General features: G+C 62.5%; 39 protein-coding genes (1 of these 39 only partly in view). 16 read left to right on the top strand and 23 right to left on the bottom strand.

Annotated features, from left to right (window positions below):
- Position 1 precedes the first annotated feature (1 nt).
- Positions 2–190: a hypothetical protein gene (locus tag ABIB44_RS05245; RefSeq protein WP_354583563.1), complete on the top strand. Its 189-nt coding sequence runs from the start codon at positions 2–4 to the stop codon at positions 188–190.
- 185 nt (positions 191–375) lie between these two features.
- Positions 376–2,358, top strand: coding sequence for a M1 family metallopeptidase (locus ABIB44_RS05240; protein WP_354583562.1), 1,983 nt, complete (start codon positions 376–378; stop codon positions 2,356–2,358).
- An 85-nt stretch (positions 2,359–2,443) separates the two neighbouring features.
- Here ABIB44_RS05240 and ABIB44_RS05235 read toward each other — a convergent pair whose 3' ends face one another.
- Positions 2,444–2,854 (bottom strand): DUF983 domain-containing protein, encoded by a 411-nt coding sequence (locus ABIB44_RS05235; protein ID WP_354583561.1) that lies wholly within the window; start codon positions 2,852–2,854, stop codon positions 2,444–2,446.
- Positions 2,855–3,282: 428 nt separating this feature from the next.
- Here ABIB44_RS05235 and ABIB44_RS05230 point away from each other — a divergent pair, with 428 nt between their 5' ends.
- Positions 3,283–5,361, top strand: coding sequence for an acylase (locus ABIB44_RS05230; RefSeq protein ID WP_354583560.1), 2,079 nt, complete (start codon positions 3,283–3,285; stop codon positions 5,359–5,361).
- Positions 5,362–5,379: 18 nt separating this feature from the next.
- Here the strand turns inward: ABIB44_RS05230 and ABIB44_RS05225 are convergent, their stop codons facing one another.
- On the bottom strand, positions 5,380–6,096 hold the full coding sequence (locus ABIB44_RS05225) for a DUF421 domain-containing protein (protein ID WP_354583559.1): 717 nt from the start codon (positions 6,094–6,096) through the stop codon (positions 5,380–5,382).
- A 230-nt stretch (positions 6,097–6,326) separates the two neighbouring features.
- Between ABIB44_RS05225 and ABIB44_RS05220 the strand changes: the two genes are divergently transcribed.
- Positions 6,327–7,349: a transglutaminase-like domain-containing protein gene (locus ABIB44_RS05220; RefSeq protein ID WP_354583558.1), complete on the top strand. Its 1,023-nt coding sequence runs from the start codon at positions 6,327–6,329 to the stop codon at positions 7,347–7,349.
- A 143-nt stretch (positions 7,350–7,492) separates the two neighbouring features.
- On the opposite strand, the gene ABIB44_RS05215 is transcribed toward ABIB44_RS05220, so the two are convergent.
- The 4 genes from ABIB44_RS05215 to ABIB44_RS05200 all read right to left on the bottom strand — a co-directional run bounded on the left by ABIB44_RS05215 (position 7,493) and on the right by ABIB44_RS05200 (position 12,354).
- Positions 7,493–8,521 (bottom strand): NADP-dependent oxidoreductase, encoded by a 1,029-nt coding sequence (locus tag ABIB44_RS05215; RefSeq protein WP_354583557.1) that lies wholly within the window; start codon positions 8,519–8,521, stop codon positions 7,493–7,495.
- Positions 8,522–8,743: 222 nt separating this feature from the next.
- The gene (locus tag ABIB44_RS05210) at positions 8,744–9,709 is read right to left on the bottom strand and encodes an aldo/keto reductase (protein WP_354583556.1); all 966 of its coding nucleotides are present in this window, start codon (positions 9,707–9,709) and stop codon (positions 8,744–8,746) included.
- 54 nt (positions 9,710–9,763) lie between these two features.
- A complete protein-coding gene (locus ABIB44_RS05205) occupies positions 9,764–11,104 on the bottom strand; it encodes an alpha-amylase family glycosyl hydrolase (protein ID WP_354583555.1) in 1,341 nt (446 codons plus the stop codon).
- Positions 11,105–11,211: 107 nt separating this feature from the next.
- Entirely contained in the window at positions 11,212–12,354 is a 1,143-nt protein-coding gene (locus ABIB44_RS05200; protein WP_354583554.1) for a redoxin domain-containing protein, read from the bottom strand.
- 231 nt (positions 12,355–12,585) lie between these two features.
- Between ABIB44_RS05200 and ABIB44_RS05195 the strand changes: the two genes are divergently transcribed.
- Positions 12,586–13,620 carry a YncE family protein gene (locus tag ABIB44_RS05195; RefSeq protein ID WP_354583553.1) on the top strand — a complete coding sequence of 345 codons (1,035 nt, stop codon included), beginning with the start codon at positions 12,586–12,588 and terminating at the stop codon, positions 13,618–13,620.
- A 336-nt stretch (positions 13,621–13,956) separates the two neighbouring features.
- Entirely contained in the window at positions 13,957–16,098 is a 2,142-nt protein-coding gene (locus ABIB44_RS05190; protein ID WP_354583552.1) for a carboxy terminal-processing peptidase, read from the top strand.
- Between the two features lie 400 nt (positions 16,099–16,498).
- On the opposite strand, the gene ABIB44_RS05185 is transcribed toward ABIB44_RS05190, so the two are convergent.
- Positions 16,499–17,494: a porin gene (locus ABIB44_RS05185; protein WP_354583694.1), complete on the bottom strand. Its 996-nt coding sequence runs from the start codon at positions 17,492–17,494 to the stop codon at positions 16,499–16,501.
- Positions 17,495–17,581: 87 nt separating this feature from the next.
- On the bottom strand, positions 17,582–19,501 hold the full coding sequence (locus tag ABIB44_RS05180; RefSeq protein ID WP_354583551.1) for a mechanosensitive ion channel family protein: 1,920 nt from the start codon (positions 19,499–19,501) through the stop codon (positions 17,582–17,584).
- A 561-nt stretch (positions 19,502–20,062) separates the two neighbouring features.
- On the opposite strand from ABIB44_RS05180, the gene ABIB44_RS05175 reads away from it, so the two are divergent.
- Positions 20,063–22,291, top strand: a complete 2,229-nt coding sequence (locus ABIB44_RS05175) for a PAS domain-containing protein (protein ID WP_354583550.1) — start codon at positions 20,063–20,065, stop codon at positions 22,289–22,291.
- Between the two features lie 174 nt (positions 22,292–22,465).
- On the opposite strand, the gene ABIB44_RS05170 is transcribed toward ABIB44_RS05175, so the two are convergent.
- The 4 genes from ABIB44_RS05170 to ABIB44_RS05155 form a co-directional block, all read right to left on the bottom strand.
- Positions 22,466–24,316: a CocE/NonD family hydrolase gene (locus tag ABIB44_RS05170; protein ID WP_354583549.1), complete on the bottom strand. Its 1,851-nt coding sequence runs from the start codon at positions 24,314–24,316 to the stop codon at positions 22,466–22,468.
- 195 nt (positions 24,317–24,511) lie between these two features.
- Positions 24,512–27,898, bottom strand: a complete 3,387-nt coding sequence (locus tag ABIB44_RS05165; protein WP_354583548.1) for an AsmA-like C-terminal region-containing protein — start codon at positions 27,896–27,898, stop codon at positions 24,512–24,514.
- 115 nt (positions 27,899–28,013) lie between these two features.
- Positions 28,014–28,742 carry a hypothetical protein gene (locus ABIB44_RS05160; RefSeq protein ID WP_354583547.1) on the bottom strand — a complete coding sequence of 243 codons (729 nt, stop codon included), beginning with the start codon at positions 28,740–28,742 and terminating at the stop codon, positions 28,014–28,016.
- 125 nt (positions 28,743–28,867) lie between these two features.
- The gene (locus ABIB44_RS05155) at positions 28,868–30,316 is read right to left on the bottom strand and encodes a sensor histidine kinase (RefSeq protein ID WP_354583546.1); all 1,449 of its coding nucleotides are present in this window, start codon (positions 30,314–30,316) and stop codon (positions 28,868–28,870) included.
- 385 nt (positions 30,317–30,701) lie between these two features.
- On the opposite strand from ABIB44_RS05155, the gene ABIB44_RS05150 reads away from it, so the two are divergent.
- Complete coding sequence (locus ABIB44_RS05150; RefSeq protein ID WP_354583545.1) at positions 30,702–34,232, top strand: PAS domain S-box protein; 3,531 nt, start codon at positions 30,702–30,704, stop codon at positions 34,230–34,232.
- Between the two features lie 24 nt (positions 34,233–34,256).
- On the opposite strand, the gene ABIB44_RS05145 is transcribed toward ABIB44_RS05150, so the two are convergent.
- On the bottom strand, positions 34,257–35,618 hold the full coding sequence (locus ABIB44_RS05145; protein ID WP_354583544.1) for a sigma-54-dependent transcriptional regulator: 1,362 nt from the start codon (positions 35,616–35,618) through the stop codon (positions 34,257–34,259).
- Positions 35,619–35,755: 137 nt separating this feature from the next.
- Between ABIB44_RS05145 and ABIB44_RS05140 the strand changes: the two genes are divergently transcribed.
- Positions 35,756–36,412, top strand: coding sequence for a hypothetical protein (locus ABIB44_RS05140; protein WP_354583543.1), 657 nt, complete (start codon positions 35,756–35,758; stop codon positions 36,410–36,412).
- A 214-nt stretch (positions 36,413–36,626) separates the two neighbouring features.
- Here ABIB44_RS05140 and ABIB44_RS05135 read toward each other — a convergent pair whose 3' ends face one another.
- The 3 genes from ABIB44_RS05135 to pulA form a co-directional block, all read right to left on the bottom strand.
- Positions 36,627–38,366, bottom strand: a complete 1,740-nt coding sequence (locus ABIB44_RS05135) for an OmpA family protein (RefSeq protein WP_354583542.1) — start codon at positions 38,364–38,366, stop codon at positions 36,627–36,629.
- A 337-nt stretch (positions 38,367–38,703) separates the two neighbouring features.
- Positions 38,704–39,696, bottom strand: a complete 993-nt coding sequence (locus tag ABIB44_RS05130) for a hypothetical protein (RefSeq protein ID WP_354583541.1) — start codon at positions 39,694–39,696, stop codon at positions 38,704–38,706.
- A 262-nt stretch (positions 39,697–39,958) separates the two neighbouring features.
- Positions 39,959–41,953: a type I pullulanase gene (pulA, locus tag ABIB44_RS05125; RefSeq protein ID WP_354583540.1), complete on the bottom strand. Its 1,995-nt coding sequence runs from the start codon at positions 41,951–41,953 to the stop codon at positions 39,959–39,961.
- A gap of 218 nt (positions 41,954–42,171) precedes the next feature.
- Here pulA and ABIB44_RS05120 point away from each other — a divergent pair, with 218 nt between their 5' ends.
- Both ABIB44_RS05120 and ABIB44_RS05115 read left to right on the top strand, forming a co-directional pair.
- Positions 42,172–43,248 (top strand): sensor histidine kinase, encoded by a 1,077-nt coding sequence (locus ABIB44_RS05120; RefSeq protein WP_354583539.1) that lies wholly within the window; start codon positions 42,172–42,174, stop codon positions 43,246–43,248.
- 306 nt (positions 43,249–43,554) lie between these two features.
- Complete coding sequence (locus ABIB44_RS05115) at positions 43,555–44,307, top strand: LytR/AlgR family response regulator transcription factor (protein WP_354583538.1); 753 nt, start codon at positions 43,555–43,557, stop codon at positions 44,305–44,307.
- Positions 44,308–44,430: 123 nt separating this feature from the next.
- Here ABIB44_RS05115 and ABIB44_RS05110 read toward each other — a convergent pair whose 3' ends face one another.
- From ABIB44_RS05110 to ABIB44_RS05095, 4 genes are all read right to left on the bottom strand, one after another.
- Positions 44,431–44,757, bottom strand: a complete 327-nt coding sequence (locus ABIB44_RS05110) for a HesB/IscA family protein (RefSeq protein WP_070728920.1) — start codon at positions 44,755–44,757, stop codon at positions 44,431–44,433.
- Positions 44,758–44,880: 123 nt separating this feature from the next.
- Positions 44,881–45,273 (bottom strand): hypothetical protein, encoded by a 393-nt coding sequence (locus ABIB44_RS05105; RefSeq protein ID WP_354583537.1) that lies wholly within the window; start codon positions 45,271–45,273, stop codon positions 44,881–44,883.
- Positions 45,274–45,367: 94 nt separating this feature from the next.
- On the bottom strand, positions 45,368–45,778 hold the full coding sequence (iscU, locus tag ABIB44_RS05100) for a Fe-S cluster assembly scaffold IscU (protein WP_046244756.1): 411 nt from the start codon (positions 45,776–45,778) through the stop codon (positions 45,368–45,370).
- A 109-nt stretch (positions 45,779–45,887) separates the two neighbouring features.
- The gene (locus ABIB44_RS05095; RefSeq protein WP_502916482.1) at positions 45,888–47,102 is read right to left on the bottom strand and encodes an IscS subfamily cysteine desulfurase; all 1,215 of its coding nucleotides are present in this window, start codon (positions 47,100–47,102) and stop codon (positions 45,888–45,890) included.
- A 209-nt stretch (positions 47,103–47,311) separates the two neighbouring features.
- Between ABIB44_RS05095 and mce the strand changes: the two genes are divergently transcribed.
- The 3 genes from mce (at position 47,312) to ABIB44_RS05080 (ending at position 49,900) form a co-directional block, all read left to right on the top strand.
- A complete protein-coding gene (mce, locus tag ABIB44_RS05090) occupies positions 47,312–47,716 on the top strand; it encodes a methylmalonyl-CoA epimerase (RefSeq protein ID WP_354583536.1) in 405 nt (134 codons plus the stop codon).
- Positions 47,717–47,803: 87 nt separating this feature from the next.
- Positions 47,804–48,376, top strand: a complete 573-nt coding sequence (locus ABIB44_RS05085) for an L-threonylcarbamoyladenylate synthase (protein ID WP_354583535.1) — start codon at positions 47,804–47,806, stop codon at positions 48,374–48,376.
- A gap of 81 nt (positions 48,377–48,457) precedes the next feature.
- Positions 48,458–49,900: a CCA tRNA nucleotidyltransferase gene (locus tag ABIB44_RS05080; protein WP_354583534.1), complete on the top strand. Its 1,443-nt coding sequence runs from the start codon at positions 48,458–48,460 to the stop codon at positions 49,898–49,900.
- A gap of 4 nt (positions 49,901–49,904) precedes the next feature.
- Here ABIB44_RS05080 and ABIB44_RS05075 read toward each other — a convergent pair whose 3' ends face one another.
- The 3 genes from ABIB44_RS05075 to ABIB44_RS05065 form a co-directional block, all read right to left on the bottom strand.
- Positions 49,905–51,089, bottom strand: coding sequence for an alpha/beta hydrolase-fold protein (locus tag ABIB44_RS05075; protein WP_354583533.1), 1,185 nt, complete (start codon positions 51,087–51,089; stop codon positions 49,905–49,907).
- A gap of 298 nt (positions 51,090–51,387) precedes the next feature.
- Positions 51,388–54,066 carry a PspC domain-containing protein gene (locus ABIB44_RS05070; protein ID WP_354583532.1) on the bottom strand — a complete coding sequence of 893 codons (2,679 nt, stop codon included), beginning with the start codon at positions 54,064–54,066 and terminating at the stop codon, positions 51,388–51,390.
- A gap of 61 nt (positions 54,067–54,127) precedes the next feature.
- Positions 54,128–54,475 (bottom strand): PadR family transcriptional regulator, encoded by a 348-nt coding sequence (locus ABIB44_RS05065; protein ID WP_354583531.1) that lies wholly within the window; start codon positions 54,473–54,475, stop codon positions 54,128–54,130.
- Between the two features lie 521 nt (positions 54,476–54,996).
- On the opposite strand from ABIB44_RS05065, the gene ABIB44_RS05060 reads away from it, so the two are divergent.
- Positions 54,997–56,112, top strand: coding sequence for a putative type IX sorting system protein PorV2 (locus ABIB44_RS05060; RefSeq protein ID WP_354583530.1), 1,116 nt, complete (start codon positions 54,997–54,999; stop codon positions 56,110–56,112).
- A 43-nt stretch (positions 56,113–56,155) separates the two neighbouring features.
- Positions 56,156–57,671, top strand: partial view of a putative type IX secretion system sortase PorU2 gene (gene porU2, locus ABIB44_RS05055; RefSeq protein WP_354583529.1) — the 5' portion only. Its footprint extends 3,659 nt past the window's final position; 1,516 of the gene's 5,175 nt are visible here — the first part of the coding sequence; it begins with the start codon at positions 56,156–56,158; its stop codon lies off the right edge, out of view.

The following is a 57,671-nucleotide window of genomic DNA, read 5'->3' as shown; positions in this document are numbered from 1 at the left end:
CATGAAACTTCTGCTGCTCTGGCTGCTGCCGCTATTGGGCTACTTACCAGCCGCAGTAGGCCGCCTTCCGCTGCCAGCCGCTTTTGCCGTGGATGAGGCGGGCACTCTCACGCCCTTTATCGAAGCGCCGGCAATGGACGCGGCCGCCATGAACGGGCTGATGGAGCAGGTGCGCGAGCGGCTGCGGTAGCAGTGAGAGCGTCGGGTATCTTTGGCGAGTTGAACAGAATAAATAGAACGTCATGCTGAGCGCAGCCGAAGCATCTTTACCGAGCAAGTAATTTATTTACTGCTGCACGCGAGAGGCCTCGGCTCCGCTCGGCATGACGTTCTTTTGTGTGATTCATTCTTCGCTTTTCTCTCCTCAACAGTCAAATGAAATTACCCATCCTGCTGGGCGCGGCCCTGCTGGCGGCCGGCCCGGCCCTGGCCCAAACCATCAACACCGGGCCAGCCTACGACTCGCGGACGCTGTTCAACCCGAGCTTTATTGAGCAGCGGAGCACGCCTACGCGTACGGCCGGCGGCCAGCCCGGCGCGGAATATTGGCAGAACGCGGCCGACTACAAAATCGACGCCCGCCTCGACGAGAAAACAGCCCGCGTGAGTGCTACCGTAGCCATTACCTACACCAACAACTCGCCCGATGCGCTGGCCTTCGTGTGGCTGCAGGTCGACCAGAACCTGTACCGCGAAGACTCGCGCGGGGCGGCCATCACGCCGGTGGGCGGCGGGCGCTTCGGCAACAACTCGCGCGGCTTCCGGGGCGGCGACTCGCTGCAAACCGTGAACATTGAGCTGCACGGCAAGAAGCTGAAGGCCAACTACCGCGTGACCGATACGCGCATGCAAATCATGCTGCCCGAGGCCCTGAAGCCCAACGGCGACAAGCTGAAAATAGACATCGCCTACGGCTTCAGCATTCCCGAGTACGGCTCCGACCGCCTCGGCCGCCTCCAGACCAAGAATGGCGAAATATTCGAGGTGGCGCAGTGGTACCCGCGCATGGCCGTGTACGACGACGTGGAGGGCTGGAACACGCTGCCCTACCTCACGGCCGAGTTTTACCTCGAATATGGCAATTTCGACTACACCCTGAACGTGCCCGCCAACTACCTCGTGGGCGGTTCGGGCGAGCTCGTGAACCCTGCCGAAGTGCTGACCAGCGCCCAGCAAAGCCGCCTGGCCAAAGCCGCCGGCTCGGACCAAACGGTTATTGTGCGTTCGGCGGATGAGGTGACGCAGGCCGGCTCGCGGCCCGGCGGCAAAAACGGCCGCCTGACCTGGCACTTCAAGTGCCAGCGGGCGCGCGACGTGGCTTGGGCGGCTTCTTCCTCCTTCGTGTGGGACGCGGCCAAAATGAACCTGCCCAGCGGACGTAAGTCGCTGGCGCAGTCGCTGTATCCGGTAGAGGCGGCCCAGGATACGGCCTGGAACCGCTCGACGGAATACGTGAAGAAGAGCATTGAATACAACTCGAAGCAGTGGTACGAATACACGTACCCGGTGGCGACGAACGTGGCCGGCGTAGTGGGTGGCATGGAGTATCCGGGCATCGTATTCTGCGGCGTGAAGGCCCGCAAAGCCGACCTCTATAGCGTAACGGACCACGAGTTTGGCCACAACTGGTTCCCGATGATTGTGGGCTCGAACGAGCGGAAATATCCGTGGATGGACGAGGGATTCAATACCTTCATCAACATCCTGTCGTCGGGCGACTTCAACAACGGTGAGTATGCCAAGCAGCTGAACGACACCACGCGGCTGGTGCTCGGCAATATCCGCTACATCGCCGACCCCAGCACCGTGGCACCCTACACCGTGCCCGATGTGACGCCCGCCAACATGCTCGGCTACGCGGCCTACGCCAAAATGGGCTACGGCTTGTTTCTGCTGCGCTCCGAGGTTTTGGGCCCCGACCGGTTCGATTACGCTTTCCGCACCTACATCAAGCGCTGGGCCTTCAAACACCCGCAGCCGAAGGACTTTTTCCGGACGATGAACGAGGCCAGCGGCGAGGATTTGACCTGGTTCTGGCGCGAGTGGGTGTACAACAACTGGACCCTCGACCAGGCCGTAACCACCGTAACTTACGTGAATCAGGACCCCGCCCAAGGGGCCCTCATCACCGTTGAGAACAAGGGCCAGGCCGCCATGCCCGTCATCGCCGACGTAACCGAAACCAGCGGCAAAACTACCCGCGTGCGCCTGCCGGTTGAAGTATGGCAGCGCAGCGGCACCTGGACCTTCCGCTACAACTCCACCACGCCGCTCATGCTCGTGCGCCTCAACCCCACCAAGCTGCTGCCCGATGCCAACCCCGGCAACAACGTGTGGCGCGCCCAGGTGCTGAAGTAGAGCGTCAAGACTTAAAAGTCAGAAAGGCCCATCCGTTAATCTGGATGGGCCTTTCTGACTTTTAAGTCTTGACGCTCTACTGATTTCAGCGCCGCTTCCAGTTCTTGTTGTACTGCGCGCCGCCAAACAGATACAGCATCAGTGCCCGCGAGTAGCGCAGGATAACCGGCGTGAGCACCACCGTGACGACGGTGACGGCGACCACGTACACCCAGGTATCGGGGTTGCCCAGCAGGTAGTAAATGGCTACCCCGAGTACCAGCGTGGTGGCTACGTTGAAGCCGAACGTGATGTACATCGAGCCGAAATAAAAGCCGGGTTCGGGCTCGAACGTCTGGCCGCACACGGAGCACTCGGCGGGCATTTGGGCAAATTTGGTCAGGTTCAGGGCCGAGTGCGTGAACAGCTGGCCCTGGTGGCAGCGCGGGCAGCGCAGCTGGGCCAGGGCCACCGCGGTGGAGTCGATGAATTCGGAGGTTTCGGTGGGTTCGGCCATAACCGGGGCGGGGGAGGGGTGCAGAAGCTATACGGGGAAATGCGGCCCGCGCTCAAGCGCGAGCAGCCAGCGCGACAACTGCCGCGTTAATGTCCCAAAATTACGCGGATGGGAGCGGGCACTTGCGGCCGGCTTGTTGGCAGCGAAAGCGACAGAGGCTTGACTGCGCCTGATTTGCTGTATGTTGCTTAAAATATGGTCCAAAGCTTACTCAATAGGTACTTATGCAGAAGTAAACGTATTGAATCTAGCACGTCATGCTGAGCTTGTCGAAGCATCTCTACCGCTTCGCAAGGGCCGTTCAACGAAGCGGGAGAGATGCTTCGACAAACTCAGCATGACTGCCTTTTTTGCCAGGGTTAATTTTGCACAACTACTTAACAGCGCGTTCGTGCCAGCGCGGCCCGTACCAATCAACTCCTGACCTGATGACGTTTTCACTACCCCAAAAACTGGCAACCTTGGCCGCTGGCGTGCTGCTGGGCTGTGTGCCCGCCCACGCCCAGAAAGCCACCGACATCCTGTGGGACAGCTACGGCGTGCCGCACGTGTACGCCGCCAATGAGAACGACATGTACTACGCGTTTGGCTGGGCCCAGATGCACAACCACGCCAACCTGCTGCTCCGGCTCTATGGCCAGGCGCGCGGCCGGGCCGCTGAGTATTGGGGCGAAAAATACCTCGCCTCCGACAAGCAAATTCAACTGTTCGACCTGCCGGAAACCGCCCGCCGCAACTACGCCAAAAACCAGGGGGCCGACAAGGCCCGGCTCGACGCATTTGTGCGGGGCGTGAACGCCTACGCGCAGGCCCACCCCGAAGCCATTGACCCGGCCATGAAGCAGGTGCTGCCCATCACTGTGCCCGACGTGCTGGCCCACACCACGCGCGTGCTGTGCCTGGAGTTTCTGGCCGCCGACGACATCCAGGATGTGGCCCGCACCCTGGTGCCGGGCTCCAATTCCTACGCCATCGCGCCGGCCAAGTCGGCTTCGAAAAACGCCCTGCTGGTGGCCAATCCGCATTTGCCCTGGGGCGATTTCTACCTGTTTTTTGAAGCCCAGCTCACCGCCCCGGGCTTCAATGCCTACGGCGTGGGCCTGGTGGGCACGCCGGCGCTGTCCATCGCCTTCAACGAGCACCTGGGCTGGACGCATACCGTGAACACCATCGACGCGTCGGACCGGTACGAGCTGACGCTGCAAGGCTCGGGCTACCTGCTGGACGGCCAGCCGCAGGCCTTCGACAAAAAGAGCGTGGCCCTGAAAGTGCGGCAGCCCGATGGCAGCCTGCGCACCCAAAACCTCACCCTCACCTATTCCAAACACGGCCCGGTGCTGGGCGAGAAAAACGGCAAGGCCTACGCCGTGCGGGTGGCCGGCCTGGAGAACGCCTTTTTCGCCAGCCAGTACCACCAGATGGCCAAGGCCCAGAGCTGGAAAGCCTTCGAGGCGGCTCTGAAAATGCAGCAGAACCCGATGTTCAACGTGGTGTATGCCGACCAGGCCGGCAACATTCTGTACCTGTTCAACGGCAACGTGCCCAAGCGGAGCAGCGGCGACTGGAACTTCTGGAATGGCACCGTGGATGGGACTTCCTCCAAATACATCTGGAATACCTACCACTCCTACGCCGACCTGCCCCAGGTGTTCAACCCCCGCAGCGGCTTCGTGCAGAACGCCAACGATGCCCCCTGGACCTGTACCTACCCGCCGGTGCTCAAACCCGAAAACTTCCCGGCCTACATGGCCCCCCGCGAGGTGATGGCCCTGCGCCCGCAGCGCGCCGTGAACCTGGTGAAAGACGATGCTTCCATCACCTTCGACGAGCTGGTGGGCTACAAGCTGAACACCGGCATGGAAGCCGCCGACCGGTTTCTGGATGATTTGCTGGCCGCCGTGCAAAAGTACCCCAATGCCCCAGCCGAGAAGGCGGCGGCCGTGCTCCGGGCCTGGGACAAAACCACCAACGCCGACAGCCGGGGCGCGGTGCTGTTTGCCAAGTGGTTCGACCTGCAAAACCCCGGCATGGCGGCCGTCGCTTTCGACCCCGCGCAGCCCGTAACCACCCCCGACGGCCTGAAGGACCCGCAGGCGGCTGTAGCCCAGCTGGCCACCGCCGCCGCCGAAACCGAGCAGCAGTACGGCCGCCTCGACGTGGCTTGGGGCGACGTGCACCGCTTCAAAGTAGGGGCGTATAATGAGCCGGCCAACGGGGGCTCGGCCAAGTACGGCATCTTCCGCACCATGTATTACCAGCACAGCCCGGCTGATAATAAGGACTACGCCTACTATGGCGACAGCTACGTAGCCGTGACGGAGTTTGGCCCGCAGGTGCGCGCCCAGGTGTCGCTCAGCTACGGCAACGCCACGCAGCCGGGCAGCAAGCACATCGGCGACCAGGTAAAGTTGCTCGCCCAGAAAAAGCTGCGCCCCGCACTGCTTACCCGCGCGGCCGTGCTGCAAAGCCTGGAGGAAAAGGAGCAGCTGTCCGCCGCCAAAAAATAAGGAGGCCGCGTGCGCTGCCTACGCTTCCCTTTTTGCACGGCATACCGGCACCCAGCTTTTGCCCTGGCACACGGGGCAACTGGCCGCCTCGCCCCGCGCCAGCTCCCGCACTTCGCCGCACTTCGCACAGGCGTGCGCGCCGGCCGCTTCCACGCGGTGCTGCGATTTTTCCAGTAATTCGGGCCAGATGGGCAGGCCGGGCGCGGCGTCATCGGGGGCGTAGAAGTAGGTGCTGAGTTGGCCGGTGGCTTCCATGTAGGCGCGGCGCACCTGCCCCAGGTGTTCTACCTGCTGCTGGCGCAGCTCGCCGAATAGCTCTTTCTGCGTCAGGTTGAGGCCGTCGAGGTTGGGCAGGTTGAGGCGACCTTTCTCGACGAGTAGAATGGGCTTGCCTTCGAGCCAGTCGCCGAAGGCTGGGAACCACTCGGTGAGGCGGTTGAACAGCCAATAGAGCGCCCCCACTACCACAAATACTACCACCACGGGCAGTAGCGGCGTGTCGTCGTAGAACATGGTATCGCCGGCCGCCGAGCCCAGGCCCAGAATCAGGCTGAGCTCAAAAATGGAGAGCTGCCGCACCCCGCGCCGGCCCGTGAGGCGCAGAATGCCCAGCAGCAGCACATAAGTGGCCGCGCAGCGAAAAGCCACTTCAAACAGAAAGCTCGGCGGCGCGTCGGCCGTCCAGAGCATGCGGTGCCAGTCGAAGGGCGTGATGGGTTCGGCGAGGAAGAGCATGAAAATGTAGCAGATGTGAAGCTGCTGCTGGTACGCACGGCCCGGCCCACGGTTGGCGGCTGTACCTTTGCCGCACTGCTGGGGTCTGGTTGGCCCTGACTGGCGGGCGCTTGGGTAAGCGTCGCGCCGGCGGGCATCGCACGCAGCGGTGGCCGCCGGGTTGGAGCTGATTTTCAGCCTCAATTCAGCCTGGCCGACGCCCGCCAGCAGCAACCCGTTGCTTCGTTGCCGTGAACGTTTCGTTGATTATTGCCCCCGCCATTTGGGTGGGGCTGCTGGGTGCGGCCGCGCACCTGCCAAGCCCGGATGCCCCGGGCCAGCCGGCCACCGCGCCGCGTAGCCGCACCTTCGTGCTCGTCAGCACGGCCATCGTGCCCGTGCCCCCGGCCGGCACCAAAATCCTCGACCTCTGGCTGCCCGTGCCCCACACCGATGCCTCGCAGGACGTGCGCGACCTCAGAATAGAGTCGCCGGTACCCTACAAAATCGAGCAGGGCGAATACGGCACCCAGATGCTGCATTTGCGCACCGCCACCGTGCCCACCGCGCAATTGGTAGTGAAGCTTACGGCCCAAATCACGCGCCGCGAGCACCTAAACCTACGTGCCAATACTCCGGTGGCCAAAGTAGTTAAGGAAAAAGCCGACCCCAGCCTGGCCCGCTGGCTGGCCCCCGACCACCTCGTGCCACTCGACCCCACCATTCGTCAGCAAGCCGAAGCGGTGGTGGCCAAAGCCGGAGCCAAAACGCCGCTCGAAAAGGCCCGCGCCATCTATGAGCACGTGGTGAGTACCGTGACCTACGACAAAACCGGCCAGGGCTGGGGCCGGGGCGACATTTACTACGCCTGCGACGCCCGGCGCGGCAACTGCACCGATTTCCACGCCATCGTTATTGGCTACTGCCGTAGCCTGGGCATTCCGGCCCGTTTCAGCATCGGGCTGCCGCTGCCGGCCGAGCGGGGCCACGGCGAAATCAAAGGCTACCACTGCTGGGCCGAATTCTTCACCCCGGAAACCGGCTGGGTGCCCGTCGATGCCTCCGAAGCCGCCAAAAACCCCGATAAGCGCGCTTATTTCTTCGGGGCCCACGACGAAAACCGCGTCGAGTTTACCCGTGGCCGCGACGTGCAACTGACGCCCAGGCAAGCCGGCCCGCCGCTCAATTACTTTGTGTACCCCTACGCCGAGGCCGACGGCCAGCCCCTAGAAGTAGCCCGCAAGTACGAGTTTTCGGACGTGACTGCGCAGTAGGACTGCAGTTGTATCCCAAAAAAGAACGTCATGCTGAGCGAAGTCGAAGCATCTCTACCGCGATACTAAAATTGATTAGTTGCGCGGTAGAGATGCTTCGGCAAGCTCAGCATGACGGTTTGCTTTCTAAGCCCAACTAAACCCTACGGCACCAGCACCAGCTTGCCGAAGTTCTCACCCGAAAACAGCTTCAGCAGCGCCGGGAGGAAATTTTCGACCCCATGCTCGACTTGGATTTTGGGCGAGTGCAGCTGGCCGGCCTGAATCCAGCCGGCCATTTCGCGGGCGGCGGTGCCATAGTTGGCGGCGTTGTCGAACACCACGATGCCTTCCATGCGGGCGCGGTTCATCAGCAGCGAGAGGTAGTTGCTGGGGCCCTTTACGGGCGTGGTATTGTTGTACTGCGAGATGGCCCCGCAGATGACGATGCGCGCTTTCATCCGGATTTGCTCCAGCACAAGGTCCAGGATTTCGCCGCCCACGTTGTCGAAATACACGTCGATGCCTTGCGGGGCGGCGGCGCGCAGGGCCTGACGCACGTTGTCGGTTTTGTAGTTGATGCAGGCATCAAAGCTGAGGGTCTGCACGCAATAGTCGCATTTTTCCTGGTCGCCGGCGATGCCCACCACGCGGCAGCCCTTCAGCTTGGCAATCTGGCCCACCACGCTGCCCACGGCCCCGGCCGCGCCCGACACCACCACGGTTTCGCCGGGTTTGGGCTGGCCGGTATCGAGCAGGCCGAAGTAGGCCGTCATGCCGGGCATGCCGAGGGTGGCCAGGTAGGCTTCGAGCGGCACGATGCCGGGGTCGACTTTCACGAGGTACTCGGGGCTGCGCGGGTCGGTGGCCCCGGCACCCACCACGGCGTATTGCTGCACGCCGAGGTTGCCGGTCACGTAGTCGCCCACGGCGAAGGCGGGGTTCTTGGATTCGGCCACCTGCCCGGCCACGCCGGCCCGAAACACCTCGCCGATGGCAATGGGCTTGATGTAGCTGCGGCCCTCGTTCATCCAGCCGCGCATGGCGGGGTCGAGGGAAATAAAGCTGATTTTGACCAGCACCTGGCCTTCTTCTAAGGTGGGTACGGTGATGGTGTCGATATCAAAATTGGCCGGCTGCGGCAGCCCCACGGGGCGTGAGGCGAGTTTAACGCGGGTGTTGGAAAGGGACATCTTGGAAGGGTGTGAGGGGATGGGGGAACAAGGGCGCAAGTTGGGCCTATCGAGGCTTAACCTAGGTTAGGAAATGGTGCTGCTTGCCAGAAACAGAACGTCATGCTGAGCTTGTCGAAGCATCTCTACCGCGCAAGTAAACCTAATTACTGCTGCAGTAGAGATGCTTCGGCAAGCTCAGCATGACGTTCTGCTACTATTACTACGGGCGGGCATTTTCTTCTACTCCGCCGCCGGCACCGCCTGTGCCGTTTCCAGCGTCTCCAAATCTTCCGCCGTCAGGCGCAGCTCGGTGGCCTCGAGCAGCTCCGTGACCTGGCCCACGCTAGTGGCGCTGGCGATGGGGGCGGTTACGGCGGGAGCCTGCATCAGCCAGGCCAGGGCCACCTGGGCGGGGGTGGCCTGCTGGCGGTCGGCCACGGCATCGATGGCGGTGAGTAGGGCGAGGCCCTTTGCGTTGAGGTATTTCTGGCCCACGCCGGTGCCGCGCGCGCTTTTTTGCAGGTCGGCCTGGTCGCGGTACTTGCCGGTGAGGAAGCCGGCGGCAAGGCCGTAATACGGAATCGCGCCGATGTTCTCCTTCAGCAGCAGCGGGGCGAGGTCCTGCTCAAAATCAGCGCGGTCGTACAGATTATAGAGGTTTTGCAGCGTCTCGTAGCGCGGGAAGCCGTGCTGGGCGCTGGCATCGAACGACTCCTGGAGGCGGGCAGCGGTGAAATTAGACGCGCCAATGACCCGCACCTTGCCCGCCTGCACCAGCTGGGCGTAGGCTTCGAGAGTTTCGGCCACGGGCGTGGTCGGGTCGTCCTTGTGCGATTGGTACAGGTCGATATAATCGGTGCCGAGGCGCTGGAGCGAGCCTTCCACGGCACGCAGGATGTAGTCCTTTTTCAGGCCCTTGTTATCGGCGTTTACTTCCCAGCCCACTTTGGTGGCGATGATGACGTCGTCGCGCCGGCCACGCCGCCGCAGCCACTTGCCGATGATGGTTTCGGATTCGCCGCCGACGTGGCCGGGCACCCACACCGAGTAGCCGTCGGCGGTGTCGATGGCATTGCCGCCGTTGGCCACGAAGGCATCGAGCACGGCGAAGGACGCGGCTTCGTCGATGGTCCAGCCAAAAACGTTGCCGCCCAGCATGAGGGGCGAAATTTGGAGGCCGGAGCGGCCGAGTTCACGGGTTTGCATAAGTTGAGCGGAATCAGAGAAAGCGTTTTTCTAACTGAAAAACGGGGCCGAAGGTTAGCCGGCGGCGGGCCCGGCAACCAAAACCCGCCAGCCGTGGGCCGGCACTACGAGCTGCTGGCCGGGGCTCAGGGTCATCGTTTCGTTGCTGAACAGGTCGTGCCATTGGCCGGCCACGGCGGGCAGCGCCCGGGCTTCGGCCGCCACATTGATGGCGCAGAGTACCGCCGCGCCGCCTTTGGTGCGCGTGAAGGCGTATACTTTGGCCGGGCCCGGCCGGCGCTGGAGCTGGCTGGCCGGGTCGCCGTTGCGCAGGGCGGGGTGGCTTTTTTTCAACTGAAACAGGCGGGTATAGAAATACTGGAGCGGGAAATCTCCCCACTCGATGGTATCGCGGTCGAAGAATTCCAGCCGGCGGTTCAGGCCCGCTTCCTGGCCCGAATACAGCATGGGCATGCCCGGCAGCAGGGCCGTGAGCACGGCGAAGGGCCTCGCCAGCGGGCCCAGGCGCTCGTACTCGGTGCCATCCCAGCTGTTCACGTCGTGGTTGCTGGTGAAGTGCATGAGGTACACGCTGGGCGGGTATTTCTCGCGCTCGGCGGCTAGGTAGGTATCGATTTCGGCCAGGCTGGCGTGGCCCTCGGCAATGCGGTCGAGCAGGTAGTGCAGGCGCAGGCCGAAGCTCATGTCGAAAGCCTTTTCGAGTAGTCGCGTGTCGGAGTCGAACTCCTCCCAGCTCAGCCCGCCCGAGGGGTACAGCTCGTCCCACTCAGCCAGCATGAACACCGGCTTGAGGGCGTCGAGCACGGGCCGGGCCTCGTTCCAGAAATCGGTGGGCACCAGCCCGGCCACGTCGCAGCGGTAGCCGTCGATGTCGGTTTCCTGAATCCACCAGGCCAGGGCTTGGGTCATGTACTGGCGCATTTCGCGGTTGCCGTAATCCAGCGCCACCACGTCGGTCCAGTCGGGCACGGGCGGTACCAGCTGGCCCGCGCCGTCGTGCTGGTACCAATCGGGGTGCTCAGTAATCAGGGCATTATCGCGGCTGGTATGGTTGGCCACCCAATCGAGCAACACCTTCAAGCCCAGCGCGTGGGCCGCCCGCACCAGCTGGCGCAGGTCGTCGAGGGTGCCGAACTCCGGACTCACGGCGAAGTAGTCGCGCACGGCGTAGGGCGAGCCCAGCGCGCCCTTGCGCCCAACCTCGCCAATAGGGTGCACCGGCATCAGCCACACAATGCCGATACCCATTTTTTGCAGGCGCGGCAGGTGTGCCTCAAAAGCCCGAAAAGTGCCCTCCGGTGTAAAATTTCGAAGATTAACTTCGTAGATAGTAGCGTGGGCCGCCCATTCGGGGTGGGCCACGGTGAAGCGGGCGGCAAGCGGGTGGTCGGGCATAGCGGGGGAGAAGCGGTGGCACGTTTCGCTACGCGCCCCCAATGGCCACGGTTATGTTATAGTGCCTCTCGTCGTTGACATGGCTACCCACCAGGCTGGGTATTGCGCTACTTAGTACCCTTCAGTAGCTTGCCGAGGGTGCTTTGCAGCTCTTCGCCGCGCAGGTTGGTGGCCACTATTTTGCCCTGCGGGTCGAGCAGAAAGTTCTGCGGAATACTAGTCACATTGTAGGCCTGGGCCACGGCGTTGTTCCAGTATTTCAGGTCCGACACCTGCGTCCAGGGCAGGCCGTCTTTCTCGATGGCGCGGACCCACGCTGCGTGGCCTCCTTCGTTATCGAGCGATACGCCGAGGACGGTAAAGCCTTTGGCCTTGAATGCGTTATAAGCCTTCACGACGTTGGGATTTTCCTGGCGGCAGGGGCCGCACCAGCTGGCCCAGAAATCAATCAGCACGTACTTGCCGCGCAGGCTGCTCAGCTTCACGGGCACGTTGTCGGGCGTGTTCTGGGTGAAGTCGGGGGCCAGGTTACCCACCGCCACCTGCTGCAGATTCTTGATTTGCTCCCCGATGCGCTGGCCCCGTGCCGAGTTTCGCACCCCGGTGCTCAGGCGCTGGTACAGGGCGAAGCGCTCCGTTTCGGGAATATCCCCCTCCAAACCCAGCAGTACGAACAAGCTGTAGTGGGCGTCGGGGTGCGCTTTCACGTAATTGACCCGTATTTGCTTCTGCGCGGCTTCGATGGGAGCAAGCCGGGCTTTGAGCTGCTCGAGGTAGATGGGGTTTTTCCGAGTGGCCTCGGGCTGGGCGCGAAAAGCCTGATTAATGGCGTCGTACTTGTTGCTCAGGGGTTTCAGCAGGGCAGACAGTTTGGCGGCTTCGTCGTTGAGGGGCGTGCCCCGCACCGTCGCTTTTGCGGCCGAATCGGGCGTAGTCCAGGCAATCGTGCCCTTCTCCACGTAGAAAAACTCATGGCTCCCATCCTTCGACTTGGCCAGGGGCATGCCATTGCGGCTCAGCACCATGGAAGCCCGAATCGGTTCGGGCAGGGTGCCCTTGAAGGCGAAACGGCCGTTTTCCACGACTGCCGAGTCGAGTACCATGACTTTGTTGACGGCGTACCGCAGGTAGGCTTTGGTGACACCAGCCTGGGCACCGACGTTACCATTCAGGACAAAAGTTTCGGTTTGTGGTTGTGCCTGTGCCAGCGCGGGCAGCAGGAGCAGGGCAACGGAAAGGAGCTTTTTCATAAGAATCAGTAGAGAAGCCAGGGTTTGAATGACCGGGCTGTATTTGCCGCGACTTTCTCCCAAATCTGGTAGCCGTGCGGCACTAAGATAACCGTGGCGGCAACTCGGGTTGCATCGGGTGTGGAAAGAATAGCCCGGTACGCGGCGGCAAAAACCTGCGGCCGGCTTCAGCCCAACTACAGAATCGGCGGCGACCTTCGCCGCATCGGTTTCATTATAAGCCCTTCCCCCGTGAAAAACCTGTTGCTGGCCGCGCCCCTGGCCTTTGCCTTTTTCGGCCCCGCCGCCCGCGCCCAAACCGTGCCAGCCGCGCCCTACCACCTGCTCAATACCATTACGATTGGCGGCGAGGGCGGCTGGGACTACCTCAAAGTCGACCCCGCCGGCGAGCGCCTCTACGTGTCGCACGGCACGCGGGTAGAAGTCGTGGATTTGAAGACCCGCAAAGTCATCGGCACTATCCTGGACACGCCCGGCGTGCACGGCATCGAGGTGGTGCCGGGCACCAATCGCGGCTACATCACCTGCGGCCGCACCAATACCTGCGTGGTGTTCGACGTGAAAACACTGAAGCCCATTGGCGCGCCCATTCCTACCGGCCCCAAGCCCGACGCGCTGCTGTATGATGCCTACTCCGGCCGCATATTCATCTTCAGCAACGACGGCGGCAAGAGCACCGTGCTCGATGCCAAAACCGGCAAAGTAGTGGGCACCGCCGAGCTGGGTGGCGATGTGGAAGAAGGCGTGAGCGACGGCCACGGCACCATCTTCGCCAACATCGAGAACAAGAGCGAAATCGTGGCCTTCGATGCCAAAACCCTGACCGTGCGCCACCACTACCCGCTGGCCCCCGGCGAAGAGCCCACCGGCCTGGCCTACGACGCCAAAACCAACCGCTTGTTCAGCGGCTGCGCCAACGAGAAGCTGGTCGTCACCGACAGCAAAACCGGCAAGCAAATCGCCGTGCTGCCCACCGCCAAGGGCACCGACGGCACGGGCTTCGACCCCACCACCCGCAACGTCATCACCTCCAACGGCTCGGGGACCTTCACGGTGCTGCACGAGGATGCCCCCGGTAAGTTTTCGGTGGTGGGCAGCGTGCCCACCGCCCGCGGGGCCCGCACCATGAGCATTGACCCAAAAACCGGCCATCTCTTCACCGTGACGGCTGATTACGGCGATTCGCCGGCCCCCACCGCCGAGAATCCGCGGCCCCGTGCCAGCGTGGTGCCCGGCACGTTCCGGGTGCTGGAGTTTGGGCGGTAGCCGGGGGATGAGGGGGTGGGAGCAGTGGGAACCGAATAATAGGAACGTCATGCCGAGCGTAGCCGAGGCATCTCGCGTGCAACAGTAATCCAATCGGGGAAACGGTATTGATTAGTGGTGGCTCACGAGATGCCTCGGCTATGCTCGGCATGACGTTCGCTGAAGATTATCTTCATCGGGCTGCCCCTCGGCTGCAAACCGGTTTCGCAACCTTCGGCATCTTTTTTCCGACTATGGGAGCAATTACTGGTGCGATTCTGGTTAAGCAGCTGATACCAGTGTTCCCGGCCGACCGCGCCGGTGCTACCTTGCCACTCCTCTCATTACCCGTTGCATATGGCTTTCCCCCGATTTAAGCTGGGATTATATTCCACTTCCGTGCTGGCCCTGCTGGGGCTGGCTTCTTATTCCGTGTACCAGGGCACCCCGTCGCGCGACCAGGTGGTGCTGGGCATCATGCTTACGGGCCTCGAAAAGCTGCACTACCAGCCCGAGAAGCTCGACGACCAATTTTCGCAGCGCGTATTCGACCTGTACCTGAAGCGCGTCGACGGCAACAAGCAGTTTCTGCTGGCCCCGGAAGTGGCCCAGCTCGGCCAGTTTAAAACTCAGATTGACGACGAGCTGCGCGGCGGCTCCCACGAGTTTCTGGATGTTGCCAGCCAACTCATCGGCAAGCGCACGCTGGAGCTGCAAACCCTCTACCGCGAGGTGCTGGCCAAGCCCTTCGACTTCACGGTGGCCGAAACCTGGGAAACCGACCCCACCAAGGCTACTTATGCTGCCAATGCCGCCGAGCAGCGCGAGCAGTGGCGCAAAATGCTGAAGTACCAGACCATGGCCCGCCTCTCGGAGCTGATGGACGACGAGGCTAAGAAGAAGGACAAGCCCCTGGCGGCCAATAAAGTGGGTGCTTCGCCTACCACCACCACGACGGCCGCCCGCACCCCCGCCCAGCTCGAAGCCGAGGCTCGCAAGCGCGTGCTGAAATACTACGACGACGCCTTCGCCGACTTGCTGCAAAACGATGCTAACGACCGCCTCGCGGCTTTCGCCAACGTCATCGCGAATACCTACGACCCCCACACCGACTACTTCGCGCCCATTACCCGCGAAAACTTCGACATCACCATGACCGGCCGCCTCGAGGGCACCGGCGCGCAGCTGCAGGAGGACGAAGGCCACCTCAAGGTCACCGACATCGTGCCCGGCTCGGCTTCGTTCCGGCAGGGCGAGCTGAAGGTAGGCGACGTGATTCTGCGCGTGGCCCAGGGCGCGGCCGAGCCCGTGAGCGTGGAAGGCATGCGCTTCGACAAAGCCGTGAAGCTGATTCGCGGGCCCAAGGGCACGGAGGTGCGCCTCACGGTGCGCAAGCCCGACGGGGCCACGCAGGTCATCCCCATCATCCGCGACGTGGTCGTGATTGAGGAAACCTACGCCCAGTCGGCCCTCATCAAACAGGCCGGCCGCACCTACGGCTACCTGCGCCTGCCCAGCTTCTACGCCGATTTCAGCGGCAAGGGTGGCCGCAGCTCGGCTGAAGACGTGCAGAAGGAGCTGGCCAAGCTCTCGAAGGAAAACGTGGCCGGCGTGGTGCTCGACCTGCGCTACAACGGTGGCGGCTCGCTCGGCGATGCCGTGAAGATGGGCGGCCTCTTCGTGCCCACCGGCCCTATTGTGCAGGTGAAGGACACCCGCAACCCCGCCAAGCCCCTGGCCGACTACGACCCAACCGTGCAGTACGGCGGCCCGCTGGTGGTGCTCGTGAACAAGTACAGCGCCTCGGCTTCCGAGATTCTGGCCGCTGCCATGCAGGACTACCGCCGCGCCATTATCATTGGCAGCACCACCTACGGCAAGGGCACCGTGCAACAGGTGCTCGACCTCGACAACGCCGTGAACTCGCCCGAAGTGGCGGCCATCAAGCCGCTGGGCTCGCTCAAGCTCACCATTCAGAAGTTTTACCGGGTGAATGGGGGCTCGACCCAGTTTAAGGGCGTGGTGCCCGACATTGCCCTGCCCGATGCGTTGAGCTCCTACGCCAAGGGTGAGCAGGAATCGGAATACCCGCTGCCCTGGGACGAGATTGCGCCGGCCAGCTACCAGCCTACCAACACGCTGCCCGCCCGCCTCGACGCGCTACGTACCGCCAGCGCCGCCCGCGTGGCGGCCAGCTCCGGCTTCCGCCTCATCACTGAGGCCGCCCAGCGCGCCACCGAGCAGCGCAAGCTCACCAACCTGAGCCTGAACCTGGCTGCCTACCGCACGCAGCAGCAGCAGCTGCGCGCCCTGAACAAGCAGCAAGCCGCCGCTCAAAATGCCCTGGCTGGCCTGGAGGTGGCCGCCCTGCCCGCCGATATTCGCCCGGCTACCGACTCGACGGCTACCCGCCGCACTGCCCGCTTCCTCAAGCCCCTGCGCAAGGATGCCGCCTTGGCCGAAGCCGTGGCCGTTATCGGCGACGAGCTGAAGCAATAGCCGGCCATCCGCCGCCGGATGCCTAAACGCCCCCGTTGCTGTACTAGCGGCGGGGGCGTTTAGGCATCCGGCGGCTGGCTGGCCGGCTACAAGTAAGCGTTAACGAAGGAGCCCCTCATAGTTCGTTGCATTCCAAGAGGGATATCAGTACCGATGATGCCGGGGCAGGACCCGGAGGGCGGGAACGGCGGTGTCCATTCAAACGCCGCGATGGGAAGGGTACCGCTCAGATTTGCATCCGCATTGGCTGTCCCGGCCACCATGGCCGTGTTCTTAGCGTCCGGCAACTGCCCTCCCCGCTGGCAGCCCAGCGCTACCAGCGATGCCAGCGGCTTGGGGTTGGCCATTGCGAAGCGGTACCTGCGCTGCAGTGGCCAGGTCGCCGGCTATGGCAACGCTGCTACAGCGACAGCGCGATGGTGCCCGTCAGGTTGCCGTAGGTACGGGCAGTGTTGGTAAACAGCGGATTACGCGCGTTCAGTACCTTGCCTTCGAGGCGCACCAGCAAGCGACGACTGGGTGCATAGTCGAAATTGAGTGAGCCGCCGCGCACGAAGTAATCGGGGGCGCTGGCCAATGGGCCGGCGTCGCGCACGACTACCCCATTTTTAGCGTAATAGTATTCGCCGCGCAGCGCCGCCGTGAAAGGGCCGCCGGGTCGTGCGCCCAGGCGGTAGCGCAATACCAGCGCCCCGGTGTGCCAGGTATCGTTGCCGAAGGCCGTGCGGCGGGCCTGCTGGGTGCCGATGTCGAACAGGGCCAGCACCGAGAGGCGTGTGTTGGCCGCGTAGGTCAGGTAAAAATCGTGGAAGTAGCGCCGGCGGCGCACCGAATCGGTGGGTTGCTCGTTGCCATAAAAGGTACTGGAATTGAGGAGCCAGCGGGCCGAGGGCCGCCACTGCACCTGCGTACCCAGGGCCTTGCTCCGATTATTTTCGCGGATGTTCTGCCAGCCATTCAGGGCCAGCGCGGTCAGCGTCCATTTGGTGCTTGCTTCGTAGGTGAAGCGTGCGCCGGCCTCGTAATAGGGCGAGCCTTCGGCAGCCAGCGAATGGGTGAGCGTCCAGTTATTTTTCGAAATAGCCGACTCATAGCCGATGTGCGAGCCGAACACGCCTACGTCGAGCCAGGCTTTGGTGAAGGGTCGGAAGCCGGCGTAGGCTTCGTAAATGTGTTGCAGCACGGCCGGCTCGGCCACGTAGTTGGCCTCGGGGTAGGTGCCGGCCTGCAGGCCCAGCGCGCCGCGCACGCGGCCATCGTCGTAGCGCGCCCCCACCAGCGCCTGGTTCACTGTGAACTCATTCTGGCGATTGTGAGCGTAAATAAAGCCCGGCCGGCGCGTATCGGCCGGGGCCGGAAAATCCAGCCCGAAGTAGCCGTCCACGTAACCGTAGATGGTGACGGTGGTATCGGCCGGGGCTGTTTGGGCGGTAGCCCGGCAGCAGGGCCAGGGCTAGGGCTGATAGGAGCAGCTGCTTCATGGTTAGTGGGTGGCTGGGTCGTTGGTGGGCTGGCCGTTGGTGGGCGGCTGCTCCACCCGGAAGCTTGGTATTACGTAGTCGGCGGGCAGGTAGCTGGCCGGGATGGTGACCATGTTGCCGTCGCGGTTGGCGCGGTAGTGGGGCGACATAATCTCTAGGCCCGCCTCGTTGAAATTATCCTGAATGTGCTGGTGAATGCGTGAGTAGATGCCAGCCTGCGCCCCGGCGGCGCGGGTATAGGCGTTGAGCTGGTAGCTCACATAGAAGTCGTCGAGGCTGGTTTGTAGTACGAAGGGGGCCGGGTCGGGCAGCAGCTCCTCCACCTGGGCGGCGGCGGCCAGCAGCAGGGCGTGCACCTGCTTCCAGGGCACGTCGTAGCCAATGGTGACGGTGGTGTGCAGAATCAGGCCCCGCGTGGGGGCGGCCGTGCTGTAGTTGGTGGTGTGCGAGCTCATCACCGAAGAGTTGGGAATGGTGATTTCCTCGTTTTTGATGGTGCGCACCCGCGTCACGAGCAGGCTGCGCTCGATGATGTCGCCGGTGACGTCGCCGATTTTCACCCGGTCGCCCAGCTTGAAGGCCCGCATGTAGGTGAGCACCAGCCCGGCCACGATATTCGAGAGGGAGCCGGCCGAGCCAAACGTGAGCAAAAAGCCCAGAAACACCGAAACCCCCTGGAAAATGGGCGAATCGGACCCCGGCAGGTAGGGAAATATTACCACCAACGCGAAAGCAAACACCAGTACCCGCACAATCTGGTAGGTGGGGTTGGCCCAGTCGGGGTAAAACCCATCAATGGTGAGCGTGCCCTGCCGGACGCCCTCCTTCAGCGAATAGATAAACTTGAGTAAGTAGCGGAACACCATGACGATAACGACGATGGTGAACAGGTTGGGCAAGTAGTTCCAGATGGAATGCAGAATCTTGCGCAGGGGGTTCAGCACGAAGCCCACCAGCATATCGGCAATGCCCTGGGTGCCGGGGAAAATGCTGAACACGATGGGCAGCACCAGGTACACGGTGAGCAAAATCACGGTCCATTGCAGCAGCGTGAGCAGCAGCAGCACAGCGTTGAGCTGCCAGTCGGCGTTGAAAAACTCGTAGGTGCCCATTTTCATGCCGGTAAACCAGGTACCCTTGCGGGCCACCAGCTTGCCCCGCACCCAGCCAAAGAGCTTGTTCACGTACCGGATAACGAAGTAGAACACCAGCAGCACCAGCAGCGTGAGGGCAGCCTGGCGCAGGTAGGTTTTCACGCTGTTGGCCTGCTGGTAGGCCGTAACGGCCCGGATAATCGCGTGCCGGTGCTGGCGAGCCAGCGAGTCCTTGCTCACGTGCTGCCACAGCGCGTCGTTGTCGCTCACGCTTTGCAGCACGCGGTCGGCGTACATCAAGTCCACGGTTTGCTCCGAAGGCACGAGCGAGAGCGAGTCGGGCCGGAAGAACGCCTGTTTCTCCAAATCCAGGATTTTGCTGGCCGTGAGCGCCGCCCGCTCCTGCGGCCGAAATGGCCCGAACCGGGTGTACACGTAGAACAGCGTATCGGCGTGCGCCACCACCGGGTAGCCCTTGGCAAATTGCCTGAGCGAGTCGATGTAGACCCGGGCCCGCACCCGCCGCATCGAATCCACGATGCGCAGCGCCTGCAGCTGGGTGAGCAGCTCGCGCTCACGCGCGCGGTTCGGGACATTCTTCAGCGTCTGCAGCTCCAGCTGAAGCTGGGCCACTTGGGTTGTGTTCTGGCGACGCAGCGAGTCCAGGCGTTTGAGCTGGCCCGTTTCATTGCTCAGGCCCAGGGCCCGGACCGAGTCTTTTGAAACTGTCGCGACGGGCCTGGGGGCTGGCGTTTGCGCGTGCCCGGGGCGCGGTGCGGCCAACAGGCTCAGGCATAACAGCCAGAAAACCAATGAATAAAAGCGCATGTACGATAAGATAAACCAGAAAAACCGGCAGAAACAAGCCCTCCAAGGTAAGCGTTATTCCGTTCGAAACGGAACTGCCAGGTGGCGGGCAAGCCCTTACGAGCCAGAATTTACAACTGCATTTCCCGCCTCCAGAGGCCGTTTAATGCCAATAAATTTTCGCAGTGACTGCTTCCGCATCTGGGTTTGCTGGCACCGCAAGCAGCGGGGGTGAAATCTGAGGCAGAAGCCCCTTCAGCAAGCCCGGCATGGGGGAATCAGGTAGAGACGGTTGCGTTTGCAAGGGTCCTGGCCTAACCTGATGCTCCACCTGACCCCTACTCATTTACTTGAACTGATTTTGCCGATGGCACCACCGCCGGGAGGCGCGGCGCGGGGGTTGGGTTGGCAGCCCCGCGCCGAAAGTTGCCCGCGACAACAGCCAACACCGTAGTTTAGGGGCAGCTTTGCCTTTGCTGGGTAGGTATTCAGAAGGGAGTAACCAGTAGTGAGGCTTGGTGATTTTGACAGTCAGCCTGTTGTGCGGATTTTAGCTACTGATTACTTATAACTCACTACTAAATGTCAGAACCTGCCGCCATCCCGCTCCCTTTCCCGGCCGATATTCTGGAAGCTTTCCCGGCCGAAGACCTGTTGGCCGGCCTTTTTGCAACCGCGCTCAGCGCGCTGTTGCTGTTAAGACCCGTGCACGGGGCCGATGAAACCATCATCGACTTTCGGCTTGAGCTGCTGAGCGAGGCGGCTCAACGCATGATGCAGCTGCCGGCCCGGCCCGGCCGAACCTACCTGGAGGTGGCCCCCGGCACCCAGGCCCTGGGCATTCTCGATTTTTACCGCGCCGTGTATGAGCGCAACGAGCCCGGCCGGCGCGAGTTTAGCTACCAGCTCGATGGCTTCGATGGCTACTACCGCCTGGCCGCCCGCCGGGTTGGCGCGGGCCTGCTGGTGTGCTTCACCGATTCGAACGACGAGCCGCGCACACCCATGGAAGTGGCCCTGCGCGAAAGCCAGGCCCGCGAGCAGGACGCCCGCGCCGCCACCGAACGCGAACGCGCCAACCTGCGGGCAATGCTCGACCAGGCCCCCGTGGCCATGGCCGTGTTTGAGGGCCCCGAACGGCGTATTCTGGTGGCCAACGAGCGCATGGCCGCCCTTTGGGGCCGGCCGCTGGCCGAAGTGCTGCACCGCCCGCTGCTGGAGGCCCTGCCCGAACTGCGCGGCCAGGGCTTCGATACCCTGATTGCGGAGGTAATGGCCTCCGGCGAGGCGTATGCCGGTACTGAGGCTCCGGCCCAGATGTGGCGCGATGGAGCTATGCAAACCACTTACTACAACTTCGTATACCAGCCGCTATTTGATGAGCAGGGCCGGGTGCGGGGCGTGGTCGACGTGGCTACCGAGGTAACCGAGCAGGTGTTGACCCGCCAGCAGATAGAAGCCAAAGAGCGCCAGACCAACATCCTGAACGAAGAGCTGGCTGCCGCCAACGAAAAGCTGCAAGCGGCTAATGAAGAAGTGCGGGCTAACAACGATAGTCTGTTTCATGCCCAGATGGCCGTGCGCGAGCTGAATACTCAGCTGGAGCTGCGCGTGTCGCAGCGCACCCTGGAGCTTACCAACGCCTTGGCCGAAACCGAGCAGCAGCGCGAGCACCTGCGCCAGCAGCAGCAGGCGCTTCGGCATATTCTGGAGCAGGTGCCTGCCGCCGTGGCCACGCTCGAAGGACCGGAGCATCGGTTCGCGTTTTTCAACGCCCGCTACCAGGCTTTGGTGGGTGGGCGCGCGCAGGTGGGCCGCACCGTAGCCGAGGCCCTGCCGGAAGTGGTGAGCCAGGGCTTTATCGAATTGCTCGATGGGACCTTTGCCACCGGCGAGACATTTATGGGGGTCGAAATGCTGACTCTGCTATACGACCCGGCCACCGGCCAGCCCGAGCGGCGCTATCTCGATTTTACCTACCAGCTGCTGCCCGCCGCCCCCAGCCAGCCGCGCAGCCTGCTGGCCTTCGTGGTCGATACCACCACCCAGGTGCTCGGCCGCCAGCAGGTGGCCGATTCCAACGAACACCTGTTGGCCGCCAACGCGGCCCTCGACCTCAGCAACCGCCGCCTCACCCGCACCAACGCCGACCTCGACAACTTCGTGTACGCGGCCAGCCACGACCTCAAGCAGCCCATCAACAACCTGCTGGGCCTGCTCGACGAGCTGCGCCGCACCGTGGCCTTCGCCGACCCCGCCGAGGGCGAGCTGCTGCTGCCCATGATTGACGATTCCCTGCACCAGCTCGGTACCACCGTCGACGACCTGGCGGCCGTGGGCCAGGTGCAGCAGGCTGGCTCCGCGCCCACCGAAACCGTAGACCTGGCCGAGCTGACCCAGGAAGTGCTGCAAGCCCTGCAACCCCAGGTGCTGGCTGCCCGCGCCCGTGTCACCACCGATTTCGCCGCCGCGCCCACCGTTAGCTATTCGCGCGCCAACCTGCGCACCATCCTGCTCAACCTGATTGGCAACTCCCTGAAATACGCCGACCCGGCCCGGCCCGGCCGCATTCACCTATCGCTCTGGAAAGAAGCCGGCGCGCCCCTGCTGCTGGTGGAAGACAACGGCCTGGGCTTTGATGTGCACCGGCATCAGGATGAGCTGTTTCAGCTCTTTCGACGCTTCCACACCCACATTGAGGGAACCGGCGTGGGCCTGTATCTCGTCAACCGCATCGTACAGGGCAACGGCGGCCGGGTCGAGGTGGAAAGCGAAATTGGCCAGGGCACGACGTTTCGGGTGTATTTGTGAGGGTGGGAGGGAGTGAAATAGAATAAAAACCGTCATGCCGAGCGCAGCCGAGGCATCTCGCGTGCCACCACTAATTATTTCCCCATACGATTGATATACTCGTGGCACAGGACCGTCATGCCTTGGCTACGGTCGGCATGACGTTCCTGTGCCAAGCTAACTCACCAACCCACCCTACGGCAGCAGGGCTACCCGCACGGCCGACGGATGCCCGGCGTCGTGGTACACCTTGATGGTGGCTTTCTGAAAATCCTTGGCGTCGGCCGTGGCGATGGGCACGAAGGTTTGGGGATTGCGGTCCACGAGCGGGAACCAGGTGCTTTGCACCTGCACCATCAGCCGGTGGCCGGCGGCGAAGGTGTGGAGCACGTCGGGCAGCTCGTATTTCACTTCGGTGGGCTGGTTGGGCGTAAAGGCCTCGGGCTTCGAGAAGCTATTGCGGAAGCGGCCGCGCATCACCTCGGCGCGCACCAGGCGCTGGGTGCCGTCGGGCTGCTCGTCGATGACCTTGACGATGAAGTCGGCATCGGTGCCGGAGGTGCTCACCCACAGGTCGGCCGTGAGCGGGCCAGCCACGGTGAGGGCCTGGGCCAGCGGCTCGCCCCGGAAGGTGAGTACATCAGCGCGCTTGGCGGCGAAGCGCTGGTCCTCCATCACGTACTCGTTGTTGCGCTCGCCGTGGATGCCGTTGGTGTAGGGCACCGGGTTGGCCGGGTCGCTGATGTATTCGGTGGGTTTGCTAGCGACGGCGGGTGCTTTGAAGTCCAAGCCTTTCCCGGACTGTAAGTACAGCGTGCGCGCCTCCGCTGGCGCGGGCGGCCAGGCCGGGTAGGTTTTCCACTCGTTGGTGCCGGTGTTGAAAACGGTGGCTTCAGCGGCATTAAAGCTGCCTTTGTCTTTCAGGTAGAAGTTGAAAAATGGCGTTTCCAGGTTCTGGCGATAATATTCGGCGGTGTTCGCGCCGAAGCTGAGGGGGCCAAACTTGCTCCAGTCGGCGCGGGCCCAGGCCCCGTGGGTCCAGGGACCCATCACGAGGCGGTTGCTGATGCCGGGGTTCTGCTTCTCGATGGCCTGGTAGGTGTTCAGCGCGCCGTATAAATCCTCGGCATCGAACCAGCCGCCTACTACCAGCACGGCCGGTTTCACGCCGGTAAGGGCTGGGCGAATGTTACAAGCTTGCCAGTAGGCATCGTAGGTTTCGTGCTGCTGATACTCGTTCCAAATGCGCGCCCGGTTGTTGAAGTACTTGGGTCCGTTGGCGTTTTTGATGGGGCCAAGGGCAAGGTAGAATTTATAGGCGTCCTTGGTTTCGAACTTGAACAGGGGCTCATAATTAGCCACCGGCTTGGGCCGGGGCACATCGAAGTAGTTGGTGAACTCGAAGTTGTCGAGCAGGAAAAACGCGCCCTTGTGCCGGGCATCGTCGCCCATAAACTCATCCGTAACCGGGGCCTGGGGCGACACGGCTTTTAGGGCCGGGTGGGCGTTGGGCAGCGCCGCCGAAGCGTAGAAACCGGGGTAGCTAATGCCCATCATGCCCACGCGGCCGTTGTTGTTGGGCAGGTTCTTCAGCAGCCACTCAATGGTGTCGAAGGTGTCGGTGCTTTCGTCGTGGAGTGGTGGACGGTTGCCAATGGCTTTGAATCCCTGTAGGTCTGGCGTCATTTCCTCAAACTGGCCTTCACTCAGATAGCGCCCGCGCACGTCCTGGTACACGAAAATATACTTCTCGTCCGACAGCTCCCGGCTCGGTCCCGGGCCGTTGCCCCGGTAGTGGTTTTCGCCATACGGCCCGGCCGAATACGGCGTGCGCGTCATCAGAATAGGGTAGGCCGTGGCCGGCGCGGCATCGCGCGGCACGTAGATAACGGTGTAGAGCTGCACGCCGTCGCGCATGCTGATGCGGCGGTCGAGCTTCACGTAATTCTGGCGCACGGCGGCCGAATCCTGAGCGCGCGGCTGGGCCTGGGCGGCGGCGGGCAGCACCAGCGCAAGCGCGGCAGCAAGAACGAAGGAGCGGGGCATAGGGTGGGTGAGTGGGTTGATGAATTGACGGCGACAAAGGAACGTCATGCCGAGCGGAGCCGAGGCATCTCGCGAGGGGGCAGTAATCAATACTGCCTTCACGATTAAATTACTGCCGCACGCGAGATGCTTCGGCTGCGCGGACGCCAGATGAGCATGACGTTCTTTTCATTCCCGCTCTACGCTCCCCACTTCTCACCGTACCATTCGTACCGTGGTATCGAGGCGCTGGGTGAGCAGGTAGGCACGGTATTGCGCCAGCAGACGGACCTGGGCTTCGCGCCGCTCGTCGCGCTGAAACAGGCGAACCTGGAATTTCTCGCCGGGCGCGGTGCGGCGCAGGCTCACGTAGGTGAGCTTGTCCTTGCCTTTGGCGTCGGCCTTGGTCATGGGCTCGCCGTTCTGGATGCGCTCGATGCGCTTGTCGTTGTTGCCGAACAGCGCCTTCATCGGCTGCAAACCGATGAAGAGGTTGGTGGCCCCGCTCAGGCCGTAATGGCCGCTCACCTCCAAGTTGCTCAGGTTGCTGTTCAGGCGCAGCTCGGGGATGAGCACCTGGCCTTCGGCCAATACGAACTCCCCCTGCACGGGCTCGAAATACAGGTGGCCGGTGCGCTCGCTCTTGAGGATTTTGAGCGCCTGCACCAGGGCCTCCACGTTCACCAGCTCCAGGTCGCGGATGTCGGTTTTGAGGTAGCCGGCCGTGTTGGCCAGGCTGGGCAGGAAGCTGCGGCCCAAGTCGGTGCGCAGGACGGCCACGCCGCGCAGTGAGCCCAGCACGTTGTCGGCCCCCAGCACGCCCAGGCCCATATCGGCCATCGTGCCAAACAAAGCCGGCAGTTGAATATCCTGTAGGCGCACCTGTAGCTGCGTGGGGTGCCGGGCGCGGTTGGCGGGGCTGCGCATGTAGCCGCTCAGGCTCAAATGGCCCTGTAGGGCATCAACCGAGCAGTTATCGAGCCGGGCCTCGCCGTTGCGCAGGTGCGATACCAGCCGGAACCGGCTACCGCCCAGCGCCCCGTAGTTCACCTGGTCGGCCTCCACGCGCAGCACGGCCGTGAGCACGCCGCTGGCCAGCAGGGAGGGGTTGCCGGGCAGCTGCTGCCGCTCGGCCTTGCGTTCGGCCTTGCGCTCGGCCCGGGCCAGGGTGCGGGCCGTGGGCACCGAGTCGGGCGCGGCCGTGGTGAGGCTGGCAATGAGCCCGAGCAGGCGCTGCACGTCGAGGGTAGCGTAGCGGAGGGTCACGTCGGCATCGGCCTGGCGCAGGCGCAGGCCCCGGAAGCGGGCCGTGCCCGACGCCTCGCCGTGCCCGCCCTCGGGGGTAAGAAAGCGCAGGTAGGGCATGTACACCAGCTCGCCGTATTTTTCGAGCTGCACGCTCACCTGGCGCATGGTTTCGCCCTCGGGCAGGTTCACCAGGTCGATGTTGAGCTTGAGGAAGCCGTTGGCTTCGAGCAGCAGGTCGCGCAGGGCGGGGGCTTTGGCGGAAGTCGCGGAAGTTTTAGCGCTGGCCGAACGACGCGGAAGCGCACTGCCGATTGGCTGATTGGCAGCCAGCAGTGGGCGGTTCAGGCGTTCGAGCAGCTGCTCGTAGGTGAGCTGCGGAAAGTGGACGGCCAGGTGGTACCGCACGGGGGCCACGCGGTTGGCCGAGTCGGTGGGCCATTGCAGCTCGCCGCGCACCTGCCCGCCCCACATGCGGCCCGCCATGTTTTGCAGCTGCACCTGGTGGCCGTCGTGGTGCACGGTCACGGCCAGGTTCGTGAGGGTGTCGCTGGCCAGCAGCAGGCGTTGGCATTGCAGCTGCACATCGAGCAGCATACCCGCCGGAATCAGCTCGCGTGCCAGGGTGGCAGCCAGGCGGCCCTTGTCGCGGGGCGGGCGGGCGCGCCGGCTGCGGTCGCGCGCGCCCCGCCGGGCAGCGGCCCCGGCCCCGGCAAACGGCATGGCTGTGGCAGTCAGGCGCGGGCGGGGCTTCAGCAGCTCGCGCAGCTCGTGCAGGCGCAGCTCATCCACGGCAAACTGCCCGCTGATGCGCACCGTGGGGTGCAGGCCGTTGAGGTAGCCCAGCAGGTTGTGGGTAGTAGCCGCCGCCCGGAAGCGCATGCGATTAAGCACGCCGGAGGCATTGTTCAGTTGCCACACGCTGTCGCGCAGGCCAATCTGCACGTTCACCTCGCTCAGGTCGGCACCCCGGGCGGGCAGCAAAAGAGACGCCTGGTGCAGCGTGAGCGTGCCCCGCAACGACAGCGGCGGGGGCAGCGGGCCCTGAAACGGCCGGCCCCGGCGCGGCGGCAGCTGGCCCCGCACCTGCACGTCTACGTCGGCCGCGCCGCTGCGGGCCCGCCACTGCGCCGAGGGCAGCAGGGCGGCCAGCTCGGGTAGGGTGGCCTGGCCCCGCAAGCGCCCGTCAATCACCGGCCGGCGGAAGTTGCGCAGCTTCAGGGCTACGTCGAGCTGCCCGGCGGCCGAGTAGATGCGGCAGCGCTTCAGGGTGAGAATGGTAGAGCGCGGGTTGTGCTCGGGGCCGTTGTCGTAGGTGCCCAGCAAGTCCCAGCGGTTGATGCGGCGGGCCGGCTCGGGCCATTGCAGGCTGGCCCCGCGCAGCCCGAAGGTGAGCACGTTGTGGGGCACTACTTTGGGTCCGCTCAGGCCCGTAATGGTGTAGTGCACGTGGGCCTTGCTGGGGCTGGTAGTGCCGGCCAGGTAGGTTTCGAAGCGCGGCGGCAGGGCTGCCAGCAGCACTTTCACCAGGGGCTGATTGCCCACGAAGCGCAGGTTCATCAGGGTGCCTTCGGGGTGCCGGGGGTCGAGGGTGTGCGTGCCCCCCACCCGGATGCTGTCGCCATTGAGGGTGGCGCGGGTGCCGTAGAGCAACCCCTGGCGGTCGGCAAACGAGTAGCGGTAGTGCACCCGCGCGCCCACCGGCTCGCGCTCGAACAGGGTGCCGGCCCGGGTGCGCAAGTAGCTCAGCTCGCCCTGTAGCTCGCCGGCCACGCGCAGCACGCCGCCGCGCAGCCGGGCTCGTAGCCGGGCCTGGCGCACCTCCACCCCAAAGGCACTGCGCAGAAAGTCGTTTTTGGTGCTGAAGTGAAAGTTGTTCACCTCCAGCGCGTCGAGCTTTAGGGTGAGGGCGGGCGTTTGGCCCGCGCCCTTGGCGCGCTTGCCGCGCAGCCCCCAGGCCCGGCCCAGCGAGTCGACCCGCTCGCGAAAATCCACGTCCGTTATCACGGCCCGGCTCACCTCTGCCTGCCCGTGCCAGAGGCTCAGCAGCTCCAGGCGCAAATCGGCCCGGCCCACCTCCAGCACCGGCACCCGCTGCCGAAAAGAGGTGTCGGTGAGGGAAATATGCTGAATGGAAGCCGTGAGGTGCGGGAAATCACGCCAGAGCGACATCTCCACCCGGAACGGAGCCAGCACCAGTTCCGAGTTTTTGGTGAGGGCCGAGCGCACCTTACGCGCCACCAGGCGGCGGGCAAAGCCATCGCCGAGCTGCCACACCACCACGCCCGCGCCCAGCACCAGCAGCAAAAGCAGCGCCGCCGCCCAGGCCAGTATTCGTCGCAGGGAAAAACGTTTCATGTGCAGAGCCAGGGTTGCCGGGTTTGCACCGGCCAAGCCGGGGCAGTGCCCAAGGTAGCCCCCATACGCGAAAAAACCTTGGCCCGTCGCACCCGGCCCGGGGCGGCCGCGCCGCTTACTCGGCCTCCTCGCCGGCCGCGTCGGCGTGGGTGGGGGCGGGGTAGGCGTCGGCGTATTTGAAGTCCTCGAGCCAGTAGGCCGAGCTCACTACATCGAAGGTGATGGATTCGGTCGTTTTTTCCACGGCGCGCAGCTCCCAGACAATGGAAGCTGCTTCCGTGAACTTCTCGCCCGCCAAATGGTCCGAAAACAGCCGGTTGAGTAGCGCATTATCGGGCAGGCCCACGGCCAGCAGGCGCAGCAACGGTGCGGCGGCCGTGGCGCGGTCGGCCGCATCGGTGCCAAAAACCTCCAGGTCGGCCGGGCTGGCCGCCGTGCATTTCACCTGAAACTCGACCGCCTTCACGCTCGGAAACGAGCCGTTGAACGCCTCGTAGAGCAGCTGCGTGGCTTGGTAGAAGCCCCGGTGCAGCGGCAGCTCGGGGTTTTCTTCCCACAGGCGCTCGGTCTGTATCTGGTGGGCCAGGTTCTCAATCTGGCCGGCGGTCAGCTCCTCCGGAAAGAGGTAGGTGAGCACGGCCACGGCCGCCTCGCGGGGCTCCAGGTCGGTGAGGGCCATCTGGCACATTTCCTTCAGCTCGGCCTCGGGCAGGGCTTCGGGGCTGTCGAAGTTGAGTTGCCCGAGCAGGGCGCGGTAGTCGGCTGGCTGCCAGGAGCGGGGCAGCTCGGTGAGGGTAGCAAAGCTGAGGCGTTCGACGGTGAAAGTGGGCGTGGGGGTAGTCATAAAGTTGAATTTCGGGGAGGGGAGTGGGCGGCCGGCGGCCACCGCTATGCTCCGTAATACGCGGCTTGGCAGCAAACAACCGGAAAGCTGCTCCGGCATTCGCTTCCCCCCCGACCCATTCCAGCTTACCCGCGCGGCAGCGTAAACAGGAAAGAGCTGCCACAATCGGGCCGGCTTTCCACCCACAGCTGCCCGCCCTGTGCGTCGATGAATTCGCGCGCGATGCTCAGCCCCAGCCCCGAGCTGCCGCCCTGGCCCACCTGCCCCGGCAGGCCCGCGAACCGCTGAAAAATTCGCTTGTGAAACTCCGGTGCGATGCCCGGGCCGCAGTCCTCCACACTCACGCGCACCATTTCGCCCCAGGCCACCGCCCGCACCACCAGCGGGCTGCCCGCCGGCGAGTAGCGAATGGCATTCGAAAGCAGGTTGATGAGCACCCAAGTGGTTTTTTCCACGTCGGCCTGCACCAGGGGCAGGCCATCGGGTAGCTGCAAATCGAGCCGCAGCTGCTTGTCGCGCAGCTGGGGCAGCACCGTGCGAGTGGCGTAGCCCACCACTTCGGGTAGGTGCAGGGGTTTCACGTCGAGCATGATGCCCGCTCCCGCGTCGAGGCGCGACACGTCGATGAGCTGGCCCACCATGCTCAGCAGGCGCTGGGTTTCCTCGCCAATGCCGGCGGCCAGGGTCTGGCGCTCGGCGTCGGAGGTGCGCTCGTGCTGCAAAAGCATCAGGCTGAGCTTGATGCTGGCCAGCGGCGTCTTCAGCTCGTGCGAAATCGTGGCCAGAAAGGCCGACTTCATCTCATCCAGCTTTTTAAACTCCGACACGTTGCGCAGGCAGAAGATGTAGCCGGCCGGGGCCGTGCTCCCCGTCGCGTCGCGCCCCGCAATCGGGCTGATACTGAGCTGGTAGTGCGGACTATTACCCTTGTGCGGAAACGTGAATACCGGGTCGGGCACGGCATCGCCGGCCAGGTTGTGCGCGTCGAGCGGGGCCAGCAGGTCGCGCAGCAGCTCGTTGGTCGCGGCGGCCGCATCGGCCGACTGGCCCAACAGGGCGGCCAGGGGCAGGCCCAGCAGGTCGCAGGCCACGGGGTTGGCCAGCACGATAGTGCGCTGCTCGTCGAGCAGCAGCAGGCCCTCGTCCAGGCTTCTAACCAGGCTGTTCATGCGGTTGCGCTCGGTGAACAGCTCGGCCAGCGTGACGCGGCGCTCGGCCTGGGCCTGGCTCAGCACGCGGTTCACGGCGGTGGCAATGCTGCCCACCTCGTCGCGCCGGCCCACGGCCACGCGGGTGGCGGGGCCGGGGCCGGCCACCCGCTCCACGTCGCCGTGCAGGCGGCGCAGCGGGCGCACCACCATGCGCGGCAGGCGCACCATCAGGGCCACGCCCAGCACAGTGCCGGCCGCCGCAAACCCCAGCACCGTGAGGCGGGCCGTGTCGAAATCGGCCTGCTCGATGCCATGAGCTCCGTTTTCGAGGTAGCGAATTGTGAAAAAGGCGTAGCCGCCCAGGCCCAGCAGCAGCAGCAGCAGCAGCAGCACGCTCAGGCGAATGTTTAGTTTAAGTGACATGGCGAAGGGAAGCCCGGCTACCCAGGCCGGTTGCGGGGCCGAAGTAAGCGCCCGCCGCCGCATTGCGCGGCTGGCGGGTAGCAGGGTCGGTTGCTGAATCGTGCTTATCCGTCGGGCATTACACGCGTGCGCTACTGCCGTCCGGGCTGGCCCCCTGCTTTTCCAAACCGTGGCTGAAGCACTTCAAAACGGAAATAAAATTAACTAAAAGTGGGTTTTTTGTTGTCGTAAAAAGCAATTAATACCAAAAAAGCGGCTGTCGGGCTGGCTGCTTTAGTCACTTCTATTTACTTTGCGTAGCCTCTCAAAGGCTGCCCATTGCTCCTATTAGCGGAATGGGAGGACGTTGGGGGGCTGCGTTTTCGCTTCATCCCGCGCCCAGGCCATGACCGCTGCCTCCTCTTTCTCCGATGCCGAATGGGCGCAGCAGCTGGCGGCTGAGCGGGCCCGGCGCGAGCAGGCCGAAGCCGAACTGGCCCAGATGCGCGCCCGCCTGGCTACGCTGGAGCAGCTAGCTGCTACACCTTTTCACGCCCTGCACACCCAGATTGGCACGCTGGTGCATCACCTGCGTCTGGGCGTGGTGCTGGTCGACGGCAGCGGCCAGATTCAGTATGTGAGCCCGCATTTCTGGCGCTTGTTCGGCCTGGAGCCGGTGGTCGGGCCGCCCTTCACGCCCGACCAGCTGTACATCGATGACGCCTTCGCCGACCCGGCCTCGTTTACTACGCGGGTCTGGGCACTCCATATCGCCGGCAAAACCGTGCTCGGCGAGGCCTTCCTGCTCCGCGATGGCCGCCGGCTGGTGCTCGACTACCTCGTGCTCGACGAGGCCGGGGCGGGCCGCCTCATCTGCTACCGCGACGTAACCCGCGCCCACCGGCGCGAGCAGCGCCAGCGCCTGCTGGCCGCCGTGCCCGAGCAAAGCCCCAACCCCATTCTGCGCCTGGCCCTTAGCGGCGAGCTGCGCTATGCCAACCCCGCCGCCGCCGCCCTGGTTGAGGCGCTGCGTACCACGACGGCCGATGCGCTGCCACCCCTGCTGGCCCTGGCCCAGGCCGTGCAGCAGGGAATTGCGCCAAGCCCGAAGGAGCTAACCCTGGCCGGGCAATACTATCTGGTGACGGCCGCGCCGGTGCCCGGCCAGACGCACACCACGCTCTACTTCGTTAATATTACCGACCGGCGACTGGCCGAGGAGTGGCTTGGCCGCCAGCGGGCTTTCTATGAAAGCGTGCTGGAGCAGGTGCCCACCGCCGTGGCCGTGTTCGACGACGAGCACCGCTATTTGTTTCTGAACGCGGCCATTGAGTCCGACCTCGCCCTACGCGCCTGGATGCTGGGTAAAACCAGCGCCGAGGCCTGTGCCCGCCGCCAGCGCCCGGTGGCCATTGCGCAGCAGCGCGCCGCCGCCTTTGCCGAGGTGATGCGGACCGGCCGCGAAGTGCAGTGGGAAGAAACCGTGCCGGAGGCCGACGGCACCAACCGCCACGCCATGATGTGGTACCGGCCGGTGCAGGGATTGAGCGGGACGCCGCTGGTCATCAGCCTGGCCATCGACGTCACCGAGCGTAAGCGGGCCGAGCAGCTCGTTAGCCAGCAGCAGGAATTTTACGAGTCCATTCTCAACCTGCTGCCCTTCGATGTAGCCGTGTTCGATGAGAAGCACCGCTTCCGGTTCGTGAACCCGGCTTCGGTATCGGACCCGGCCGTGCGCCGGCAGATTATCGGCCTGACCAATGCCGAGTACATGGCCCTGCGCCAGCCCCAGCACCCCGAGCTGGGCCAACTGCGCGAGCAGTATTTCGACCTGGCCGTGCGCACCCGCACCGACGTGACCTGGGAGGAAACACGCTCCGACCGCCGGGGCCGCCCCCAGCTAATGGTGCGCCACCTGCGCCCCGTGTTTGGGCCCGACGGTGAGCTGCGGCTGGTGGTGGGCTCGGGCATCGACATCACGGCGCGTTACGTGGCCGAAAACCTGCAGCAACTGGTGCAGAATAGGCTGCGCGAGCAGGAAGCCTTTATCCGGCAGATTGTGGACGCCCTGCCCAACATGCTTTATGTGGCGGATGAGCAGGGCGACATCTCGTTCTCGAACCGGTTGTTCAACGAGCGCATCGCCGACCTACCGCATCTGGAAGCCTTGCCCCATTTGGAAGCCGTGGCGCAGGAGTTAGTTGATATTCGTTCTTTCAGCCGAGAAGTGCTACGCGCCGGCCTGCCCGCCACTCGCGAAATGCCCCTGACGCTGAAAAATGGCCAGCAGCAATACTTCCAGGTGTATAAGCAGTTGCTCCAACTGGCCAATGGCCAGGTTGGCATACTCACCATCGGCACCGACGTAACCGAGGTGAAGCACGCCCACCAGGAGCTGGAACGCCGCGAAAAGCAGTACTACGACCTCGTGCACTACTCCCAGGCCCTCATCTGCACTCACGATTTGCAGGGCATTATTCTCACCGTGAACCCGGCCGTGGAAAACCTGCTGGGCTGGCCGGCGGCCGAGCTGGTGGGCCATTCGCTGGGCCGCGTGCTGCCAGCCAAGCATCTGCCCGATTTTGAAGCGTATCTGGCTGCGCTGGCCGCTCAATGCTTACAGGACCAGTTGCTTACCGTGCGTACCCGCCACGGCGAGCGCCGCTACCTGCGCTGCTACTCGTACCCAGTGGTGGAGGAAGGCCACGCGCCCTACGTGGTGGCCTCGGGCTACGACGTGACGGAAGGCGTGCTGGCCCGGCGCGCCCTGGAGCAGGCCAAGCGCGAGGCCGAAGACAACGCCCAGGCCAAGGAAGCCTTCCTGGCCCGCATGAGCCACGAAATTCGTACGCCCCTGAACGGGGTGCTGGGCATGGCCACGCTGCTGCACAAAACGCCGCTCTCGCCCGTCCAGCAGGAGTACCTCACGACCATGCAGGTGGCCGGTCGCCACTTGCTCACGCTGGTGAATGACGTGTTGGACATGGCTAAAATCACCACCCATCACCTGCAGCTCGAATACTTGTCCTTCGACCTGCGCCTGGTGCTGGAAGGAAGCGGCCAAACCGTGGCCGCCCTGGCCGCGCAGCATGGCCTGGAGCTGGTAGTGCGCCCGCCCGCCGTGGGGTACCGGCTGGTGGGCGATGCCTATCGCCTGCGGCAGGTGCTGCTTAACCTGCTCAGCAATGCCCTCAAGTTTACCGAGCGCGGGAAGATTGAGATTGGGGCCGAGGTCCTGGACGAAGAACTCGCCGCCGCTCCCGGTGCCGTGATGATGCGCTTCTGGGTATCCGATACCGGCATTGGCATGAGCCCCACCGAGCAGGCCCACATTTTTGAAGCCTTCGCCCAGGCCAGTGCCGACACCAGCCGCCGCTACGGCGGCACGGGCCTGGGCCTGGCTATCAGCCAGCAGCTAGTCGAGCAGATGGGGGGCGTTCTGCTGGTGCACAGTGTGCCGGGCGAGGGCACTACCTTCTCGTTTGCGCTGCTGCTCCCGCGCGACGAGGTGCCCGAGGTGGCGCTCGCAAGCCTGCCGGCGGCCACCTTCGAGAGCCTGCGCGACCTGCGCGTGCTGTTGGCCGAAGATAACCACCTAAACCAGTGGATTGCCCGCGTGGTGCTGGAGCACTGGGGCGTGCAGGTAACCGCCGTGAGCAACGGCTCCGATGCCCTGACCCAACTGCGCGAGCACGATTTCGACGCGGCCATTCTCGACATTCGCATGCCCGGCCTGAGCGGGGTGGAAGTAACCGTTGCCCTGCGTGCGCTGCCCGATGCGCGCCGCGCCGGCATCCCCATCATCGCGCTCACGGCCAACGCCTTCGAAAAAGACCGTCTCGCCTACCTCGCCGCCGGCATGGACGCCTGCCTCGTGAAGCCCTACGAGGAAGCCGACCTCTGCCAGCTGCTGCTGAACCTGACGCAGACCCAGTAGCCACAGTTGAATAGCGCGTCGCTATTATCCCAAGCCGTACTCCTCCAGCTTCCGGTACAGCGTGGTGAGGCCAATGCCCAGGCGTTTGGCCACTTCGGGCTTGTTGCCGTCCAGCTCGTTCATCAGCTTGGCGATGTGGCGGGCTTCCAGCGCCCGCAGGCTTTCATCGGCGGCATCGGCACCGGGTTTGGCGGGCCGGCCCAGCGCGTGGAATTCATCGGGCAAATAATCAGCCGATAGCAATTCCCCCGCCGGAGCCAGAATGGCGGCCCGTTCGAGCACGTTCTTTAGCTCGCGCACATTGCCGGGCCAGGGGTAGGCCTGCAGCAGCCGCAGGCACTCCGGCTCCAGGCCGGGCAGGCGCTTGCTGAGCCGGGCGGCGAAGTACTGCAGGAAATACTGGGCCAGTGGGGGCACGTCGGTGGGCCGGTCTTTGAGGGAGGGGATGAGGATGGTGAAGACTGAGAGGCGGTAGTAGAGGTCGGGGCGGAAACGGCCCTCGGCGGCTTCAATCTTGAGGTTGCGGTTGGTGGCGGCCACCAGGCGCACGTTCACGCTGGTGGGCTTGGTGTCGCCGAGCTTGGTAAACTGCTGCATCTCGAGCACCCGCAGAAACTTAGCCTGCACATTCAGTTCCAGCTCGCCGATTTCGTCCAGAAACAGGGTGCCGCCGTTGGCTTCTTCCAGCAGGCCCTTCTTGTCCGTCAGGGCCCCGGTGAAGGCCCCTTTCTTGTACCCAAACAGCTCAGATTCGAGCAAATCCTTCGGAAAGGCGCTGCAATTGACGGCCACGAAAGCCTTGCCCTTGCGCCCGCTGGCCTGGTGAATGGCCTGAGCAAACAGCTCCTTGCCGCTGCCGGTGGGCCCTTCCAGCAGCACGGTGCTGTCCGTCGGGGCCACCTGCCGGGCCAGCTGCTGCACCCGCTTCAGCTCCACGGAGTCGCCAATCATGCTCTCGAAGCGGTACTGCTGGCCCACGCGGCGCTCCAGCTCGGTCACGCGCTTGCGGAGGCGGGCTTTTTCGGCGGCGCGGTCCACCACCACCACCAGCTGCTGCTCAAAATCGCCCTTGGTGAGGTAGTCGAACGCGCCGAGCTTCATGGCCTTCACACCGTCGGGGATGGTGCCGTAGGCGGTGAGGAGCACCACCTCGGCCTCGGGGGCGGCGGCTTTGTAGCGGGGCAGCAGGTCCACGCCGTGGCCGTCGGGCAGTTTCACGTCGCTCAGCACGAGCAGCACGTCGTCGGCGTGCTGCAGCAGCAGCTCTAGGCCGCGAGCTGCGTCGGGGGCTTGCAGCACGGTGTAGCCTTCCAGCTCCAGCACCTGGGCCAGCAGCTGGCGCAGGCGCGCCTCGTCGTCGATGATGAGCAGGGTACCGGTGGGCATTTCTTTGCGTTGGAAAAGATAAGTTGGGCACTCAAAGAACGCCAGACTGCGGCAGGTCAGCAACAAAAAGTAAGCTTGAGAAGTAGCAACGGCTTGTTATGTCTAGTTTTGATGACGTCAATTATTCCTTTCTCTGTATGTCTGAAGTTGCTTTGAAACTTGCTGAAGCTTTCGAATTATTAAACAACTCAATAGCTCTCAAAAGGGAGTCAGGAGCGAAGCGGCTTCGCAAATTAGGCTTACCTGAATCTGGAGAGATATTATTAGCGGCATTAAAAAAAGAGGTTAAAGACAAGCGGACATGGTCTGCCCGATATCATATAATTGCGGCTTTGGGCGTGGTTAAATATCAGCCAGCACTGCCCTTTTTATGGGAGTTAATGCGCCAAGAATTTGATGCGACAATGACTTATTTAGGTCTTGGTGATGCAGTCTTGCGGTTGTCTATTTTAGAAGAGCCCCTTGCACAAGTTTGGTCGAAGGTTTTGAAAACGCAAAACCCAATGTTCATAGATGGTGCGTTACGGGCAATTGCTTTACTCAAACTTGTGCCTGATGATGAGACAATTCAAAGTATTATTGACGTAGCGAGACAACCGGAATTTGTAGACTGTGTACGCGGATATCCCGGCGATAAATCTGGACTTAGGTACTGGGTTGCAGCTGCTAGTGGTGGCTGGAAGAAGTCATTGACGCAAGTGTTTCTGTTGGAATGTCAGTTAATTAAAGACACCAGCTTAAAGCACGCCGTAGACCAAGCGTTGAAGGGTAAGTATATTAAGTGGGATTACTAACTCCCCCGAATCTCCTGCTTGATGTGCTCCACGAACTGGGCGAATCCGGGTTCGGCTTCGACATTTAAGTGCCAGGTGAGGCCAAGTTCAGCCAGGTTGTGGTGGTGCCGGGACTGATAGCAGCACATGGCACGAGAGCCTTGGCACGATGTCGTACTCGTCGCCCAGCCCTTCACCTGACGGGCTCCACAGCAAGCCCGTCAGGGAGGTATTCTTAATTTCCCAGCACCACCTCCACGCGACGGTTCTTGGCTTTGCCGTCGGGTGTGGCGTTGCTGGCTACCGGCTCGGTGGCCCCGTGGGCGTACACCTGCACGCGGCCGTCGGGGAAGGCGCTGTGGCTTTTGGCTTCGAGCCAGTGCTGCACGGCCATGGCGCGGTCTTCCGAGAGCTGCTGGTTTTTTTCGGGAGCACCGGTGTTATCGGTGTGGCCGTGCACGGCCACTTTTAGCCGGCCCGCCACCACGAGGTCGTTGAAAAGCTGGTTCAGGTCGCGCTCGGCGGCGGGGGTGAAGCTGCTCTGGCCCGAGTTGAAGGCGATGTTCCAGGCGCGCTTGCTCACGCTCTGGCGAATTTCGTCGCCGGCGGCAAACTGCTGGGTTTCGGCCGGGGCCACAGCTTTGCCCTTGTATTGCTGCTGGAGCTTCTTCAGCGGCGCCAGGTCCAGCATTTCGGTGAGGGGCACGTAGCTGGGCAGCTCTTTGGGGTAGAGCTTGCTCTGCACGTCGCCGAAGGTTTTGTACACCGCTGCGTAAATGTTGGTGCCGCCCTCATCGAGGCCGAACAGGTTGAGGTTGTCGCTGAAGTTGAAGGCTTTGCTGCCGCCGAGCTCCACTACGTCGCCGTTGCGGTCGGCCTCGCTCACGCCCTTGTAATACTTCAGCCAGTACGCGCCGGGCTTATCCTGGTCGCCATACACGGTAGCCGAGATGTCGGCGGCGCGGGTCAGGGCTTCGGGGTGGCTTTTCACCTGGTCGCCGGCCACGGCGAAAGCCGTCATCAGGCCCAGCACTTCCTTGGGGTGGGCATCGTACCAGCGCTTGGTCGTGACCATGATATTAGGCATCTGGTTCGAATAATCTTTGGTGCTCACGATGTTCACGAGGCCGCCGCGCTGCTGGGCGATGTTCACGTCGCCGGGCGTCCAGGTGGCCACGGCATCGGCAATCACGTCCACCTTCACGCCGGTGTTCTTGCCGTTCACCACTTTGGTGCGGGCTTCCGGCTTGCCGAGGATATACTTTTCGGCGGCCACCAGAAAGTCGCTGGCGGCCATGAAGTTCACCGCTTCGGGGTCGTAGGTGGTTTCGTCGGGGTTTACCTTCAGGCCGTTGTCGGCGCACCATTTCAGGGCGATGTTCTGGTCGCCGTCGCGCAGGTAGCAAGCCACGGTTTTGCCCAGGGCCAGCTTGGGGTTGTCGAGCCATTCTTTCGGGCCCATCAGCTTGTCTTCGCCGAAAGATTTACCCACCGAATAGGGAATGATTTGCAGCTGCGTGCCCACCTTCTTCAGCTCCGTTTGCACAGCCGAGAATCCGGGCAGGCCGTCGCCCATAATGCTCACAATCAGGCCAGGGGTGGCGGGGTTGCTTTGCAGGTCGAGGGCGTTTTTCACCAGGTCGGCCTGCATCTTGCTCACGTCGTCCTGGCGCACAATCTGCATATCCAGGCCATTGGCCGCCGTGGCCGAGCCCATCGTGGAGCGCGGGCCGCCGTTGGCCAGCATGCCGGCCATCTGGGAGTTCCAGGCCATTACTTCCCAGGTAATGGGCGTGCCCTTGTCGGCCGGGGCGGTGCCGGGCATGGCGGCCAGCGGCACCACAATGTTGGCCCGGTTGGCACCCGTGGCCGTGGGCAGTTCAATCGAGTTCAAAAGCACCGACTGCGTGTCGGCCTTTTTAAAGACGGCTCCGCTGGAAACCAGCTTGTTGATGCCGAAGTACAAAGCGGCCACGAGTAGGAGGCCGATTAAAAATTTACCGCGTGTTGTCATTTCAGTAAGGGCAAAAGAGGGGTGAGGCGCCCGTATTGGGCGCATGATTTTTGAGGTGCTTTGGTGGGTTAATTAGCGGCTGGGCCTAGGGCCCTAGCAGCTACTGCGCTCGTCATGCTGAGCGAAGTCGAAGCATCCCTACCGCTTCGTTGGAAGGCAATTGATTACCACTGAGGTAGAGATGCTTCGGCTTCGCTCAGCATGACGACCTATGGATTCTGCATCACGTTCTTGAGAATGAAGTGCCACCGGCGTCGGTTCTCCCAGCAGGCCCACCAGGCCGCAGGCCAGCAGCAGGCTAGTCAAGCAGGCTAGAATAGGCATCATCGGAGGCTTTTTTAGTGGTGAGAATTGACTGCGTCTGTTGGGGTTTTTCGTTGAGCACGGCGTTGAAATCGCCCTTCTGATACTTTTCCAGCAGGCGCTGGCCCTTTTCGCTCATCACCCCGTTCTGGATGTCCATCTCCTTCACGAAGTCCTGCGAGTAGCGCATGGCCTGCTTAATCTGGCCTAGCTGCTGGGCCATGTCCTGGGCCACGCGGTCGGTGGCCAGGTCGAAGAAGTACTTCTTATCAGGGTCGCCGCGCAGAATGTTCATGGCGGCGCGCATGCCCGAGCTGGTGCGTTTCACTAGGGCGTACTCATCTTTCAGCAGGCCTACTTTAAACTTGCTGCCGTCAATCTGGCGCAGGGCGGCTTTCAGAATCTGGCGCATCACCACCGTCACGTTGGCCGTGGTGGTGGCCATGGGCATCAGGCGCTGGTTGTAGTCCTGAATCTGGGCGGCGCGCGAGGCGTAGCTCTCGGCCATGTCCTTTTCGCCCTGGCGGGTGGCGGCGCTGGCCAGGCTCAGGTACTCCTGCATCTGGGTGGTGTTGGCGGCCAGCTTGCGCTTCACCAGCTCGTGCGCGCCTTCAATGTTGGTGACCTCGGCATCCATTTTCCGCGCTTCCTTTTCGGTGTTGCGGATGTAGTCTTCCATGATGCCGATGGGGTCGGTGTTCACGAAAATGCCGGCCATGGTGCGCAGAATGCGCTGCCCGGCGTACCACAGCCCGGCGTGAATACGCTTGTTGGTGGCTAGCAAAAACAGCACGAACAGGGTGGCGAGGCCAATGCCCAGCTTCACGGTGTCGAACACCATGTCGACGAGAAAGGGCAGAATCACGCCCCAGTAGTACACGGCCGCGCCGGCCACGCCCAGCAGCACCACGCGGCCGGCCATTTTCTCCGGCTGCTGCCACTTGGGCAGCTCGGACGATTCGGAATTGTAAGATGGGAGCGTGTTCATGGCGTTGGTATATGTGGGTGGAGGTGGCGGCCGCTACGACCGTTAATTGGTTACCTCCACCCTATGCCAATACCAATGCCGTTTCGGTAATTTTTTCGTGTAAATCGAGATATGTATTGGTTTTCAGGTGATTAATAAAAAATCCCCGCCGGGCAAGAGACCCAGCGGGGATGAATTTTTCCAGAATGAAAAGCGAATTTTTTCAAATCAGCAAGGCGGCGGCGCTCGGCATCACGGCCTCTGAGCGCACATCTTGCGCCCGCTACTTTATCGGCACCAGAATGAGGGCGGAGTTACCGGGTATCTGCACGCCGCTGGTTACTTCGAGCACGTCGAGGCCTTCCTCGTTGAGCTGGTCGCCGCGCAGCACCACTTTGTAGGTGTCGCGGGGCAGGGTCAGGCTATCGGCGGTGCGCTGGCCGTTGAAGATGACGATGATATCCTGCCAGGCGTCGCCGCCGGCGTGGTCTTTCAGGCGGTAGGCGATGAGGCCGGGCTTGGCGGGCAGAAACTCCAGGTGCTGCTGCACCAGCTCGGCCGTGGGCAGGCGGAACGCCGGGTGGTTGCGGCGCAAACGCAGGAGCTTGCGGTAGAACTCGTACACGGCCCCGTATTTCGCCTTGCGGCTCCAGTCGAGCTGGTTCACGCTGTCGGGCTGATTGTAGGAATTCGACGAGCCGCCCTTGGTGCGCAGAAACTCGTCGCCGACCGGCAAAAACGGCACGCCCTGCGCCGTGAATACGATGGTGTTGCTCAGCACGTCCATATTGATGAGCTGGGCCTCCGTCGCGCCGGGGTTCGACACGGTGAGCTTGTCCCAAAGCACCCGGTCGTCGTGGCAGGCCACGTAGTTGATGGCCTGGCCGGGGGCAGTGGCCCAGGGGGCTTTCGAGTAGTTTACCTTCGAATAATCGAGCTGCGGGTGGCGCGTGGCACCCACGATGCCAAATTTCACGCTCTCCTCCAGGCCGGGCTGGCCGCTGGCGAAGCCAGGCTCGGTCTGGTGCGCGTAGTGGCCCTTCACGCCATCGCGCAATTCGTCGCCAAACGCCGCGATGCGGTCGATTCTCCCGATGTTGGCCTTCACGGCGCGCCCGGCTTCGGGCAGGGGCGAGGAGCCGGCCGTCCAGCCTTCGCCGTACACGAAAATGCTGTGGTCCTGCAGGTCGAGGGCCACGCGCACGGCGCGCATGGTTTCGAGGTCGAGCACGCCCATCAAATCGAAGCGGAAGCCGTCGGCGTGGTATTCCCGGGCCCAGTACGCCACCGATTCCACGATGAGCTTGCGCACCATGGGCCGCTCCGAAGCTACCTCGTTGCCGCAGGCAGTGGCGTTGCTGAGGGTGCCATCGGCATTATGCCGGAAGTAGTAGCCGGGTACCAGCTGCTCGAAATTGCTGCGGCCGGCGTCGGCCACGTGGTTGTACACCACGTCGAGCACCACGCGCAGGCCCGCGCCGTGCAGGTTCTCCACGAGCTGCTTCAACTCGCGGATGCGGGCCGCCGGGTTGGCGGCGTCGGTCGCGTATGAGCCTTCGGGCACCGAATAGTTCAGTGGGTCGTAGCCCCAGTTGTAGCGGTTGGCGCGGGCGGGCGCGGCTTCGTCGATGCTGGCGAAGTCGTTGGTGGGCAGCAGGTGCACGTGGGTCAGGCCCAATTCAACCAAATGGTCGAGGCCGGTGCTCACGTTGTTGGGGCCGTGGGTGCCGGTCTGGGCCGCGCCGAGGAACTTGCCCTTGTGCCGCACGCCCGACTGCGGGTCCATGGTGAGGTCGCGCACGTGCACTTCGCCAATTACAATGTCAGTGGCTTGCTTCAGGGCCGGGCGCAGGTCGGCGGCCCAGCCCGGCGGCTGCGCGATGGCGGGGTTGAACACGGCCCCGCGCAGGCCATTGAGGCCGACGGCATGCGCATAAGGGTCGGCCACTTCGGCCATTTTTTTGCCGGCGATGGTGGCTTGCACCGTGTAGAAGCCGGCGATGCCGGCGGGCAGGGCATAGGTCCAGGTGCCATTCTGGGCTTTGCTCATGGCGAAGTCGGCCACGGCCGCGCCGCCGGTGCCGGCCGCGTACAGCTTCAAGTGCAGCGCCTCGGCGGTGGGGGCCCACACGCGCAGGCTTGCTTGGTTGCCCCGCCAGGTCAGGCCCAGGTCGGGGCCGTGGTAGATGGGGTAGCTGCCGAAATCGGGCAGGGGCGGGGCGGCGGGAGCCAGCAAAGGCGAGAACAACACAAGCAGCAGCGGTAGCAGACGAATCATGCCGGCAAAGGTCGGAATGAAAGCGCGATGAACGGGCGGAGAGGGGCTGTCGTTGCGAGTGGCGCGCAACGAAACGCGGCACCCGGAGGACAGGGCCGTAGCCGTTCCCCCAACCGATAAAAACCGGCCCGCCGTCGATACAAAGCCCCGCGCGGTCGGTTTGGGCCGGGGCTGCCCCGCGCCGCCGCCTATGTTTGTTGCGAAATCCATCTTCCTCCATGCCCGACCTCACGCCCCGTCGCTACCTCACGCCGCTAATTCACGTGCTGGTGTGGGGTTTGTTTGGGCTGACCTTTCTGTTGTTCCAGCCGCTCACCGGGCGGCTTACCATGCCGCCGCAGTTCTGGCTCAAACAGGGGCTGATGTTTGGGGCGTGGGTAGCCATCTTCTACCTCACGGCCAGAGCCACGGTGCCGCGCCTGCTGTTTCAGGGGCGCACAGGCTGGTTTGTGCTGGCGCTGGTGGGTACTACCCTCGGGGTGTTGCTGTTCAGTAAGTTTCTGGAAATGGCGCTCGACCTGCCCGCACTCATGGACAAGGCCTTTATGGCAGCGGCCGGCCGGCCCCGGCTGGGCCGCTCCGGCCTGCGCATCGACACCATGGGCCTGCTCACCACCATGTTCGTGCTGGGCATCAGCACCAGCATCACGGTGGTGCAGAAGTGGCAGCACGATGCCCAGATTCGCCAGAGCCTGGAGCAGCAGCGCGTCAGCTCCGAGCTCTCGGTGCTCAAAGCCCAGATTAACCCGCATTTCTTCTTCAATACCCTCAACAACATCTACGCCCTCACCCTGCTCGACGGCGAGCAGGCCCGCGTAGCCATCCACCGCCTCTCGCGAATGATGCGCTACGTCCTGTACGATACGGCCGGTGGCCTCACCCTGCTCAGCCAGGAAGTTGCCTTCGTGCAGGACTACATCACCCTGATGCAGCTGCGCCTCGATGAGCGCGTGAGCGTGACGTTTGAGAAGCCCGACCCCATTCGCGATGTGCCCGTGGCCCCCATGCTGCTGCTGCCCTTCCTCGAAAACGCCTTCAAGCACGGTGTGGCGGCCACCCAAAGCAGCCGCATTTTTATTGCCCTGCGCCAGCCTTCGGCTCAGGTGCTGGAGCTGGAAGTACGCAACTCCCTACGCCCGATGCCCGCCACCGACCTAGCTGGCAGCAACGGGATTGGGCTGGCCAATACCCGCCGCCGGCTTGACTTGTTATACCCCGGCCGGTTCACCCTGCTGGTTGAGCCCAATACCCCGGCCCACGAATTTCGCGTTCACCTCACGCTTCAGGTTGGTTGAGAAAGCTAATCGGCACGTAGTGCCAGGCTTGCCGAACCAACTCTGCGACCTCGTTGAATTGGTTAATTTAAATAGTCGCGCACAAGTAACCGTAGTAAATAAGCCGGTTATGCTGAGCGTAGTCGAAGCATCTCTACCGCGCTGGTAATTATTTACTCACGAGATAAAGATGCCTCGACGACGCTCAGCATGACGTTCCATTCAATGCCCTACTCCTGCGTGACTACTTTATGGTGCATCAGACAAGCTGCAGCTGCGCTCAGCATGACATTATTTTAATCCGCGCACTTCCCACTTTCCGCTTTCATGACGAACTCCCTGCCACTCCTCCGTACCATCGCCGTCGATGATGAGCCCCTGGCCCTGGGCCTGGTGGCGTCGTTTGTTCAGCAAACGCCGTTTTTGGACTTGGTGGGTAAGTTCGGTAGTGCGGTGGAGGCCCTGAAATACCTTCACGAACACCCCGGAACCGTTGATTTAGCTTTTCTGGACGTTCAGATGCAGGAGCTCAATGGCCTGGAGCTGGCCCGCGTGCTCGGGCCCACCGGTCCGCGCGTGGTGTTCACCACCGCCTTCCCGCAGTACGCCCTCGACGGCTACCGCGTCGATGCCCTCGACTACCTCGTCAAGCCCTTCAACTACGAAGAGTTTCTGCGCGCTGCCGGCAAAGCCCGCGCCTACGCCGAGCTGGTGGCCGGCCCCAGCCCGGCCGCGCCGGCAGGTGCCATTGCCGAAGAAGAAGAATACCTTTTCCTGAAGGCCGAATACCAGTTGGTACGCGTCGCCCTCAGCGATATTCTCTACATCGAAGGCTTGAAGGATTACGTGAAAGTGCACCTTAAAAGCACGCCCCGCGCTCTGCTGAGTCTGATGAGCCTCAAGGCCATGGAGGAGAAGCTGCCCGCCCGGCGCTTCATGCGCATCCACCGCTCATTCATCGTGGCGCTCGATAAAATCGAAGCCGTACGCCGCCTCACCGTTCAGATTGGGGCCGTCACCATTCCCGTGGGCGACCAGTATAAAGAAGCCTTCCTGCAATTCCTCAGCCGCTGGAGCTAGGGCGTTTGGTACGAAGCCTCGGGTGGCGTGAAGCCTATCACACCCAATACCACCGTTTCAACTAAAGCAAAAGTCCCCGTGCAGCCTGCACGGGGACTTTTGCTTTAGTTGAAACGGTATTTGTTATACCGAGAAGCTCTCGCCGCAACCACACTCGCGCGAGGCGTTGGGGTTATTGAACTGGAAGCCCTTGCCATTGAGGCCGTCGGAGAAATCCAGCTCAGTGCCAGCCAGGTACAGAAAGCTTTTCATGTCGACTACCACGCGCACGCCCTTGTCCTCGAACTCCTGGTCCATGGGTCGCACTTCGTTGTCGAAGTCCAGCTTGTAGCTTAGGCCCGAGCAGCCGCCGCCAGCCACCGAAGCGCGCAAGCGGTAGGTATCGTCGAGGTGCGCGTCCTCAATCAGGCGCGCTACTTTTTCTTTGGCTTTATCCGATACGGTAATCATGGCAGTAGGAGCGGGGCCGCTAGGGCTTGGAAGCAAGCCGAATGGGACCGCAATTTAGACAGATTATAAACAAGCTGGCGAATTTCTTTGTTCATTCAGCCGCCAAACAATTCATTACGGCCCTTACGAGCTAGGGTTCAGGACCACGCTGAACACGGTAATCGTATTTAAGTCGCGGCCGAAGTATAGTTTATCCAGCGCCTCATACACGTTGTGCGCCCGGAAATAGGACGTTTGCAACTCCCGTTCGCCGTGCGTGCGCCATTGCAGGGTATAGGAGCTTTCGGTGTCGCGGTAGCTACGCACGTAGGCCAGCATCTTTTCCAGGCACATCACCCGGTCGCGCCCGGTTTCATAGCGAAACAAAAAGCGTTGCTCGTGGCGCGGATTCACCGTAATCAAATCAAGCCGCGTCTGGCCTTCCAATTCCCGAAACTCGAATTGCAGCTGCGTGGGCTCCAAGCCCAGGTACTGCCGAATCTCGCGCTCCAGCCGGGCAACGTCAAATTCGTCCATGAAGGATTAAATTAAAAATTGAGAATTAAACATTAAAAATGCCAGCATGAGCCGCATTTTTAATGTTTAATTCTCAATTTTTAATTCGCTAAAATTAGTGGTGTGCCAGCTCCAGGGCGGGCAGGCCGTTTTTCACGCGGTAGTCCGAGATGGCCGACTTGATGGCATCTTCCGCCAGCACCGAGCAGTGGATTTTCACGGGCGGCAAAGCCAGCTCTTCCACAATCTCCATGTTGTCGATGGCCAACGCCTCGTCAATGGATTTGCCTTTCAGCCACTCCGTTGCCAGCGACGACGAGGCAATGGCCGAGCCGCAGCCAAACGTCTTGAATTTGGCGTCGGTGATGGTATTGGTGGCTTCGTCTACCTCAATTTGCAGGCGCATCACGTCGCCGCACTCGGGTGCGCCTACGAGGCCGGTGCCTACATTCTTCTTGCTTTTGTCCAGCGTGCCCACGTTGCGGGGGTTGCTGTAGTGGTCGATTACTTTATCGGAGTAAGCCATGGCTTTTTGGAATTAAAAATTAAGAATTAAGAATTAAAAATTGAGTTTTAATGCAAATGGGTCAAGCCATTTTTGATTATTAATTCTCAATTTTTAATTAAAGCGCAGCCTAGTGTTCGGCCCACTCGATTTTGCTCAAATCGATGCCTTCCTGGAACATCTCCCACAGGGGTGACATTTCGCGGAGCTTGGTGACGGCCTCTTTCACGTGGCCGATGGCGTAGTCGATTTGCTCGTCGGTGGTGAAGCGGCTCAGGCCGAAGCGCAGGCTGCTGTGGGCCAGGTCGTCGCTCAGGCCCAAGGCCTTGAGCACGTAGCTGGGCTCCAGCGAGGCCGAGGTGCAGGCCGAGCCGGATGATACGGCCAGGTCCTTCACGCCCATCATCAGGCCTTCGCCTTCCACGTACTTGAAGCTGATGTTGGTGACGTGCGGCAAGCGGTGCTCCACCGAGCCGTTCACGTAAGTTTCCTCCATCGTCATCAATTCTTTTTCGAGGCGGTCGCGCATCACGCTCAAACGAGCAGCGTCGGCGGCCATTTCGAGGCGGGCCAGTTCGCAGGCCTTGCCCAGGCCCACAATACCGGGCACGTTGAGGGTGCCCGAACGCATACCGCGCTCGTGGCCGCCGCCGTCCATCTGGGCGGTTACTTTCACCCGGGGGTTCTTGCGGCGCACGTAAAGCGCACCCACGCCCTTAGGGCCGTACATTTTGTGGGCCGTGAAAGCCATGATGTCAATACCGTCGGCAATCACATCAACCGGAATCTTGCCAACGGCCTGGGTGCCGTCCGTCATGAACAGGGCCCCGTGGCTGTGGGCAATTTGGGCAATTTCACGCATGGGCTGAATGGTGCCCGTCTCGTTGTTGCCGAACATGATGGCCACGAGAATGGTCTCGGGCGTCATGGCGGCTTCGAGCTCTTCGAGGCTGATGAGGCCCTTTTCGTCGACCGCCAGGTAGGTCACCTTGCCGCCCAGCTTTTCGATGTGCTTGCAAGTGTCGAGCACGGCTTTGTGCTCGGTGGTGGTGGTGATGACGTGGTTGCCCTTCTGGCTGTACATCTCAAACACGCCCTTGATACCCAGGTTGTCCGACTCCGTAGCGCCCGAAGTAAAGATGATTTCTTTCGAGTCGCAGTTGATGAGCTTGGCGATTTGCTCACGGGCGTAGTCCACGCCTTCTTCAGCGGCCCAGCCGAAGGGGTGGTTGCGGGAGGCCGCGTTGCCGAATACGTCGGTCAGGTAGGGCATCATGGCCTCCAGCACGCGGGGGTCGAGTGGCGTAGTGGCGTTGTTGTCGAGGTAAATAGGGAGCTTCAGCATTGCGCGCAGCGGTATGGCAAAATGATAAACCAATGAAAGCCTGGTCGACCCTTAGAACACGGTTTGGGGGCAATCAGTTTTCTTTGGTCTCACAAAAGTAGACACAATCTAAATAAGGACCCGCGCCGACTTCCGGCAATGACGCGAAATGCCCGCTAAAACCGGCTTTTTTGCCCGGCCAGCGGTATTATCCCTCGAAAACTCGCCCGATGCTTACCAACCTCGAACACCTCGGCCTGGCCGTACACGACCTCGAAGCCGCCACCGCGCTCTATACCACGCTGCTCGGCGCGGCCCCGTACAAGAAGGAGCACGTGGCCAGTGAAGCCGTCGATACCGTTTTTTTTCAGGTCGGAGGCTCGAAGATTGAACTGCTGGCCGGCACCTCGCCGGACAGCGCCATCACGAAATTCCTGGCCAAGAAGCCCGAAGGCATTCACCACGTCGCCTTCGAAGTCGATGATATTAGGGCCGAGATGGCGCGGCTGAAAGACGCGGGGTTTGTGCTGCTGAATGAGGAGCCCAAGCGCGGAGCCGATAATAAGCTGGTGTGCTTCGTGCACCCAAAAAGCGCGGCCGGGGTATTGGTCGAGCTTTGCCAGAGCATCAACTAGCGTGCTCGTACCCGGTAGCGACTTCGTGGTCTGCCGGGCCATTTGCCTTAAACCCATACTCGCGGACTACAACGTTCGCGCTACCTCATGAATCGTTTCCAACAAGAAGTCGACGCGGCCGTCGATGCCCTGCTGCTCCAGCAGGTTATTCTCTACCCGACCGATACCGTGTGGGGCGTGGGCTGCGATGCCGAAGCACCGCCCGCCGTGCAGGCCTTGTATAAGCTGAAGGGCCGCGAAGCCGGCAAGCCCAGCATCGTGCTGGTAGCCGATTTGGCCATGCTAAAGCGCTACGCCGCCGAAGTGCCGCCCGAGCTGGAAGCCATGCTGGCCGCCGATACGCGGCCCACCACCTATATCCTGCCCGCTGGCCGCGCCGTGGCCAAAGAGCTGGTGGCCCCGGATGGTACCGTGGGCCTGCGGGTAGTGAAGGATGAGTTTTGCTTTAAAGTGGTGCGGCGGCTGGGTCATGGGCTGGTATCGACGTCGGCCAACAAGGCCGGCGAGCCCACGCCGGCCGTGTACGCGGAGGTGGATGCCGCCATCGTGCGCGGAGCCGACCACGTGGTGAACTGGCGGCAGGATGATGACACCCGCACCACCCCCTCACGGCTGGTACGGCTGGGCGATGACGGGAAGCTGGAAGTAGTGCGGGAATAACCGGCGCTACTTGGAGCCTTCCATGGCACCCTACTGGCGATGACCGGTGGCATTATGCGGCCAGCGCCGAACTTTGCACTTATGAACACGCCCCGCCTGCCCGAACTACCCATTTTCCGCACCATCGCCGAAGCGGCGGCTGAGCTCAATCAGCCGGCCTACGTGATTGGCGGCTACGTGCGCGATTTGGCGCTGGGCCGCGACAGCAAAGACATTGACGTGGTGACCGTGGGCGACGGTATCGCCCTGGCTCAGGCCGTGGGCAACCGGCTGCCGGGCCGGGGCCGGGTGCAGGTGTTTAAGAACTTCGGCACGGCCATGCTGCCGACTAAGGAGGCCGGCGACATTGAGTTTGTGGGCGCCCGCAAGGAAAGCTACCGCACCGAAAGCCGCAAGCCGGACGTGCAGGCCGGCACCCTGGAAGAGGATTTGGCCCGCCGCGACTTCACTATCAATGCCCTCGGCCTGAGCCTAAATCCCGAAAACTTCGGTGAGCTGGTCGACCACTACGACGGCATGAAGGACCTGGCCGGCAAAACCATCCGCACGCCGTTGGGGCCGGACGTGACGTTCTCCGACGACCCGTTGCGGATGATGCGCGCCGTGCGCTTCGCCGCGCAGCTCAACTTTGATATTGAGCCCGATACATTCGATGCCATTATCCGGAATAAGGACCGGATAAAGATTGTGTCGCAGGAGCGGATTACCACCGAGCTGAATAAGATTATTGAGTCGCCCACCCCCAGCTACGGGTTCAAGCTCCTGTTTCAGACGGGGTTGTTGCAGCTCATCTTTCCGAAAATGGCCCTGCTGTACGGCGTGGAAAAAGTGGGTACGCACGCCCACAAGGACAATTTCTACCACACCCTGCAAGTGCTGGATAACGTGGCCGCCGCCGGCGGCGACCTGTGGCTGCGCTGGGCCGCCGTGCTGCACGACATCGCCAAACCCGCCACCAAGCGCTACTTCCCCAAAGTGGGCTGGACGTTTCATGGCCACGAAGACAAGGGCGCGCGCTGGGTGCCGGGCATTTTTACCGACCTGAAGCTGCCGCTGGGCGAGGAGATGCGCATGGTGCAAAAGCTGGTGAAGCTGCACCTACGGCCCATCGCGCTGGTGAAGGAAACGGTGACCGACTCGGCGGTGCGCCGGCTCCTGTTTGAGGCCGGCGAAGACATTGACCGGCTGATGCTGCTGTGCCGGGCCGATATCACCAGCAAGGACCACACCCGGAAGGAACGGTACCTGCGCAACTTCACGGAGGTGGAGGAGAAGCTGAAGGAAGTGGAGGAAAAGGACCACCTGCGCAGCTTTCGGCCAGTAATTACCGGCGAAATCATCATGGAAACCTTCGGGCTGAAGCCTTCGCGCGCCGTGGGCGAGCTGAAAGAGGCCGTAATGGAAGCCATTCTCGACGGCATCATTACCAATGAAATGGAGCCCGCCCTGGCTTTTCTGTTGCAGCAAGGGGCGGCTAAAGGACTGGCTCCGGGAGGCGCGGAGACCGTTTCGACTCAGGCTTAACCGGCTACGGGCGGGCACATAGCCGGGCCAGGACCTGCCGCAGCATGGCTGAGCCTTCGGGACCATAGAGAAAGCTGTGGCCGCCCTGGGGCACGGCTTGCAGCTCCCACAGGCGGGCCGTGGCCGGGCGGGCGTCATGGGTGTTTTTTACCAGTGCATAGGCGTAAATATCATCGTCCTGGGCGCTGATTTGGTAGCAGGGCTTGCCCTGGCCCAGCTGGCCGTAGCCGGCCCGTAGCGGTAGTTTCGGCGAAGGCGACAGGGCGTAGAACCCCCTGAACGCGACCGGCCGCTGGCTGGCAAACCACAGGGCGGCGCTGCCGCCGTTGCTCATGCCCCCCAACACGGGGCCGCTCGGGGCGGTGTGGTAGCGGGCCTGCACCTCGCGCACAATGGCTTCTACCTGCGCGAAGGCAGCGGCCTGGTCGACCCAGCCAAAGGTGTGCCGGCCAAATGGATACACGACAATGGCATTGGCGGGCGCGGCGGCAAACACGGGCTCCTGCACCACATCGGGGTCGGCGAACCGAAACTGGGTGGTGCTGACCACGCCGCCGTGCAGGTACACCACCACGGGTGCGGGCCGGGCGGGCGAGTAGCCAGCGGGCACCCGCACCAGGTAGGGCATCCGCATGGTGTCGTTAGGCACTGGGCTGAAATACAGGGCAAAGCCGGGTTGCGCAGCGGCAAAGCGGCCTGTTTTACGGTGGCCGCTGCCAGGCCACGCCAATGCGCGGGCCTGCGTTTCGGCTACCCAATGGGCCCTGCGGGCACTGGCCGCCGCGGCCTGACTTGCCAGCGCCGCACGCATGGCGGCCAGCCAGCGGGGCCAAGCGGCATCGGTTTTTAATACTGCAAGATTGAGGTCCTGGGCCACGTTGTCGAGGTCGTGGGGCTGCATGCGCAGGGAGTGGCGGCTGAGCTGCCCCAGCCAGCGCCAGGCCAGCGCCCGCTGGGCCGGGCAGTTGGCCGCCGCACTGGCGGCCCCGAATAATTCAAACTCGTTGGCGCGGGTGCTGTCGGGCGCAAAAGCCTGCTCGAACGTGGCCACGGCGGCGCAATAGTCGCGGGCCTGCACCTGGGCGGTGGTGCGTTGCAGCAGCTGGTCGTAGGAGGGAGTGGCTGGCTGAGCCAAGGCAGCACCAACGGGTGCGGCTGCCAGCAATAGCAAAAGAGTCGTGGCTCTCATCGGGGCTGAAATAAAAGGATTCAGCCCCGCAGATGCCCTTTTAACGCTAGTGGTTGCCCCAAGCCATTGGTAGTTTTTGCCGTCTGCTGGTGTGCCCGTTGGCACTTTTACAAACAAAATGGAGCCAGTCCTGGCCTCCCTGTTGCAGCAGGGGGCGGCCAAAGGACTGGCTCCGGAAGAAGGCCTCGTTCACTCACCAAACTAAGCCTGGCTTCTTTTTCTTTTTTCGCAGGGATAGATGCAGCTATACGACGAAGGTTGCCTGCGAAGTTGCTTTTTAAAGGAGAATTTCGGCGAACTACAAACGTTTGATGCTGGATGCACCCACCGCGTCGACTTTCACGGTGGCGGGCTGGCCGCTGTAGGCTATTTCGCTGGCGCCCACGGCATCGCCCTTCAGGCTCTCGGTCACGTTGAGGCGTGCTTTGCATGCGCCCACGAGCGAAACTTTGGCAATGCGGGTTTTTAGGTTGGCTCCGGCCAGCTCGCAGGCCACGGCCGCGTCGAGGCGCAGGTTATCGGCTTGGCCAGTGGCGGTGGTACGGCAGGCCCCGGCCTGCTCTAGGCGCAGGGTGCCGTAGTTGCCATTCAGGCGCAGGTGGCTGGCTCCGGCCTGCTCGACGCGCATGCTTTCCTGGCGGTCGAAGCCGCCCAGGTCGCCCTGCACCGCCCCGGCCAGTGAAAGCTGGTCGATGGCGGGCATCTCAATGCGCACCAGAATTTTGCGGTTGCTGCGGCCCCAGCTACCGCCGAACAGCTTGGTGTTGCGTGGCTTCACAATCAGCTCGTCGCCGTCGCGCTCCACGCGCAGGTCGTTGAGGGCTTCGTTACCGCCGGCGGCTTCAATCTTGAAGCTGTCGCCCTTGCGTACCACCACCCGGTAGCTGCCGGCCACTGTGACGTGAGTGAAACCGGATTCCTCGAACGTGCGGCGGTCGCTGCCGTAGCCGCTCAGGTCGGTGTCGAAGCTGGGCGCGCCGCCGTAGTTGAGCGAGAGGCTGCTACTGGCGTTGCTGTCGTCGTTGCTGTCATTGTTGTCGCTGCTGCTATCGTCGGCGTTGTCGTTGTCGTCGCTGTCGCTATTGATGTTCATGTCCGAGTCGTCGTTGTTATCGTTCCCATCGCGGCCCAGCTGCTCGGCGGTGCAGCCGATGCACTCCAGCTTATTGCCGCGCAGGCGGTAGCGGTGCTGCTCGGGGTCGCGGGGGCGGCGGTTGCCCACGAAGTCGTCATCACCAAGCAGGTCGTTGGCAAAGTTGCGGCTGATGCGGAAGGTGCGGTCGCGGGGCAGGCGCAGGGTAAGGGCCAACTCCTGCTTGCGGTAGGCCGAGTTGGGCAGAAAGGAGAAATGGTCGTCGAACACCAGCGAGGAGTCGCCGCTGGGCCGCACCGTGTAGTCGATGGTGGTGAGGGCCGTGCGGCGGGCCGTTTCTTCGTTGGGGCCGTTGGCGCGCAGGGTGCGCAGCACTTCCACTACTTTGCCGCTGTCGGTGGCGGCGAGTCTCACATCAATGCGCTGCTCCCACTGGCGGTCCACGTTACGCGCGTCCAACATCACAACCGACGTAGTCAGCTTCGGAAACTGCTCCAGCTGCTCCACCTGAGCATCGTATTCGTGCTGATGCAGCTGCTGCGACACGCCGGCCACTACGCCCACGATGCTTAGCAGCCATAAACCCAACAGCGACAGGCCCACGGTGCGCGTCAGAATAGTGTGGCGAAACAGTAGGTTCAGCCCGCCCAGCAGCAGCCACAGCGACGGAATGCCCGCAGCCAGAAAACCCGCTAACAGTGCCCAGCCGGGAATGCCGTGCAGCATAACATAGGCTGGGGCGTCGCCCATCACAATGTTTTGCGACGTCGGCAGCAGGCCAATGCCCGCCCCGGTGCAGATAACCACCGCCAGCAACAGGCTAAAGCCGACGATGGTGAGCAACACCCCAGCCACCACGCGGATAGCCGAACCCACAAAGTTCACGGCCGGGCGCAGGTTGCGGGCGGCATCTTCCACGAAAGCGCCCACCGGGCGGTTAGTAGTGGCGGGGCCCTCATCGAAAGCATTGTTGCGGGCGCTGCTGTCGAAGCTCTCCAGCGTCATGGCGTCGCCGCGCATACGGAGTTTGTCCGAGACCGTTTTGGCCTCGGGCAATACTATCCATAGTATAATGTAGAGCAGAAAGGTGAAGCCCCCGGCAAACAGGCCGGCCAGCATAATTACCCGCACCAGGGTCACATCAATGTTGAAGTAGGCGGCCAGGCCGGCGGCCACACCGGCTACCTTGCCCGTACCCGTGTCGCGAAACAAGCGGCGGCCGGCCAGCGGCCCCGAGGTCAGCAGGGCCTCCGGGTGGGCGGGGGCATCGTAGCGCTTGGGCAGCAAAATCCAGAGAATAATATAGCCCACCACCAACCAGCCGCCGAAATCCAGCCGCATATTGTGGCGCGACCAGATGTTGATGGCCGGCGAAAAGATGGTGCCGAATACCAGGCCCAGCCGAATCCAGAGCGGATTTACGGCGAAGTACTGCGCGATGCCGGCCGCTACGCCCGCAATCTTGCGGTTGGCCATGTCGCGGTACAGGCGCTTGCTTTCGCCGGTAGCGGCAGTGGCGGCCGGTGCGGCTCCGTAGGGGCTGCCATAGTCCGGGGCGCGGTCGAAACTGGCCGAAGCGGCGGCGGCTTCGTCGGCCGTTACCTCATCGTCCTCGTCGGCATCAGGGGCGAAGTCACTCACCCGGCCCATCTTGGCCGCCATGGCATTCACGTCATCGAGGGTGATGACCTGCTGCATGGGTGAGAGGCGGGCGGCGAAGAGTTCGGCGATGCGGCCTTCGATGTCGGTTACGATGTCGGCGTGGCCGCGGTAGCTGGCGAAGTGCGCTTTCACCTCGGCCAGGTAACGACTCAGAACGTCGAAACCGTCTTCCTCAATGTGGAAGATGAGGCCCTGTAAATTGATGCTGATGTTCTTTTTCATGTGAAAGAGGGCCGAACGGGCCGATTGGATGCTGGTGAGTGAAGCAGAAAAAGAGGCAGAGTTAGCGGCTGTCGCCGGGCGGCCGGCTGTGGCGGATGATGCCGACCGAGGCCGCCATTTCCTCCCAGGTGTCGCGGAGCTCGTCGAGGAACTGCCGGCCGGCATCGGTGAGGGTGTAGTACTTGCGGGGCGGGCCGCTGGTGCTTTCTTTCCAGACGTAGTCCAGCAGGGCGGCATTTTTGAGGCGGGTGAGCAGCGGATAAAGCGTGCCCTCCACCACAATCATGCGGGCCGAAGTCAATTCCTCCAGCATGTCGGAGGCGTAGGCTTCGCCGCGGGCGATGATTTCCAGGATGCAGAACTCAAGGATTCCCTTGCGCATCTGAACCTGGGTGTTCTCGAGTTTCATGGGCGGGTTGGTTGACTAGTGGGTGACGAACAGTACAAATGTATGGTAGGTACTTTGTAACGCAAGGTACTGGAAGAATAATTCACTCGAAACAACGAGAATATTCTGTTAACCGTTGATAATGAGGGATAAAATTTTATTCTGAAATGAAGTATTCAGATGCCTAATCGGGTCAAAGCTCGTGTGTAAGCTTATTGAATAGGGGAGACCCTGCCAGTAATGCCCCGAAAGCGAGTTGCCAGGTAGCCGTAACAGCCGCCCGCCAACCGCCAATTGCCCCGGCATTGCTCGGGGTCAAGAGCCTGCTATTTCGAGGAAGTAAGAATCGGCTAAGCCGGCGAAGCACCCTTCGCCGATTGCACCGCGGCCGGAAAAAAAACGTGCTGTGTGGCTGGCTCGTACGCTGCGCTATGTTCGGCTTACCGTTGCGTTGAGCGAACTGGCCCGAAATTGGCGGCGTCCGACGCACTATCTTGAAGTAACTTGCGTTCCGTCCGCGCCAACCCGTGTTCTCCCTTTCTATGACCCAATTTTCCGCTGCCGCCCGAGGGCTTCTGACTGCCGGTGCCTGCGCTGTGCTGGCCCTGCCAGCCGCCGCCCAATCCTCCAAAACCCCCAAATACAGCAACGAATTTCTCAACCTCGGGGTGGGTGCGCGCGCGCTGGGCATGGGCAAAGTGCAGGTGAGCCTGGCCACCGATGCTACCGCCGGATACTGGAACCCCGCCGGCCTGGTGAACCAGACCCATAAGTACGACGGTGTGCTGATGCACTCGGAGCTGTTTTCGGGTATCGTTAAAAACGACTACGCGGCCTTTTCGATGCCGCTGGACGATAAAAGCGCCATCGGCGTCAGCCTGCTGCGCCTGGGCGTGGACAACATTGCCGACACCCGCGCGCTGGTGAACGAGTACGGCTACGTGGACTACAGTAAAATTGAGTTCTTCTCGGTGGCCGACTATGCGCTGCTGCTCTCCTACGCCCGCAAGCTGGGCGTGGAGGGGCTGAGCGTGGGAGCCAACGGCAAGCTCATCTACCGCAACATCGGCAAGTTTGCCCACGGCTACGGCTTTGGCATCGATGCCGGCGTGCAGTATAATCACAAGGGCTGGAACCTGGGCCTGATGGCCCGCGACATCACCACTACTTTCAATGCCTGGTCCATCAACGGCGATGAGTATCTCAAGGGCCTCAACAGCACCCAGGCCAACCTGAAAGATGAGATACCCAAAAACAGCACCGAAATCACCCTGCCGCGTTTCGTGCTGGGCGTGGGCCGGCGCTTCGAGCTGCCCAAGCAGTTCTCGGCCCTGGTAGCCGCCGATTTCGAAACCACCACCGACGGCCAGCGCGGCACGCCCATTTCCACCAAAGGCGTGAGTGTTAACCCCGGCGTCGGGGTGGAGTTGGGTTATCGCGACCTGGTGTTTCTGCGCGGCGGTGCCGGCAACTACCAGCAAATCAGTAGCGTAGTAGACCAGTCCAAGCAGTGGAAGGGTCAGTACAGCCTCGGGGCCGGCGTGGCCGTGAGCGGACTGCGCGTCGACCTGGCTCTCTCGCGTCTGGCCGTGGAAAAGCTCGGCAGCACCTCCCAAACCAACTCGCTGATTGTCTCGCTGGGCTACGGCTTCAAATAGGCCAGCGACAAAGAAACCAGCTACCCTCGATTTCAGACATGATATGAACAACGCTACCAACTACACTTTTTTCCGCCGCTGTGGGACCTTGCTGGCATTATGCTGGCTACTGCTAACCGGAGGCGCGGCATGGGCACAATCGGGCCCGGTGGGCAACGAATGGATTGTGCCCGGGCAGCAATACTACAAGGTGAAAATTGTGAAAGATGGGCTCTATAAGCTCAGCTACCAATACCTGACGCAAGCCGGAATATCGGGGGTAGTACCCAACGAACTGCAAATCTGGCGGCGCGGCCAGCAGATTGCCACCTACGTGGGCGGCAGCCGTACCGTGCTGGATGCCAGCAGCTACCTGGAGTTCTACGCTACCCATAACGATGGCAAGCTGGACGCCGAACTTTATAGAGACCCGGCCGACCAGCCCCATCAGTACTTCAGCAACTACACCGATACGGCCGCGTATTTCATTACCTGGCGTGCAGGCACACCGGGGCGGCACATGCAGGAGCCGGTTGCTACCAGTGCCACCGTGCACCCGCACCGGCTGCTCAGTAAATTGGATTTACGCATCAATATATTTAGAGACTATCCTACTCAGACAAAAGATGTGTACCTGCCTTGGGTGGAGCCGGGCGAAGGCTTCTTCATGGATGTGACAAAAACGGAGCTCAAGTATACCATTGATTCAGTTTCAGTTAGCCCGGTTTCGGCTCCGACGCCGCCGCGCATCGAGGTTTCACTGTTTGGCAGCCAGGACCAGGACCAGCGTTTCGGCGGAGCGGGGGTTGCGCATTCGGTGCAGGTGCTGGTGGTGCCGCCGGGCGGCACGGAGCGGGTAATTGGAGTAATGAATTTTGTGGGTCTGGTACGGGCCCGGCGCACGTTCGACCTGCAAAGTGCCGACATTAGTGCAACGGGGCAGGTAGTGGTGAAGTTGCGCAACCAGCCCGTTGGCGCGGCTGGCAATTTCTTCTACGTAAGCTACTTGCGTACCATCACGCCGCAGGCCAATGTCTGGTACCCCTCGCGGCACCAGTTGCCGTTTGCCAGCGACTCGCTACTGGCAGGCTCGGCTACTTACGAGTTGGCGGGCGTGCCCGCTACGGTAACAGGCTTCGATATTCAGGACTTTAATAACGTGCAGCGGGTAGTGGGCACGTCCGGTACAGTGGCGGGTACCACGCGTTTCGTGTTTCCAGGAGCTACTTCGGCCTCGTCGCACCGGCTCCTGCTGGCCGATGAGTCCTTTCTGCTGGCACCGCCGCTACCGGCCCGGCGAACAGTCTTCCGGAACCTCAATGCCGGGCAGGCGAACTTTGTGGTGATAACGCACCCGTTATTGATGAAGCCGGCAACGGGTACCTCCAACGCCGCGCAAGCCTATGCCAGCTACCGGGCTTCGGCGGCGGGCGGCAAGTATGATACGCTGATGGTCACAACGTTTCAGTTGTATGACCAGTTTTTTTACGGTGAGAAGTCGTGGCTGGCGCTGCGGCATTTCTCGCGCTGGCTAGCGGCATCTAATATTCCTGGCCGCGAACGGTATCTGATGCTATTGG

Origin of the sequence: Hymenobacter sp. UYCo722, from assembly GCF_040547115.1 — a bacterium.
Taxonomy (GTDB): Bacteria; Bacteroidota; Bacteroidia; order Cytophagales; family Hymenobacteraceae; genus Hymenobacter.
This window is presented reverse-complemented; position numbering and strand designations above follow the sequence as displayed.

What these genes read in the sequence shown, in the direction of transcription:
- pulA (WP_354583540.1), bottom strand. Translation starts at nt 41,953, where the DNA reads ATGATTCGTCTGCTACCGCTGCTGCTTGTGTTGTTCTCGCCTTTGCTG.
- ABIB44_RS05070 (WP_354583532.1), bottom strand. Translation starts at nt 54,066, where the DNA reads ATGAAAAAGAACATCAGCATCAATTTACAGGGCCTCATCTTCCACATT.
- ABIB44_RS05080 (WP_354583534.1), top strand. Translation starts at nt 48,458, where the DNA reads ATGAACACGCCCCGCCTGCCCGAACTACCCATTTTCCGCACCATCGCC.
- ABIB44_RS05150 (WP_354583545.1), top strand. Translation starts at nt 30,702, where the DNA reads ATGACCGCTGCCTCCTCTTTCTCCGATGCCGAATGGGCGCAGCAGCTG.
- ABIB44_RS05240 (WP_354583562.1), top strand. Translation starts at nt 376, where the DNA reads ATGAAATTACCCATCCTGCTGGGCGCGGCCCTGCTGGCGGCCGGCCCG.
- ABIB44_RS05130 (WP_354583541.1), bottom strand. Translation starts at nt 39,696, where the DNA reads ATGAACACGCTCCCATCTTACAATTCCGAATCGTCCGAGCTGCCCAAG.
- ABIB44_RS05225 (WP_354583559.1), bottom strand. Translation starts at nt 6,096, where the DNA reads ATGCTCTTCCTCGCCGAACCCATCACGCCCTTCGACTGGCACCGCATG.
- ABIB44_RS05120 (WP_354583539.1), top strand. Translation starts at nt 42,172, where the DNA reads ATGCCCGACCTCACGCCCCGTCGCTACCTCACGCCGCTAATTCACGTG.
- ABIB44_RS05110 (WP_070728920.1), bottom strand. Translation starts at nt 44,757, where the DNA reads ATGATTACCGTATCGGATAAAGCCAAAGAAAAAGTAGCGCGCCTGATT.
- ABIB44_RS05165 (WP_354583548.1), bottom strand. Translation starts at nt 27,898, where the DNA reads ATGAAACGTTTTTCCCTGCGACGAATACTGGCCTGGGCGGCGGCGCTG.
- iscU (WP_046244756.1), bottom strand. Translation starts at nt 45,778, where the DNA reads ATGGCTTACTCCGATAAAGTAATCGACCACTACAGCAACCCCCGCAAC.
- ABIB44_RS05190 (WP_354583552.1), top strand. Translation starts at nt 13,957, where the DNA reads ATGGCTTTCCCCCGATTTAAGCTGGGATTATATTCCACTTCCGTGCTG.
- ABIB44_RS05155 (WP_354583546.1), bottom strand. Translation starts at nt 30,316, where the DNA reads ATGTCACTTAAACTAAACATTCGCCTGAGCGTGCTGCTGCTGCTGCTG.
- ABIB44_RS05095 (WP_502916482.1), bottom strand. Translation starts at nt 47,102, where the DNA reads ATGCTGAAGCTCCCTATTTACCTCGACAACAACGCCACTACGCCACTC.
- ABIB44_RS05235 (WP_354583561.1), bottom strand. Translation starts at nt 2,854, where the DNA reads ATGGCCGAACCCACCGAAACCTCCGAATTCATCGACTCCACCGCGGTG.
- ABIB44_RS05205 (WP_354583555.1), bottom strand. Translation starts at nt 11,104, where the DNA reads ATGCCCGACCACCCGCTTGCCGCCCGCTTCACCGTGGCCCACCCCGAA.
- ABIB44_RS05230 (WP_354583560.1), top strand. Translation starts at nt 3,283, where the DNA reads ATGACGTTTTCACTACCCCAAAAACTGGCAACCTTGGCCGCTGGCGTG.
- ABIB44_RS05210 (WP_354583556.1), bottom strand. Translation starts at nt 9,709, where the DNA reads ATGCAAACCCGTGAACTCGGCCGCTCCGGCCTCCAAATTTCGCCCCTC.
- ABIB44_RS05145 (WP_354583544.1), bottom strand. Translation starts at nt 35,618, where the DNA reads ATGCCCACCGGTACCCTGCTCATCATCGACGACGAGGCGCGCCTGCGC.
- ABIB44_RS05075 (WP_354583533.1), bottom strand. Translation starts at nt 51,089, where the DNA reads ATGAGAGCCACGACTCTTTTGCTATTGCTGGCAGCCGCACCCGTTGGT.
- ABIB44_RS05115 (WP_354583538.1), top strand. Translation starts at nt 43,555, where the DNA reads ATGACGAACTCCCTGCCACTCCTCCGTACCATCGCCGTCGATGATGAG.
- ABIB44_RS05085 (WP_354583535.1), top strand. Translation starts at nt 47,804, where the DNA reads ATGAATCGTTTCCAACAAGAAGTCGACGCGGCCGTCGATGCCCTGCTG.
- ABIB44_RS05105 (WP_354583537.1), bottom strand. Translation starts at nt 45,273, where the DNA reads ATGGACGAATTTGACGTTGCCCGGCTGGAGCGCGAGATTCGGCAGTAC.
- ABIB44_RS05060 (WP_354583530.1), top strand. Translation starts at nt 54,997, where the DNA reads ATGACCCAATTTTCCGCTGCCGCCCGAGGGCTTCTGACTGCCGGTGCC.
- ABIB44_RS05175 (WP_354583550.1), top strand. Translation starts at nt 20,063, where the DNA reads ATGTCAGAACCTGCCGCCATCCCGCTCCCTTTCCCGGCCGATATTCTG.
- ABIB44_RS05245 (WP_354583563.1), top strand. Translation starts at nt 2, where the DNA reads ATGAAACTTCTGCTGCTCTGGCTGCTGCCGCTATTGGGCTACTTACCA.
- ABIB44_RS05215 (WP_354583557.1), bottom strand. Translation starts at nt 8,521, where the DNA reads ATGTCCCTTTCCAACACCCGCGTTAAACTCGCCTCACGCCCCGTGGGG.
- ABIB44_RS05180 (WP_354583551.1), bottom strand. Translation starts at nt 19,501, where the DNA reads ATGCGCTTTTATTCATTGGTTTTCTGGCTGTTATGCCTGAGCCTGTTG.
- mce (WP_354583536.1), top strand. Translation starts at nt 47,312, where the DNA reads ATGCTTACCAACCTCGAACACCTCGGCCTGGCCGTACACGACCTCGAA.
- ABIB44_RS05160 (WP_354583547.1), bottom strand. Translation starts at nt 28,742, where the DNA reads ATGACTACCCCCACGCCCACTTTCACCGTCGAACGCCTCAGCTTTGCT.
- ABIB44_RS05200 (WP_354583554.1), bottom strand. Translation starts at nt 12,354, where the DNA reads ATGAAAAAGCTCCTTTCCGTTGCCCTGCTCCTGCTGCCCGCGCTGGCA.
- ABIB44_RS05140 (WP_354583543.1), top strand. Translation starts at nt 35,756, where the DNA reads ATGTCTGAAGTTGCTTTGAAACTTGCTGAAGCTTTCGAATTATTAAAC.
- ABIB44_RS05170 (WP_354583549.1), bottom strand. Translation starts at nt 24,316, where the DNA reads ATGCCCCGCTCCTTCGTTCTTGCTGCCGCGCTTGCGCTGGTGCTGCCC.
- ABIB44_RS05065 (WP_354583531.1), bottom strand. Translation starts at nt 54,475, where the DNA reads ATGAAACTCGAGAACACCCAGGTTCAGATGCGCAAGGGAATCCTTGAG.